Raw genomic sequence first — 57,671 nt, 5'->3', positions numbered from 1 at the left:
TACAATGATTATTTGCCACGGGGTTACAGAAAATAAAATTAACTCGGTCAAATATGCACGTCTTTTCGAACGACTTGGGTACAACTCCGTTATTTTTGACCATCGAAGACATGGGGAGTCAGGCGGCAAAACTACAAGCTATGGCTATTATGAAAAAAATGACTTAGATGCTGTTGTAAAAACCGTGAAAGCGATGATTGGTGAAGATACCATCCTTGGTATTCATGGTGAATCAATGGGTGCGGCAACAATGTTGTTGTATGCGGGATCGGTTGAAGATGGAGCTGATTTTTATATTGCAGATTGTGCCTTTTCAGATTTTTCAATGCTGCTTAAACAAATTGCGAAGACAGAATTTAAATATGGATCTATCATTCCGATTCGTTTCGCTGATTTCTTTATACGACTACGCGATGGTTATTCATTTAAAAGTGTAACGCCTTCTGAAGCTGTCACACACATCGAAAAGCCGGTTCTCTTTATCCATAGTATTCCGGATACATTTATTCCCGCTTCCATGTCACTCGATTTATATAATAAAAAGACTGGACCGAAAAAGTTAAAGCTTTTTGACAAAGGTGCGCACGCTCAGTCCTTTAATGAAAATATGGCTGAATATGAAGATCTGATACATGACTTTTTAGAAAGTTTTATTTATCAAAAAATAAATCACGATTCTTCCTCATCCAATGTTATTCCTTTTCATCGTTAAATGAAAAACCTTGCAAGCAAAATGTCCATCTGATTAAAGGACATTTTACAATTTGCAAGGTTTTTTATTATTCCGCAAAAACGATATGCCATTCATCACGTTTTGCTAAAAATTCTTTTGCAAGTGCCTGTGCACCTTCAAGACTATGACTTGCTGCCCAGCCACATTGCACTTCATTACACGCTGGTACTGCTGTTGCATTCGTGACATCTGTAAATGTTTTTTCTAAAATCGATAGCAATTCATCATAATTATTATGATTAATCAACGATACATAAAAGCCTGTTTGACAACCCATTGGACTGAAATCGACAATATGGTCAGAGTAATTGCGAATAATATCAGCCGATAAATGCTCTAAAGAATGGAGTGCTGGCATTTCCATATGCTCCTTATTAGGCTGTTTTAAGCGAATATCGTATTTATAGACTTCATCACCACTTTTTCCTACTTTTACACCCGCTAAACGGACATAAGGTGCTTTTACTTTCGTATGGTCTAAATCAAAACTTTCCACATTTGTTTTTTCACGTTCCATTGCTAACAACTCCTTTTCTTTCAATACTAACTATTATAACTGGTTTTCTATGAAATGTGTAAATTTTTAAAATAGAATGATAATTCAGATGCACCCTTACACAATTTTTCAAAATAATAACAGTCTAAACCATTCCTCTTTTGAAAAAATTTTTTCGCACTTTTTATTACCGTTATTCTGATAACCTAATTAATAAAGGTTTTATCAAGTAAAAAATTTTTTCTTCTCATTTGTCAAAAAAATTTTCTGTATTTACTAACTTTTCTTGAAATAGTAGTATCATAGCAGTTTCAACTTTCTAGATCGCTGAAACCAATGGATGCGGGGGAACCAAATTTTTTCGATGAACATTCAATCCAAGGGGTGAATCCTTGTTAAGGTAGGGCTACTCAAAGGCCCGAATCCGTCAGCTAACCTCGTAAGCGTTAAATGAGAAGGAAGATGGAGCTTGTACTATTTGAAAATGATGTATCTACAGGTCTTAGGGCTTTAAAAATACTTATGATCAATACAACCTCCAAAACTCCCCATCATTACTTTTTATTGAATTAGAAAGCGTGATGAAACGATCGTGGGTAACACTATTTATTATGTTAGAGATATTTGAAAACGGATTCAACACCACTTATCTACTAACATGATGCCATGATTACTAAGTAAAAACGGAGGAAACCAATATGACTACTCAGCAAAGAAAAAAAGGCATCTTTTATGGATGGTGGATTGTAGTGGCATGCGTCATAATTATGACGTTTTTGTATGCACCAATTATTAATTTAGTGTCACTTTATACTGTCCCTGTAACGGAAGATTTGGGAATTGGAAGAACTGAATTTATGACGTATTATACCGTTATGGCTTTAGTATCAATGATATTCTGTCCAATTGCAGGAAAAGTGATGAGGAAAATGGACATTCGTCTTTACTTGACGATATTTACAACGCTAGGCACCATTTCATATGTAGGGTTTTCATTTGCAACGACTGCGATGCACTTTTATTTATTCGCAGTGCTAATGGGGGCTTCATTAGCAGGAGCTGCTCTTATTCCTGCACCAGTATTAATTACAAATTGGTTTAACGAAAAGCGTGGATTATGTTTAGGTATTGCACTAGCAGGTAGTGGTCTTGGTGGTGTCATCCTTAGCCCTGTCCTAAACTGGCTTATTACAGACTATGGTTGGAGAAGTGCTTACCTCATTACGGGCATTGCAATGTTTGTGTTAATCGTACCTATGGCATTATTTGTTATTCGACTTAAACCTGCAGACAAAGGTCTTGTTCCGCTAGGTGAAATAAAAAATATAACGACTTCTTCACAAACAGTAGAAGGGCTTTCACAAAAGGATGCATTTAGATCTGTATCATTTTGGGCACTTTGTGCGGCAATTGTTGTCGGCGGTATTGTCGTGAATGGTATGATCATTAACCTCGCACCATATTTAAAGGATATCGGGGGCACACCTCAACACGCTGCAATATTACTTTCTTTAGGTTCAGCAATGGTCATCGTCGGAAAATTATTAGTCGGTCGCTTATACGATAAATTAGGTACCATCACAACATTACTAATTATTTGTGGTTCTGGTTTAGTAAGCTTTTTATTTTTGATGAGAGGCGACCTATTAATACCTGGTATCCTGTATACGATATTTACTGGATTTGGTGCGACGGCCGTTACAGTTACACCTGCTTACTTAACTTCATCACTATTTGGGGAAAAAGAATATAGCGCGAAATTCGGGATTGTCTCATTATTTTCATCACTAGGAGCTGCACTAACACCAATTGTTTCTGGAGCAATTTATAATATTAATCATTCCTATGGATTACTGTTAAATGTCTTAATTGTACTTTCAATCGTCTTATTTGGATTGTTTGTCATTGCCATTAAAACAAAACCTAAATTTAATACAACTTCAGATATGGAATATTCATTAGACTAGAGAGGTGTATTCATATGACTAAACATGAAACATTAATATTGGCGGAAAATTTTCAAGAAGAATTCATTCATCATCGCAGACATCTACACCAACATCCTGAGATTGGATTTGAACTACCGAATACAGTCGCATACGTTGAAAAAACATTACTTTCTTTGGGCTTAACACCTCAAAAAGTAGGACAAGCGGGGCTAGTTGTAACGATTGGAAATGGCAATGGGAAAACAATCTTACTAAGAGGCGATATGGACGCATTACCGATGGAAGAAAATACGGATTTACCGTTTAAATCAACAAATGGATTTGCACATACTTGCGGCCATGACATCCATACGACGTTCATGCTCGGCGCAGCAAAGCTTTTAAAAGAGAAAGAAAAAGAGATCAATGGTACTGTCAAAATTATGTTCCAGCCCGCCGAGGAAATTGGTCTTGGCGCAAAGGATATGATAGAAAATGGCTTACTCGAAAATCCAAAAGTTGATGCTGCCCTTGCCCTTCATGTCACGCCAGATTTAGAAGTAGGGAAATTTGGTTACAAACCGGGCATTGCCGCTTCATCATTAGATGGCTTCTCCCTAAAAGTGCAAGGTAAAGGCGGGCACAGTTCTGAGCCTCAAAATGCTATTGATCCTTTAATGATTGTCAATGCGATATACAATCAAATGAATACATTAGTCAGCAAAGAAATTGATCCTAAGGAAAGAGCCGTTCTCGTTATTGGTAAAATGGGTGGCGGCACAGTAGCAAATATAATTCCAGATACAGCACATTTAGAGGCTACACTACGCTCTTTCAAACCAGAAGTTAGGGATCATTTATTTAATAGAGTTCAAGAAATTATAGATGCGACAGTGAAAATGATGCGTGGAACATATGAATTAAAAACGATCTCTACCCCATCACTTTATAATAATGAAGCACTGTGCAAACAAGTCGTACCTTTTGTAAAAGAAATTTTAGGGGAAGACAATGTACAAATTGACGCTGAACCTTTAGCAGGCACGGAAGATTTCTCTTACATTAGCCAACAAGTTCCAACAATGTTTATGTGGGCTGGCTCTAACGGATTAGGTGACAACAACTACCCATTACACAACCCTAATATTATGTTAGACGAAGGTGTTATTCCATTAGGGGTAGCGGTCGTTGTGCATAGTGCTATTAGTTGGCTAAATCAAGCTTAGTCTTTCTAAAGTCCAGAAGGTAGAAGAACTTTTCTTCTACCTTCTTTTTTTTATCCTTATCTAAGCTTATATCATCTACTAATATTTAGCTTCTACAACAAATTTATCGGTATCAACATCCTCTTAAGTAAATGACATAGCAAAGCATGCTCTCTATTGTTTCATCTTTCATATAACGAACGCTACCTTTTCTTCAGTTCTATACAGGAATTTCCCAATCTCGGTTCACTGAAGTTCCTAAATATTCATCTGAGTAATTTGAAACTACTTCTTTTTGCGGGTATTTCTTCAAATACCACCGTTTCATTAGTACATAGTAAATGAAAACAGATAAAGGGAAACCAACGAAATACATGTAATCTATGAACACTATAGCGAGTACACTACTAATGAGCCATGCTAGCATACCTGCCAAGTTTACCCCACGATTGTATGTAAATTGCCCCTCCTGCGATGCCTTCTTAAAGTGGGCACGATATCCTTGGTAATTAATGTGTTGCGTTTCATAATTCTCCCCCCTGATTAAAACTTTATTCGCTTGGATGAAAAACAGCTTTATTTAAATCTCTTAAATAAGGTACTTCTCTTCGTTGTTGAATGACTCTTTGTAAATCGATTGTTGCTACAATGCATTCATCCTCCTGTACAGCTTCGGCTAGGACATTGCCTTGTGGATCAATAATTCTACTTTTCCCACCAAAATGTGTTGACTGTTTTTCACTTCCTGAACGATTGGCCGCAATAACAAAACAACCATTTTCGATAGCCCTCGCTCTACTCGCTATGTCCCACACGTAGTAACGCTTTTCGCCAAATGCTGAAGGATATACGAGAATATTAGCTCCTTGTAATGTTAAAATTCTTGCTCCCTCTGGAAATCCAATTTCATAGCAAATTTGTAAACCTATTTTCAAATCATCTTTATGGATAACTGACAGTGCATCTCCTCTAGTAAATCTAAGATTTTCTTGATCCCAAAGATGTGTTTTTCGATATTTGCCCAATATGCCATTTTTCGCTATGACAAAAGCGGTATCAAAAATTGTACCTTCGATTTCACCTCGTTCTAAAATACAGCCGATTATTGTAACATCGTGTTGAGTCGCAATACGCTGTAAATAGTCGGTCGTTTCCCCTGGTATCGTCTCAGCATATTGCCAATCTTGTTCTTCAACCCGATAACCCGTATTAAATAATTCAGGTAATACAATAAGTGTTGCCTGTTGTTCAAGCGCTTGTTCAATTAACATTTGCGCCCTTTGTAAATTGCCTGCTTTATTGCCTAGTTCACAATTCATTTGTATAGCTGCTACTACATGTTTCAAAGTCATCACTCCCCTTGCTTTAGTAAATTAATGACTGCCTATATCCACTACATACAATAGTCCTCCTTTCCTTTACAATTTTTCTTAGCAAAAATCGTGCCAACTTTTCAAGGTTTAAAATATTGTTAGAAACCCTCTTATACTGCCAATTTTTTAAAGGGAAAAATGAAAACTTTGTAGCGAAGTTATGCGTTTCGGCATAGTAGCAATGCAATTTAGTGTTTATACTAGTAGTATTTCTTGAATCGCCGGAAAAACTAATGTTATCGCCGATAAAATCATATAAATAGCTGGTAAAACCCGTGTTATCGCCGGTAGCATAACGTGTATCCTGCACTGTGCGGAAAGTGACTGACATAAGTAAAAGCATCAGGACAACAAAAAAAGTGTTAGATTGATTGCGGGGTCAGTCCCTGCAGTCAATCTAACACTTTTCCTCTAACTATAAAATTCATTCTATAAATTTCAAAAATCTGTTATTCCATATATTTTCATAAAAATCAATTGTCTCTTGCGCTGACATGAATGGGTTATGGATAGTAGAAGTAGCTTTACGTACCATAAAATTCTCGTACCCTAAGCCATGAGCAAATTTAATCGTAGCATCCATACAATATTCTGTTTGTGCACCACAAAATTCAATACGCTGTACAGCTATTTCATCTAAAATATTTTTTAAGTTCGTTTTGTAAAAGGAATTTGCATGTTCTTTTCTAACCAAGTAATCTTGCTTTTGCACATCTAGATTGACATGAATCGCCCAAAGTTCCTCTTCAGGTACTAGTTCTTCATCACAATGTTGAACAAAAATAATTGGTTTATGGTGTTCTCGATATAAAGCGATTCGATTATTTACTTTCGTGAGTAAATTTTGCAAATCAAATAAATGCTCATTACTGAAACACACGCCATTTTGTAAATCGATTACGATTAAAACATCTGCACTAGCCTTCATTATCTTTGCCTCCTCTATTATATAAAAATTTTATCATTTGAAGACGGTATAAAGATATAGCATGCCATTCAATTATTTATGTTACATTATAATATACATCAGTTAATTTTAATCAGAGGAGGAATTTACTTGAATTTCATTAAAATTAGCCTTACATGTCTTATCGTTTTCATATTTGTGTATAGCCTCATTAAAAATGATTTTTTATATAGTCCAATATCCTCGCTATTACTCGGCTGCTTATTAGCAAATGTAGGTTTAGAACAATTAAAAAAAAGAAGCAATTGGGGTTATTTATTTTCAGCAGTATCTTTGCTAGTAATCGTAGTAAGTATTTACTCATTTTAACCCCAACTACCAGTCATTTACTATTTCATAAAAAAAGAGAAAATACCTTGCTCTATGTAACGCTAGAGGTATTTTCTCTATATTTTTTACTCGAAGCTTTGTATCTGCAAATTAGGACAGCGTTTTCTTAATTCTGCAATGAACTCCGTTTTATTGTCTGGTGAAATCTTTATACTACTAAAGCTTATAGATTCCACACATAATTCAAGTCCTCGATCTGTTGGTGAAATTTTATAACCGGTGAATGCATCTGTTGTCGGAGAAACCTTTGTTATATTTAGATAAGGAATTCGACGTTTGAATGGTCCACCTTTAATACATAAATACTCTTTATAGAAAACATATTGTATCGAAGTGCCGTACCACCAAACAAAACCTCCAGCAACAAGAAAGAGAACAGCAATCAGCAGTAAAATTGCAAACGGTAATTGTTTATACAAAGGAAGCAATGGGATTGACCCCATAATGACAACGACTAAAAATATACCGATTAACAAAAACATGTTTACCTTTGTGCGAAAAACCATTCGTCCATCACCCTTTCTTACATACTTACATTATAAGCAACAATCCATAAAATTGTAATTATTTTCAAAGATGCACTTTGTAATCGAGTCTGAACTACGCTTTTTTATCGAATATTATATTTAGCAATTTTTCTACTAATAGTAGATTGATTCACTTCTAATAATCTTGCCATTTCCACAGTTGTTTTACATGTTTCAAATGCCATTTGCAATAATTCTTTTTCTGCAAATTCTACACACTCTTTTAAGGGCATAATTTCTTTTACGAGTACAGACTTGCTCTTCTTAGTTTCATTCAGCGCAATTGCGAGTGTTTCGCTTGTCAAATCATCTGAGTCGCTCATAACATAACATCGTTCAACTACATTTTGTAATTCTCTAATATTACCAGGCCACTCATACTCGGTTAACTTTTCGGTAAAGGTTGAATTGAATGCTTTGGATGTATGGTATTTGTTATTTAATGAAGTTAAAAAATGCGTCGCTAAAGAAAGTATATCTTCCTTGCGTTCACGTAACGGGGGTAAATGAATTGGAATGACATTTAAACGGTAATATAAATCTTGTCTAAACTTTCCTATATCAACTTCTTCAGCAAGATCTCGATGTGTTGCTGCTATAAACCGCACATTGATATGGATTGCTTTAGTACTACCAATACGTTGTAGCGTTCTTTCTTGTATTACTCTAAGTAATTTTATTTGAAGTGAAAGAGGCATATCCCCAATTTCATCTAATAACAAAGTGCCGTTATTAGCAAGCTCTAGTAACCCTATTTTCCCCTCTCTATTTGCTCCAGTAAATGCACCTTTTTCATAGCCAAACAACTCAGATTCTAATAAGTTTTCGGGTATAGCACTACAATTGATTTTAATAAAAGGCTTATTTTTCCGATAGCTCATTTCATGAATAAAATTGGCAAAAACCTCTTTACCAACACCGGTTTCTCCTAAAATTAAGACGGTCGAATCTACTGCTGCTACACGTTTTGCAAGCTTAACTGCTGCCTCTAATTTTTTACTTTTATAAACGAGCGAACTCGAAGGGGTCTTCCTATCGTTGTGTAATTTTGACAGTTCACGTTGATATTCATTTATTAAACATTTCAACTGTTGTATTTCTTGTTGTAGGTTACTAATATCTGTAATATCCCTCGAAGCATTTACAACCCTTATTATTTCCCCCTGCTTATTTTTTATAGGGGTCCCTACTACTAATAACCTTTTGTTATTTTTGGTTAATTGGACCGTTGATATTTTCTTTTTATTTTCTAAAACTAGTCTTGTTATTGAAGGTTGGTATACCCCTTCCCTTTCCAACTCTAAAACATTTTTCCCAATCAGCTGTTCCTCACTTACACCCCATATATGCTTGCATGCTGCACTAACTCTTAATGTATTTCCTTTGTGATCAGATACATAAAGAACGTCGTAAGAAGATTCAAATATCGCTTTTAAATCCTCACTTTCTTCCTTATACCGTTCATAATCTTGTTGCAATGGCCATGACGAATTAATGGAAACTAATATGTAGTTTTTGCCTTTCTCACTTATTCTAGAGAAGAAAAATTGATATGCTTTGTCACCGCAACGAATACTTTTCATTAATGGAATGTCAGTGGCAAAAGCTTTTTTCAATAGCGGTGCTAATTTCCGATGATTAATAATTTCACGGTTAAGTTGAATGGCTTTTTGTGCTTTGGTATTTAGCATTTTAATAGAAAAATTTTCATCGTAAATAATTGATGCTAATGGTAGCTTTTCGATTGTTTCAGAAGAAATTTTAATATTTCCAAGCATAGTACCTCTCCATTCTTTAATTTTTTCAGCATTATAACATAAGCTTTATGCAATTGTGCATATTTTCTAAATTATTTAAAAAATTTATTACAAGAATCGTTTTTTTCGCTAGACTAATGATAAAAAATCATTAAAGGGATGGATGATAGATGCAACGAGAGATTTTAGTAGCATATGGTATTGACGTTGATGCAGTAGCAGGTTGGCTGGGGTCTTACGGGGGCGAAGATTCACCTGATGATATTTCACGTGGTTTATTTGCAGGTGAAGTCGGAACTCCTAGACTTTTAGATTTATTCGACAAACATAATATTAAAACAACTTGGTTTATTCCTGGTCATTCGATTGAAACGTTCCCAACTGAAATGAAAGATGTTTTTGAACGAGGTCATGAAATTGGCGCACACGGATATTCTCATGAAAATCCTATTGCGATGACACCGAAACAAGAAGAACAGGTTTTGCTCAAATCGATTCAACTTATTGAAGATTTGACAGGCGAAAAACCGACTGGCTATGTTGCGCCTTGGTGGGAGTTTTCCAATGTAACGAATGAATTATTAATTAAACATGGCATTAAATACGATCACAGTTTAATGCATAATGATTTTACACCTTACTATGTACGTGTCGGGGATAAATGGACAAAAATTGATTATAGCAAGCAAGCTGAAGAATGGATGAAGCCTTTAGAAAGAGGCGAAGAAACCGATTTAATTGAAATTCCAGCAAACTGGTATTTAGATGATTTACCTCCAATGATGTTTATTAAAAAATCTCCAAACAGTCATGGTTTTGTTAATCCTCGCGATATCGAACAAATGTGGAAAGACCAATTCGATTGGGTTTACGAAAATATGGATTATGCTGTATTTACGATGACAATCCATCCAGATGTCAGTGGTCGTCCTCAAGTATTACAAATGCATCATCGCCTTATAAAGTATATTAACTCCCATGAACATATTCGTTGGGTAACATTTAATGAAATTGCCAACGATTTCGCAAAACGTTATCCACGCACATAAGGGGGCATTCTATGTGTATTTTTTGTGGTGATTTCATAGCGAACGTACATTGGACAGAGTTTAAAGAAGATGCTACATCAGAAATTATTGTTGGTGACTTACAACGTTCTAGACAGCAATCGAGAATTGAGCGCGTTCAATTCATCAATAAAATTTTAGTTTTATATCAATTAAAACTTACTGAATGGAATGGCAGTAAATTTATTCTTAGCGATTTAAAAGGGAATACATCAATCGTCCATGATTTAGGGACTTTATGGGCTGAAGTAGAAAAGCTTAACGGCTACGCTATTGATCCACTGAGCGCGGACGTAATGGAAAAAATAATGATAGCGAATTGAGTGAAAGTATATGCCATCTAGAAAAAAAGCGATTACGATTTTAACTGGTAGCTTAGGTAGCGGTAAAACAACACTGCTTCAAAGCTTATTAACGCATCATCTACTAACTGAAAACATTGCGGTTATTGTCAATGAGTTTGGCAAAATCGGCTTAGATCATTATTTGCTAAGACAAGCAGAAGAAAAAACGACCTTACTACAAGGCGGTTGTATTTGTTGTCATGCGCGTGAAGATTTAGAGGAAGAACTAAAAAACTTGTTATTTAGTTCTGAACAGGATGGAATTGATTTTGATCGTGTTATTATCGAAACAACTGGCTTAGCTGACCCCGCTCCGATTTTATTTACCATCATGACAAATCCTCTTTTACAACATCGTTTTGTTGTTGATGGGATAATAACAACCGTTGATGCAAAAAATGGCGCTATGCAAATAAAAAATCATGAAGAAACAGTCAAGCAAATCTCGGCAGCTGATATCGTTGCGCTAACGAAAGTAGATATAGTAACGACAAAAGAACTTGATTTGATTTGTGCAGAAATAATAAGAATTAACCCAACATGTAAAATTGTTCATGTTGAAAATGGCAATGTGGAGCCCTCTATTTTAAATGTTGAAAGGAAAATATATAACAATTGTCTACCTAGCAACTATCAGCTACCTCCTCACATCAATACATCGCATATTCATTCAATTTCTTTTGCATTTTTGCAACCGTTAAATTGGAATAGTTTCGGTGTATGGCTTAGCTTATTGCTATATGCAAAAGGAGAAAAAATACTGCGCGTCAAAGGAATGCTAGATGTTGGTGAAGCAGGGCCTATCATCTTAAATGGTGTACAGCATATTATTCACCCTCCTATCCATTTAAGTGAATGGCCTGAAAATACACAGGTTTCACATATTGTCTTTATTATGAAAGATATCCCGCCTACGTTATTACACCAATCATTATTCTCCTTTCAAACATTTCTCGGTACGGAAATCAATTTACTGCATGTTCATTGCATTTAGGAAACATTGTCGAAAGCTTAATACGAATACGTGCTTAGATGAATCCATTCTTTCCTTTCATCTAAGCACGTTTTTTTATGCATTGCTTTAAAAGACCTTCCCTCTATATTCAATTGTTTCATCCATAAACTATCATTTAACATCCATATTTGCCCTCTATTTCTTATCTCTAATCTCCTCTAAACTTTCGATTACTCGACTGTTTTGTTTTTCAATATTTTTTAATCTTTTTTCTATAACAATAGAGGAAAAAACCTAATATAATCATTAATTCAAAAATTATACAATCAAAAGATGATATAATCAAACTTTGGTATACCGCTTCTACATATGAATGCACATATGCAGAGTAAACAACAACGAAAAAAGCAACCGGTTTACAAAACCAGCTGCTCCTTAAAAATTCCAATTATTTCTGGAATTTATTCATTTGAGTCATCATTTGGCGTACTTGCTTTTCAGACGGCGTACGACCCATTTGTGCCATCATCATTCGAATCATTTGTTCGTTAATTGGTGGGTTTTCTTTTAAATATTTCATCATAGCTTGACGTGCAAAATAGAAACCAAGTGCTGCGCCAGCTGCTAATGCGATAATTACAATAATAATCCAGCCCCATGTAGGCATACAACCAACCTCCTCCACTACAATATACCGAGAAAAAAACTCTCCACGCTCCATTATACACCAAATACTAGCGTGTTACTATATATTATAGTGAAAATTCCTAGTGCATTGTATACTTCATCGGCTTTAACCAACCACACTCATTATCTTGTTTATTAAAGGCAATAAAACGCTCACTCATTTTTGCTAGCATTTGAAATAAATCCAAATCAAGCATTCGCGACCCTTCACAATAGACACAGATTTTACGATCTACTAAATAAATTGCCATCTTCCCTTTGATTGGATGTTCTAAAAATAAAGCATTCCGCGCTCTTTCTAAATGAGCATATTTGGAATCTAGCTGTGCTTCTAGCATTGCAGCAATTTCATCGAAGCGGACAGTTTCACATATATACGCGAGTTCTTTTAAGGATTTCTCATTGGCATCTTCACAGCCCTGCATCATTTCTAATAACTTACGCTCTCTACCGAAAATAAACGTTAAATGCTCTTCTTTTATTTTATATATGGAATAGGTTCTCACCAGAAATCCCCCTTCGCTCAGTTTCTTTAACGTAAGTATAGCGGATTGGAACATGTTAATTTGTCAAACGAAGGAGGTAACCATCTTCTATTTTTGTCGAAAAGCTTCTAGTTTCAGCTTATCAAATAATGCTCAGCCTCAAGACCTAGATGAAAATCCATTTCCAGTCCGTTTTAGATGATCTTTCAAACAGGTAACATAAAGGTACAAACGAAAGGAGCTAAAACATATGAAAAAATTTCTTTTATTAACTGGAGGTATTATTGCAGCATGTGTTGCACTTGCATTAATCGGTCCAATTACAGGCTTATTATTTTCAGGTGTACTCGTTGCACTAGGTATGCACTTCTACATTGGGAGTAAATCGACATTTGCAAAAATCATTTGGTTTACAGTTGGTCTAATTGGTGTGCTTTCAGCTGTTTCTAATATTCCAGCAATGATTGGTCTTGCGGCAATCGCCATTATTTATGTTATCTACAAAAAATGGAATGGCGAAGACGTTAAAATCCCAAAAGTGGAAGCGAAAGAAGAAGATCCATTTACAAACTTTGAAAAAGAATGGTCAAATTTAACAAAATAAAAGGAGCGAATTAAAAATGAACTTATTCCAACGTTTTAGATACACAATTGAGGCTGATTTACATCAAGTATTTGATAAAAAGGAACAAAAAAATCCTATCGCCATGTTAAATCAATATATTCGCGAAGCAGAAAAGCAAACTGAGCAAACAGGCAAATTATTAGAACGTCAAGGCAAGCTAAAAGAAAAAATGGAACTTGAGCTAAAACAAAATGCCGAGTTACTAGCTAAACGTGAAGCGCAACTTCAATTAGCATTAGGTAGTGGCGAACAAGACTTAATCGATTTCGCATCTGACGAAGTAGCTGCTTATACAACTCGTAATCATACGTTGCAGTCAAGCATCGAGGCGAGCACACATGAATACTTTGAGCTAGAGCGTAAATTTGAAACAATGAAGCACAAAATTAAAGATATGAAAGTTCGTCAATTACAGTTAATGGGGAAAGAAAATGTCACACGTGCACACCATCAAATGGACGGCATGCTTGCCAACAACAACAAGGCGAATTTCGAAGATTTAGAATCTTATATCGATAAGCTTGCTTACCGTATCGACAAAGATCATGAAGTAACAACTTTTGAGGCACGTCTTGCAGCGCTTGAAAAAAATACAGCCGAAGCTACTTCACCCCTACTCATTGAAAAGAAATAACATGTTATAATGGAAAGAAATAAGGGATGCCTCAATTATTGAAGCATCCCATTTCTTTGAGTATAGGGGGATAAAAAGAGATAAAGGATAATGATCAATGAAAAAGAATAAACAAAGGAAACGGTTTAATCTATTGATTACTATATGTATTTTTGCTTTTCTTATACTTATGTTTCTGACAATCCTATTATTTAGTTATCGTTTTATCGCACAACAGCACATTCAACAAAAAAGTAATGCCTTAATCGACAATGGCGGCATTAGTGAGCTTAAAGAATTAAATGTAAATGGAGACAAACAGTTTCTATTAATTGAAGGTAAAAATAAAAACAAACCATTTTGTTTATTTTTACATGGTGGGCCGGGCTCGCCGTTCCCATATGGCGTCAGCGCTCGAACATTGTATCCGGAAATAACCGATCATTGTGTTGCTGTGTATTATGATCAAAGAGGTTCAGGTAAAAGTTTTAATAAAGATTTATCTATTTCTACAATGAACCTTAGTCAATTCACAGATGATGCGAATGTTATCGTTGATTATATTAGAGAAACTTATCATCAAGAAAAAATATTTGTCATTGGTCAATCATTTGGTACAGTAATTGGAACTCAATTAGTAGCCAACTATCCAAAAAAAATTTACGCCTATATGGGCATAGCTCAATTAACAAATAGTAGTAAAGGGCAAGAACTTGGTTATAATTGGTTACAGGGTGAAGCCATTGCGAATGATGATAAAAAGACACTTCAAGTATTAGAGTCTTTAGGAAAAGGGCCGTATTTTGCAGACGAGGAAGATCAATTTAGCGATCTTATCAATCAATATAAAGGCATGAATTATTATGATGATACAATAAAAAAAGTGAATGTCATTGATTTAATAAAAGGGGCGTTTACCTCCCCTGATTACTCACTACAGGATTTATATAAAGCTTTTATATCAGGTCCACAATTTAGCCTTATAAAAAGCACCGAGCTAAAAAAAGAAATCATTGAAACGAATTTTTTTGAGTCTATAAAGCGTATTGATGTCCCTGTATATTTTATTCAAGGTAAATACGATAAACAGACTAATTATGAATTAGCACAACAATATTATGAATTAGTAGATGCACCAAACGGTAAACAATTTATTACATTAGAGCACTCTGCCCATTATCCAAATGCACTGGATGCTGCTATAATACCAAACGCCATTAAAACGATGGTAGAAGCTCATTACTAGGAAACTGAAATTCCACGGAAATAAATTTAGTAGAAAGAAGGGTGACCCTCTTGCAAAACTTTACAACAAATAAACTTACATTTTGGGTACTATGCTTCTTTTTACTCGTTTTTGTAGAGCTCACAATTTTTAATAATGGTGGCGCTTTTTGTTTAATAATTGGGGCTGTATTGCTCTATTTAAGCTTTTCGAAAAATATACGATTTTTAAAATGGACTGGAATTTTCTTTATCGCCATCTCCCTCTTTACGATGTGGAGTTTGCGCCTATTTATCGTTATCTTGCTCTTATACATGCTCTATCAATACTTACAACGAGAAAATGAACCGAAAATCGTTACATTAGAATTCGAAAAGCTTCCGGCAAATAAAAATGAACTATTTGGTACGATACCTGCACCTGTTGATGCCTATAAATGGCAAGATGTGCAAATCCAACGTCTTGCTGGTGACATTACGATTGATACAACCCAAACGATTTTACCTGCTGGCCCAAGTCTAGTTACAATCCGACAAGGAATTGGCAAAGTGCAAATTTATGTCCCTTATGAAATTCCATTTCGATTACATTACACGACGTTATTTGGAGAATTTACATGTTTGCAAGGTAGTACTCAACGACTGCTGAATGAAAGTATTGTGTTCTCAGATGGCAACCATGAAGATGCAAAGCGTACCCTCGTTATACACGTTGCTACATGGCTAGGAGATTTGGAGGTGCTACGTAAATGATTGCATTTCTTTCAAGAGTATTTACTTTATTTTTCATATTAATTGGTGCAGCATTCGGCCTTCTCTTTGCTGTCTGGGGCGAACCAAATGAAAAAGTTTGGCAACCTTTATGGCAACAAAATTATGATAATATGCCGCTAGGTGGCGTGATTTTAATAAGTCTGTTTGCTCTTAGTTTCATCATTTCATGCTGGATTAGTATGACAGCTCGAGCGCGAGAGGCACAAGCTACTCGCTTTGTGAAGGAATTAATCGAGCCAGATTTCGTCCTTCCTAAAAAACAGGCATTACCGAAACCATTGAAAAAAGCACTTGTTCAAACGAGCGAGCTAATCGATACACAACGGAAAAGTTTACAGCGACTTTCCAATGAACGTGCGGAAGCGAATGATAAAGTCATCCAAGAGCGCATTATTGCCGAACGTCAACGTCTTGCACGTGAACTGCATGACTCCGTTTCACAGCAACTATTTGCCGCTTCCATGTTACTTTCTGCGCTGACAGAAAGCCATGAAAATGCTAAAAGCTTAAAGCAAGTAGAAAAAATTGTACAGCAGGCACAGCTGGAAATGCGGGCATTATTATTACATTTACGTCCTGTTGCCCTGCACAATAAAACACTCGCCCAAGGCTTAGAGGAATTAATTATCGAGCTTCAACAAAAAGTATATTTTCATATTGAATATGAGCTAGAAGAAATGTCTTTATCGAAGGCAGAAGAAGATCATTTGTTCCGCATTGCGCAGGAAGCTTTATCAAATACATTGCGACATTCTAAAGCAACTGAGGTCGAACTATTGCTTGTTGCCCGAGATGGTTTAGCGATTTTACGTATTCAAGATAATGGCCTCGGCTTTGATGTGGAGGCTGATAAATCGACTTCCTATGGACTACAAAATATCGCCGAGCGAGCGGTGGAAATTGGCTGTACGTATAAAATTGTTTCTGTACCTGGAGAAGGTACGATTGTAGAGGTAAAAGTTCCCCTACAGAAGGAGGTTGTTGAAGTTGATCCAAGTATTAATAGTGGATGACCACGAGATGGTCCGAATTGGCGTATCTGCCTACTTGTCTGCACAGCCCGATATTACCGTTGTTGGTGAAGCGGAAAATGGTGCAGAGGCTGTAGAACGTGCCCTCGCCCTTCGCCCACATATTATTTTAATGGACAATGTCATGCCTGTCATGACAGGAGCGGAAGCGACTGCCAAAATATTAGAAGCCTGGCCAGAAGCGAAAATCATGATGGTCACAAGCTTTTTAGATGATGACAAAGTTTATCCGGCTTTAGAGGCTGGCGCGGTTAGCTATATTTTAAAAACATCCAACGCTAAGCAAATTGCTGACGCCATCCGCAAAACAATCGGTGGGGAAACCGTTTTGGAGCCAGAAGTCACATCTAAAATGATGCACCGTATGCGCTACGGTTCGAACACACCACTTTATGAACAATTAACTGACCGTGAAATGGAAGTTCTTTTATTAATGGCAAAAGGCAAAGCCAACCAAGAAATTGCTGATGACTTATACATCGCATTAAAAACCGTGAAAACCCATGTTAGCAATATTTTAGCCAAATTAGATGTCCAAGATCGTACACAAGCGGTGGTCTACGCCTTCCAAAATGGGTTGGCAAAGTAATATTTTATTAGAGTCACCCAGTTATTGGCGGTAGGTGCTGTTTTTGTGGCGATTTGAGTGCTTATAGTGGCGATTCGCCATGCTTTAGTGGCGATTGTTCTTGATTTAGTGGCGATTCATCAGCTTCTATCAGCAATCCAAGCACTTTAATCAGGAAGGGATAACTGAACATTTGATTCAGCTATCCTTTTTTCTACATATAATTTAGAACAATACATCCCGGACAACTTGTGCAATCAATAGAAGGAAGATTGCAGGCAATGTAATTTGAAGCCATTTCACCTTAATATATTGCACCATTTTCATTCCTAAGTGCGATCCCAAAATCGAACCAATAATTTTTGTTTGCCTTTTAAATCAGGAGGTACAGAAGAAACTCCAGCCCAAAGATTAGGTATATCAGACAAAGTATATGGTTGGAATGATTTAATTTACAAACGTTAGACTATACATTAAGCTGTTTCTCAATAAGGTTAGTCCTAGTTAGATTAAATACGGCTGTTTTCACATAAATTGTTGTTGTTAATACATAAAGACCAAGTTAAACCTACACTTTTTGTAGATTAACTTGGTCTTTAATTTGGCTCTTTTTGTATAGATAGTAGTACTTCAACTGAGCAGGTTAGTTGGAATTCATTAGTAGAATCTAAAAAAACAATTTCAAAATTTTTTTATTTGGAAAGTTGTTTTGTAGGAGTATCAATATAGCTTTTCAGTAAAATGGATATTAAACTTAATATTAAGAATAATAAACCACTTAATACGATATATTGAGTACCCATTCCTGATATAAATAATCCACTTACTGTTGTACCGATTGTTATCCCTAGATTACCACACGATAAAAATAATCCATTACCGAATTCAGGAGCTTTTGGAGTTGCAGAAGTTATCCAATATTGACTAATATTATTTCCTATAGCAAATAATATACCCCAGAACAATATCGTTATCATCATAGGTCCAGTGGACTTTCCTGTTAGGAACGATAACATATAAACTATGCCTAATACAATTGGATAAAATATTACAGTTTTAAATGCGTTTTTAGTAAGCAACTTTCCGCCTGCGAGATTTCCAATAAGACTTGCTAAGCCTAATAATAATAATGCCAAACTTAAAGTTTTTCCCGAGATATTTGTAATGGTTTGAAGGTATTCTGCAATAAAACTATTTACGCTCGAAGTTGCAGAACCTATAAATATGACAGTAGCAATCGCTAACCAAGTAATCGGTTTTTTTAATACGCTTATTTGAGCTCCATAAGAAAGCCTTTCCTTAACAGGCATAGATGGTATAAATAACATTGTAGCTAAGAATGCCATAATGTTAACAATCGTAAAGAGTAAAAACGCCATTTCTATGGTTGTATTACTAGCAATATAGTTGGTGATTGGCACACCTAGTACCATACCTCCTGTCACTCCCATCATTACTTTAGAAACAGCCTTTCGAGATTCTTCCTGGCTAACCGAGGTAGCAGCTATAGTCAAAGCTAATGAACAATAAATCGGATGAAAAAACGCTGGAATCGTACGAGCAATTAATAAGATGGTAAAGTCTGATGTTAACATTGAGATTATGTTCCCCAGAACAAAAATTCCAAGTACAAGTAACATTACCTTCTTACGATTTATACCTGAAAACAATAACGGTAAAATAGGACCTGATATTGCAACAGCAAGTGCAAAGAGACTCACTAGTAGCCCTGCTTTGGATACACTGATCTGAAAGTGTTCCGCAATTAAAGGTAATATCCCAATTACCCCCATTTCGGTAGTTAAAATACCGAAAACTCCGACAGTCAATATAAAGATAAGCAAATTATTATTTTTATCCATAGAGTTTTATCTCCAATCTACATTACAATAAATTTATGCACATTGATGTATTATGTGACACACGTGTATTATTATATATATACAGGTTGTTTACAATTATCAAATGAATAGGAATTGTATATTAGTGCACACATCGTTAAAAATTGTGAATTATTTTATAGGAAGTTTGGTGATCTTCATAATGTCAAAAGTGGATAGAAGAATACTTAAATCTCAAGAAGCTATAAAAAAAGCTGTTATTGAATTGATGTCTGAAAAAAAATTTGATGACATTACGATACAAGATATTTCTAATAGGGCAAACGTTAGTAGAAGAACCATCTATCTTCATTACACGGATAAGTATGATTTATTAGATAAGCTCATTGAGGAACATATTAATTCTCTACGGGAAATCTGCGAACAGGAAGATGAAACGGATTCTAAAAACGGAAGTAAAACTTGGTTTGATTATTTTGAAAGTAATTATTTGTTTTTTTCCTCTATGTTAGCCAGTAAAGGGGCCCATTTCTTTCGAAATCGGTTCTTCGAGTTTGTCATCGAAGATATTAAGAATGAAAGGAATGAATGGAATATAACGGAGGGTAAAAATAGAAGTTTAAATGAAGATATTATTCTTCAGTTTATGGGAGCAGCTTATGTAGGGACAGTGGAATGGTGGTTTATGAATGAAATGCCCTACCCTCCCAAAGTGATGGAGGAACAAATAGGGATATTATTTGAGAGAAATTTATAGGTACCTGCATTTTTGTAGATCAACTCTCTCCTTAATTTCACCAGTGGCTATTTTCCAAGTGATATCAATAAAAAATAGAGTCTGAATTAGCTTTCTAATTCAGACTCTAAATATGTGTTTATTTTAAGTTTCACCCCAAAAGTACACCACTATATACGTGATGTACTTTTTCGTCCTTAAGAGATACTAGTTGATTGAAGCGGAGGACGGCAACTCCTGCGGGAACGCACAAAACGTAAGACGCAACAGACCGCGCGTTAGCGAGGGTTGCGGCTTACGATGTGCCCGCGGAAAGTGCCCGCCCGTAGCGGAAATCAACGGCAAACAAAAAGTACACCACTATTTACGCGGTGTACTTTTCGTTTACTTAAAGAGTAACGTTACTTTATCTTGTAATAATTTTATAGCGCTTTAACTTTCGCTACAACATTTTCTACTGTGAAACCGTATTTTTCCATAACTAGTTCACCTGGTGCAGAAGCGCCGAACTTGTCGATAGCAAGAACGTCTCCTTCAAAGCCAGTGTATTTATGCCAACCGAATGATGCACCCATTTCGATTGCAAGACGTTTTGTCACAGCTTTCGGAAGAACTGATTCTTTATATGCTGCATCTTGTTTTTCGAAGCGATCCATTGATGGCATTGACACGACTGCTACATCCATACCTTCAGCTTTTAACGCTTTTTGTGCTTCCACTGCAAGTGAAACTTCTGAACCTGTTGCAATTAAAATGGCATCTGCCACTTCTTTAGAAGCAGGTGATACAGTGTAAGCTCCTTTTGTAACACCTTCGCGAACTGTTTCAATTGATGCGTCAAGCACTGGTAAGTTTTGACGAGATAATACTAAAACAGTTGGTGTTTTTTCAGAAGATACAGCAAGCTCCCATGCAACTGCAGATTCATTCGCATCTGCTGGACGAACAACAGAAAGATTTGGCATTGCACGTAATGAAGCTAAATGTTCGATTGGTTCATGTGTTGGACCATCTTCCCCTACAGCAATTGAGTCATGTGTGAATACATATGTCACAGGAAGACCCATTAATGCAGAAAGACGTACAGCAGGACGAACGTAATCTGAGAATACGAAGAATGTACCACCAAAGACGTTTAGACCACCGTGAAGAGCCATACCGTTCATTGCTGCGCCCATTGCAAATTCACGCACACCGAACCAAATATTGCGGCCAGCATAATCGTCTGCTGAGAAGTCGCCTGCGCCCTTCATTGACGTTTTGTTTGAGCCTGCAAGGTCAGCTGAACCACCGAAGAATGATGGAGTTTTCTTTGCAATTGCATTAATAGCGTCACCTGAAGAAGAACGTGTTGCTACAGATTTACCTGCTTCATATACTGGTAATTCTGCTGCAAAATCTTCTGGTAGCTTACCATTCATAGCATTTTCGAATTGAGCTGCTAATTCTGGGAACTCAGCTTTGTATGCTTCAAATTTCGTATTCCAAGCTGCTTCTGATTGTGCACCTTGCACTTCAGCAGCTGCATTGAACGTATCATATACTTCAGCAGGAATTTGGAATGGTTCATGTGCCCATTCATACGCTGCTTTTGTTAATACAACTTCATCAGTACCTAGTGGAGCACCGTGAGAATCAGATTTACCTGACTTATTTGGAGAACCGAAACCAATTACTGTTTTCACTTCAACAAGTGTTGGCTTGCCAGTAGATTTTTTCGCTTCCTCGATTGCTTTGTTAACAGCGTCTATATCTGTGCCGTCAGCAACTTTTAAATAGTTCCAGCCATATGAATCAAAGCGTTTTTGAACGTTTTCAGAGAATGATTTTTCCAAATCACCATCTAATGAAATATCATTTGAATCGTATAATACGATTAATTTTTCAAGTTTTAAGTGACCAGCTAATGAAATCGCTTCAGCTGCAACACCTTCCATTAAGTCGCCATCGCCGCAAAGCGCAAATGTATAGTGATCGACAATATCATGTCCTGGTTTATTATAAGTAGCAGCTAAATGACGCTCTGCCATTGCCATACCAACTGACATAGCAATACCTTGTCCAAGAGGACCTGTAGTTGCCTCTACCCCAACAGTATGACCGTATTCTGGATGTCCTGGTGTTAATGAATCCCATTGACGGAAGTTTTGAATTTCTTCCATTGGAAGGCCGTAACCTCCAAGGTGAAGTAGGCTATATAAAAGCATAGAGCCGTGACCTGCTGAAAGTACGAAACGATCGCGGTTATACCACTTTGGATTAGCCGGATTGTGGCGAAGTTGTTTTGTCCAAAGCGTATAAGCCATTGGCGCTGCCCCCATCGGTAAGCCTGGGTGACCTGAATTTGCTTTTTCAATTGCATCAATTGACAATGTTCGGATAGCATTAATCGCTAGTTGATCCGCATGTTGAGTCATTATGTTGTGACATCCTTTCTCGTCCTATATATTGTTCTACTACAGTTTAGTCAACATTGTCCTAGAAAACAATGCTTTTGTTATACTATTTGAGATTTATGTCATACTTTATCATCATTTTGTAACTTGCCATTTAAAATGTAAGAACTGAAAGATGAATATTATCCAGCTATAACAATAGAAAATTCAAACGTTCTAGTACTGGATTAATTGTGACATATTAATTTAAAAATTTATTTTTTTTCGCTTGTTTTACCTTCTCAGGTGTAACGTCATTACCTTCTTCATCGACAACTTTAACATTTTCAATCGTATCGCGCATTGACGCTCTAAATGTATCTAAATATTCTTTGCGAAGAGAAGTACGTTCTTTCGCTTCTTCCTCTGTTAAATTGCCCGCTTTCGCTTTTGCAGCTAATTCGTTAATTCGATTAATTTTTTCTTTTGATAACATTGTTACACACCTTTCAATACCTTTATCACTTCAGTATGCAAAGTATAGCATGGTTTCCCTTAAAATGCAGTTATACCAACCCTTAAAAACACTTCTTAGCCATAATTTACATGACTTCCAGATGTTAGTCGTGTATAACTAATTATACAAGGAAAAAATTTATACTTTATTGGAGGAAATAAGGTGAATATCACAACACAACGATTACATATCCGAAAATTTGAAGCACAAGATTTGCAAGCTGTTTATAGTTATATGTCCGATAAATCGGTGATGCACTATATGCCAGAAGGTGTTTTAACTGTAGAACAGGTACAAAAATTTATAACAGATAATAGCGGTGAGCAAGCACAACATTTTGCTATTGTTTTACAAGATCAGCAACAAGTCATTGGTCATCTAGTTTTCCATCCCTACTTTGGCGAACATACATATGAAATTGGATGGGTGTTGAACCCAGCATATTATCGTCAAGGCTATGCTTCAGAAGCAGCGCACGCCCTATTAGATTATGGGTTTACCAAAATGAAGCTTCATAGAATTATCGCTACATGCCAGCCTGAAAATATTGCCTCCTACCGAGTGATGGAAAAAATCGGTATGCAACGTGAAGGATTTTTTAAAAAATGTATACCATATGGTAACGATTGGTGGGATGAATACTATTACGCTATTTTGCAAGAAGAATGGGTAGCTTTAACATGAAATTAATCTTGCCCTTCTACCTACTTGGACAGTTTATTTTCCAATCAGGAGCGTTTTTAAGCATGAAAAAAGATTAGCAGGGCAAATTACTTGCCCGCTAACCTTTCTTGATGTTCTTGATAACGCCTATGTACGGTTGCCTTACTTACATCGAAGCCAAGACCTCTTAGTGTCGCAGCAATTTCCTCATAGGTAAAGCCACGATTGCGTAGCTTCACTATTTCTTCTATAGGCACTTCCTTACGCTCCTGACCATTTGGATTACCACGCTTGGAAAGATTATGTTCGGGACGATAGCCATTTTCTACTGCACGACGCATGCCACGACGAATTTTCGCATTATGGATTTTACGTTGATATTCCTCAACAATAGCTAAAATTTCGAGCAACATCGTATCCATCTCATTCAATTGTACAGGCCCTGCATCACGCATGGAAAAAACATCTGTTTCCGTTTTTTGCAATAAATGAAGTACAGCCATTCGTGCATTACCACGCCCTAAACGTGTTTCATCTTGCACAAATAATGCGTGTATCTCTTTTTCTTTAATATAATCGAGCATTTCAAGTAATCCTTCGCGCTCAACATCATACCCACTATGCTTATCCAGAAAAACATTTTTCACATCGTAGTTTTGTTCCTTAGCATAACGAAGTAATTCTTCTTGTTGACGCTCCAATGAAGAACTTTGTGTCTCTTTTTCGGTGCTCACACGGCAGTAAATTACAGCCGTTCGTTGTTTATTCATCATCTTTCACTTCTCGCAATTTCAATTGAATTGGTGGGTATCTTATTGTCCCCCACTACTGGTATAACAAGTGATTTTCCAGCAACTATTTTTACGCTATGTAATTCGTTCTCGGCTTTCACAAGTTTTATCCAGTCGTCCATACCCATTTTACCACGGTATTGCTCAGCTAACGACCATAAGCTATCGCCATGTTCGATATAGATTTCAGTGTAAGTAATGTCTCCAGGATCAGTTATAACAAGATAACCTGCAAATAGTAAAAATGCGCCTAATAAAATTGAAATATGTGTATTTTTTTTAAACCAATTCATTCATCATATCCCCTTTTCAGAATGTTTGTTCGGAATGTATGTTCTTATGATAAAGCGAACAGACGTTTTTGTCAAACACTTTTCGAACCTATGTTTGCATAAGTGTTCGCATTCTGCTATACTATCTAGTAAGAAGATAGTAAGAAGAATGATATAAAAAAAGAGGTGAGCAATCATGAAAAAAGTTTCGAAAAGACAAGAGGATATACTAGCGTTTATCAAAGAAGAAGTACGTGCAAAAGGGTATCCGCCATCTGTACGTGAGATTGGGGAAGCAGTTGGACTTGCATCAAGCTCAACGGTTCATGGACATTTAGCTCGATTAGAGCAAAAGGGCTTTATTCGACGAGATCCTACTAAGCCACGTGCGATTGAAATTTTAGAGCCAGAAGATTCAATTCAAAAGCAAAGCGTCATCCATGTACCGCTTGTTGGTAAGGTAACAGCTGGATCACCTATAACAGCCATTGAAAATATCGACGAATATTTCCCATTACCTGATATTTACGGTACAAGTGAAGATCAGCTATTTATGTTAGAAATTATGGGTGAATCGATGATCGAGGCGGGCATTTTTGATGGAGATTTAGTCATCGTCAAGCAAAGAGCAACAGCTGATAACGGTGATATTGTTGTTGCAATGACAGAAGAAGATGAAGCAACAGTTAAACGCTTCTTCAAGGAAAAAAATCATTTTCGCTTACAGCCAGAAAACGCTACAATGGAACCGATTATTGTAGACCAAGTTTCGATTTTAGGACAAGTAGTCGGCTTATATCGCCGTGTACATTAATGCATTCTCATACTTAGCAAACAAAAAAGAGAAGCACTCATGCTTCTCTTTTATATTTTAAGCTCTCCTGAGTGAAGGCTGCAAAGAGTTTCTGTGCAGCTAAATCTCCTACTACTGCTTGTTCTTCTGGGTGCCACTGCACTGCTAAACAAAACGGATAGTCTTCGTGTACGAACGCTTCAACTAGGCCATCACTCGATTTCGCTGCAACGATTAGCTTCTCTGCTAATACATTTACAGCTTGATGGTGAAATGAATTCACAGCAATTTTTTCTTCCTCGATAATTGATTTTAACAACGTATCTGGCGTAATTTGCACATAATGTGTAGCAACACCACGAGCCGCTTGTTGCGTATGCTTTAACAGCTTACTACTATGATATTCGCTATCAATATCTTGGTATAAAGTTCCACCTAATGCAACATTAAGTATTTGCATGCCACGGCAAATCCCCAAAATTGGCATTTTCCTTGTAAAAGCCGCATGAATTAAGGCAAGCTCCACCCTATCTCGTTCTGGATGTATTTGTCCTAGCTTCGGTAGAGGCTCCGCTCCAAATTCAAATGGATGAACATCATGACCACCAGATAATAATAAGCCGTCCGTCAACGATAAAATTTGTGCTACATCTTCCTCTACCCCTAGTGGAATAATAAATGGAATGCCACCAGCCTCAATGACACTTTTGCTATAGGCTACATTCAATTTTGACGATAAATCGTCCTCCGCAAATGCTGTAATACCAATAATTGGTTTCATCCATATACCCCCTTACCATAATCCTACATACCAATCGATGATGACTTCACCATAGAAATACACGATAATTGCAGCTAAAGCAATGGATGGTCCAAAAGGAATCGGCGTTTTTCGACCTTGTTGCCGTACTTTGAGCACGATTATCCCGACAATCATACCAATTACCGCCGCTACAAATAATGTCAATAATGTATTTATTGTACCAAGTACAAGTCCAAGTAAAAAGAATAATTTTATATCGCCACCGCCCATACCACCACGTGATACAACAGCAATACAATATAATATGCCAAAGCCGACGACGGCACCTACGATACTATCCCACCACGGCGTTAAAAGCGATAGCACACGTCCAATAGCTAATAATGGCAAAAAAAACAAAAGCACTTTATCAGGAATAAGCATATATGCAAAGTCCGATACGACAAGGATTACTAATAATGAAATTAATAGTATCGCTACGATAAACTCTTCACTAAAGCCCAATTGCCAATACGAAAAGGCGAATAATACGCCTGTTAGCAACTCCATTAGCGGATAAATCCACGAAATTTTTTGCCCACAGCTACGACATTTACCTGCTAAAAAAACATAGGACAAAACTGGCACTAAATCAATTGCCGTTAATTGTCTTTGACAGCTCGTACAATGAGAGGGCGGCTTAACAATTGACTCCTTTATCGGCACACGTAAGCCTACAACATTAAAAAACGATCCAAAAACTAGCCCAAATACAAATACTAGTATTGTATAAGCCATTTCCATTTTTATTGCCTCCTAAACTAACATAGCGCCCATACTTTGGAGTATGCGCGCCTTTACATCATTGTTCTCCCTCATAATAGAAGGTTGTTACCTGAATGGTAGCTATAATGGATGAATCTGCATCCTCCTCGAATAAAACCTCTTCCCCAGTTAATGTAATATCTAATGTGTCGATTTTCATCACACGTTCAATTTTTTCAATTTCCTTTAAAAATTCAAGCATTGCCTTCGTATCTATAGCAACAACATCAATACTAAACGTCACTAATTTCAACTCTGCTGGTAATGATTCTTTAGCAATAGTAGACGTTGGTAATGCTTTATCCCCTTCTTCACCATCTGCTTGCTCGCTATTTTCAGTAAGTTGTTGTGCTATGTCACTGACCGCTTGCTCCTCAATTGCTGGCGTGTTTGGGTCAATAATCGCAGAGTCCATCACGAGTGAATCATAATTATTAAATTCTACAGCTTCAACCCGTGTTCCTGTTACTGCTTCGATTTCTTCGATATTTCGAATAACGCCTTCAATAGCACGTGTTTGAGGCACTTTTTTTCGCAAAGAAAGCACACTTACACCATGTGATTGCTGTACCGTATCTAATGCAACAATTTGCTCCTGTATTGTTGCAATTTCTTGTTGAAGTGCACTAACGTCTCGTTCCTTCGCCTCTACCTCTTCCAATTTAGGGGTTAATAAATAGTAATAGAGTGCAAATAACAGGGCTGCGATTAATGCGGTTAGCAGAAGAATCGCTGAGTTTTTGCTGCTTGTCATGATTCTCTACCTCCAGCCAAATAAATAAAATCAATTGCCAATGTAATGGTTACCGAATAACGCGGTAATTCCTGATATTTATCTTTCAAATTTACTTCGCTTTGCTCCCCAATCGATAACTCAAAATTTTCAATTGTCCCAACTTGAATATCCGTAAAATAAGGGCTTACGTTTAATTTATCAAGATAGTTTGAAATAGCTGACATCGTTTCAAAATCAGCGGTAATTTCTATATTTGTTTCACCAAATTTATAATTCCGTAAATACGTCTGCTCTGGCAATAATGCTTGTGTCTCATCTATTAATGGTGTCACAGGGTATGCTACATGATTGACAAATTGAACCGATTGCTCTAGCGAACCTGCATTCATATTTCGTATACCAGCCAATTCTATTTGTAGCTGCTCTTGCTGTGACGTCAGCTCTATTTCCTGTGCATTTAATTTCGTAATCTCGCCTCTCGCCTGGAAATATTGGATTATTATGAATGCTAAAACGATACCAACTAGTACAATAATTAATATATATAAGAGTATTGGTGCTGATTTCTGTTTTTCTAAATTCGGTAAGAGGTTAATTTCAGGTACCATCAGTGTACCTCCTTCAAAGCCAGCCCAATTAGACTCGCAAACTTCTCAGAAAATTGAGGGAATGATTTTTGTACCATAGCATCATTTAACACTGTAATGGGCGTTGTGAAATTATTACTTAGAAACTCAGTAATCGTAGGCAATAAAGGATTATCACCTAAAAGGAAAATATCATCTACACTTTTCTCACCTTTATGTAACGAGAATTTAAAAAAGTTCATAATACGATCAATTTCAAGAATTTGATCCGTTAGTGTCAATTGATAATTATCTTGATCATCTATTAAATGGAATGAGTAATTAAACTCCTCCTGCTCTTTTGGTTGCCATTTTGCTAAGTTTGTTTCAAACGATTGATAACGTAAAAACTCTAGTTGACCGTAAGAATAAATGCTAATCGACAATTCGTTTATCGACCAATCTGCTATTAAATATGTTCTGTCTATTTCTAGTAATTGCATATGCTCTAATAGACGAATATTACATAAAGCTCGAATATCGGCAGCTTGCGGTTCTAGCGAAGCATCGAGCAACAGCCCGATCGTTTTATTCACTTCATCTGATGGAGCCGCAAATAACATCGCTTGTCCATCATTAGGTGTTGGATCATAAACATCTATAAGTGGCTCGTGAAATGGTAAATGAATCGTTTGCCCAAGCTCCATTTCAGCGTAGCTTTTTAACTCTTTTGATTCAACATCATGCGGATGCTCAAAGCTCTTTAGCAACACCGAAGTATCTGGTACAAAAATACGTGCATTTTGCTTCTTGCCTGCCCATTTGGCAACATGATTTTTCATCATATTAAACAATACGATTTCATCATTGATTATTGAACCTTCGACTATTCCTTGCGCCAATGGCAACTCATAGCCCTTCCACTGCGATGGATCAGCACCTTTTGCCACAAGCGCACGCAAAACATAATCCTTTATTTCAATCGACACATGCGAATTCTTTTTCTTTTTAAACATGTGAAAAGATGCCTCCTTTGACTGAATGAAGTGTCTAAACATTAACCATCCATTTCCCAACCAGAAGCGCAGTATTGGCTACGCTTCTGAGTGAGTTGGGAGGGTTACTAATCAACTTTTGGGTTTTATCGTTTTTGTTGTTGATAATTTAGATCCCTTATCTTTATCTTCATTAATATCATTAATTGTTGCTTTCTCAAATTTCACTTCTTGTCCATTCACCTTTTGCTCAGAGTCTCCATCAAGTTCATGTGGTTTTCCTGATGTAACAGAAGCAGTTTCTGAAATTTTACCTCGTGATTCTAAATATTTTGCATGTTGCAACTGAGCAACAGTTATAGAAATAGTAGTAACAGCTCCTGCATCTCCTTTGTCATCGGATTCACCACCTGGATTATCCGTATAATATAATTGTGCAGCATTTAATACATTAATTGCATCAGCTTTTACTGCATTATAACGAGAGTTATCAATAATATTCCCAATCGCAGGAATCGCAATGGCTGCAACAATCGCTAAAATCACGATAACAGCTAGTAACTCGATAAGTGTTAAACCTTTTTGGTTTTTTAATAGTTTTTTGTTCAGTAATTTTTTGAACATAGTGTGTTCCTCCTTTAATAATGTTTTATAATTAGTGCGAAAACACGTACACCCGTAACGACGTCAGTTATTTTCTACACCACCTCCTTTAAGTTTTCGCATGTTTACATACTTTCATAGAGTGCGAACATCGGTAGGAAAATCGCTGCTACAATCACACCAACAACTCCTGCTAAAACGAGTATCATTAATGGTTCGATTAGCGATTTTAATGTATCGACTGAGCGATCGACTTCGTCCTCATAGAAATCTGCTATTTTTTCTAACATATAATCGAGCGAACCTGTTGTTTCACCTATTGATGTCATTTGCGTTACTAAAGGTGGAAATAACCAGCTTTTTTCTAATGGCTCCGATAATGTACCACCCTTTTCAAGATTTTCGCGTGCCTCTATAACGACCTTTCCTACAACTGGATTGCCTACAACTTTTTCAACAATCGTTAGCGCATGTAAAATCGGAACGGCACTACTAAACAAAGAAGATAATGTTCTTGTCATACGAGCAATGACATTTTTTTGCATTAAAACACCAAATACAGGTATTCGTAGTGCCGCATAATTCACATTGTAATGAAAGAGCTTATTATGGTTATAAAAATATCTAAACAGGATGACTGCTAACAAGAACATGCCAATCACTATATACCAAAATTCAACTAACCAATCTGACACGCTGACAACAATAACTGTTAATAGCGGCATTTCTAAATCCATGTCTTCAAAAGTTGCCATAAATGTTGGGACGATAAAAATCATTAAAAACATCCCTACCGCGATTGTCAGCACCGACAAAATAGCTGGATAAGTTAATGCCGATTGCACTTTTTTCTTAATTTTAAATTGCTTTTCTAACGTACCTGCTAGTCGCTCTAAAGTGTCATCAACATTTCCTGTCGCCTCTCCAGAACGCATCATATTGACGAACATCACTGGAAAAACTTTTGGATGCTTTGCCGCTGCATCTGAAAATGAAGTACCACTACGGATGTCCTCTTCAACTTGCTCCAAAGCCTTTTTTAGCGGCTTACTTTTCGTTTGCACACCTAAAATATGTGTAGCTTCAACGATCGACACCCCCGCGCGAATGAGCGTTGCATATTGACGACAGTAAATAACGAAATCTTGATGCTTCACTTTACCGCCGAGATTTAATTCTTTATGCAAAAGGCTTTTCGACTCTTCTAGCTCTCGCGCATTAATGCCTTGCGTGCGTAATTTTTCGAGTGCTGCCTTTTTATTGACTGCATCAATAATTCCTTTTTTGTGTGTACCAGTTTTAGTACGTCCGCTGTAGCGAAAAACGGTCACTGATACTCACCCGCATTCATAAATGGTCTTGCATCCTCCAACGAAATTTTCCCCATTGCAATCAACTGCTGCATGGATGACTCCAATGTGTGCATACCGAGCGCACGGCTTGTCTGCATTACACTTGGAATTTGGTGTACCTTTTCATTGCGGATTAAGTTAGCAATGGACGGTGCCTGGACTAATATTTCCGTTGCTGCAATACGCCCCTTTGCATCTTTTCGAATAAATAAACGCTGTGAAATAATCCCTACTAATACATTCGCTAACTGCACACGAATTTGTCCTTGCTGATGTGGTGGAAAGACATCAATAATACGATCAATCGTAGTTGGTGCACTACTTGTATGCAATGTCGCCATAACTAAGTGACCTGTTTCAGCGGCTGTAATAGCTGTTGAAATCGTTTCATAGTCACGCATCTCACCGACTAATATCATGTCAGGGTCCTGACGTAGTGCAGCACGTAAACCATTGGCAAAGCTTTGTGTATCCACACCTACTTCTCGTTGATTGATGACCGACTTTTTATGTGTATGTAAATACTCAATGGGGTCTTCAAGTGTAATAATATGCTTTGCTTTCGTTTCATTAATATAGTCAATCATCGCAGCTAGTGTCGTCGATTTCCCAGAACCTGTTGGACCTGTTACTAAAATAAGTCCTTGTGGTTTTTCAGCTAGCTGATACAATACCTGAGGCATATTTAACGATTCAATGGACGGAATTTTTGCTTCAATTAAACGTGCCGCGACTGTCATTTCATTTCGCTGATGATAGGCGTTTACACGAAAGCGACATTTCCCGGGCAATGAATAGTTAAAATCCGTTTCACCTTTATCATGAAATTCTTGGCGTTTATGGTCAGGTAAAATAGCTTCCACCATCGTTTGCAATTCCTCTGAAGTAAGTGGTTCAGTCCCGTAATGCTCCAACTGACCATGGATGCGATAGACAGGAGGAATCCCCTTTGTTAAATGTAAGTCTGACGCCTTTTCCTCAAATGAACGTGTTAAAAGCTCTTCTATATTTCTCGATGTTGTCATCATACGGTTCACATCCTAGTCTACATTTGCTACACGTAATACTTCTGAAGTAGTCGTTTGTCCTTCAACAACTTTTAACAATCCATCTACTAGTAACGTGTAATAGCCTTCTTGTTTCATATAGTCGCGAATAGCACTATCTCCACTACGATTTAAAATCATATCTTTAATCGATCGATCGATTGGTAAAATTTCATGGATGGCCATACGCCCTCGATACCCCGTTTGATTGCATGAAGGACAGCCCCTTCCACGTCTACCATGTGTTACCCCTTCAATACCGTTTTTCTGCATGATTTCGAGTTCATGATTCGTGAAAGCATAGGTTTCTCCGCAATCTCGACATACTTTACGCACTAAGCGTTGTGCCATAATCCCTACTAATGAAGAAGATAGTAAAAATGGCTCTACCCCCATGTCCTGCAAACGAGAAATAGATTCCACCGCACTATTTGTATGCAATGTACTTAACACTAAATGCCCTGTTAAGGAGGCACGCACAGCAATTTGTGCAGTTTCTAAATCTCTTATTTCACCAATCATTACTATATCTGGGTCTTGTCGCAAAATAGAACGTAATCCATTTGCAAATGTTAACCCAACTTCTTCTTTCACTTGAATTTGGTTAATGCCATCGAGCTGATATTCCACAGGATCTTCTACTGTAATAATATTGACGCCTTCTTCGTTCAAGTTACTTAAAGCAGCATACAATGTAGAGGACTTACCTGAACCAGTCGGACCAGTAATGAGCATAATGCCATTGGGATGCGCAATCATTTTACGGAAAAATGCTTCATTGCGCTCTGTAAAGCCAAGCTGATCTATCGCATTCGCCACATTGCTTAAATCCAAAATACGCATTACAACTTTTTCTCCATAAACAGTCGGCAACGTAGAAAGTCGAATATCCACTGGTTTGAAATTGACATTTGTTTTAATACGTCCATCTTGTGGAATACGATTTTCTGTAATATTTAAGTTGCCCATAATTTTAATACGAGCGAGTACTATACTTTGCATGTGCTTAGGCAAAGACCGTTCAGTTTTCAGCACACCGTCTACACGATATCGAACCCGTAAATCCGTTTCTTGTGGGTCAAAGTGAATATCACTCGCACGTTGCGCAACACCGTTCGCAATAATTTGATTGACGAGTCGCACTATCGGTGAATCTTCACGTTCGATTTCTACTTGTGTTTCTCCAGCAGTTGCCCCAATATCTTGCAATGCCGCTTCCATTGATTCCTGTAAATCATAATATTTCGTAAGTGTTCGATATAAATCATCTTTTGCGGCTATACTTGTTTCGATTTGACAGCCTGTCGCCATGCGGACCTCTTCGATCGCGAAATAGTCCATCGGGTCCGCCATCGCGATAAATAGCTTGTTTTTTTCACGTCGAATCGGAATAATATTTGCACGTTTTGCTAGCTCCGCAGGAACGAGCTGAAGTAAATCCGGGCTTATTGAGTATTGATTTAAATGAATATGTGGGATGCCTAATTGAAACTCCAGCACCTCAATTAATTGTTGCTCTGTTAAGATATTTTCTTTAATTAGAAAATCGCCTAACTTTTCTTCCTTTGTTTTCGTCGTAAGAGCATACTCTAGCTGCTCATTTGTAATAACGCCCGATTCAACAAGTAAATCCCCTAAACGCTTCCGCCCAGTTCTTACAGCCATTTGCATATGCTCCTCTCATTACGGACTTGTTTGTACAAAATTACCGCCTTTATCGTAGTAACCATAAACAATTTCCGGATCATTCGACGATGTCGTATTTGAAGATCCACTTGTATTCGAAGTGTTACTATTGGTAGATGGATTTTTAGAAGGTTGTTCTGGTAAATCCGCTAATCCGTCCCCATCTAAATCAACCTGTAAATCCGCATCATTTGAAGTATTTCCTGTTCCATCACTAACTGCAGGCTGTCTTGAAGATTGCACAACAATTCGATTGATTGGTGCGTAGTAATCACGGCTTACCAATTCTTCCCGAGAACTGCCGTTTTCCACTATCGATCGGTACACTTCTACGCGCACACCTTCTTGTCCATTTTGGATAATCTCTTCTTGTCCAATGGCTAAATCTTTTGAATAGCGAGTAATGATTCGCGGCTGGACGATTTTATCTTTACTTACACGAACGGTAATCTCTTTTTCTTTGTTTTGAGCTAATAATTCTACTTTTAATGAGTCGTTTTCAATCATTAGTTTTAACTTACTTGGTTGATTGGCATAATTGATAAATTGCAAATCTTTATTTAATGCACGATTGACTGCTGCATCCAAACCTTGTTGTAAATACTCCATCTTTTTGTCTTGTGCATGGCGCTCTAAAATCTCAAATTCTGTTTGCAATGCCGTATGATAAATTAAAGAAGCTACAAAATTTAACCCTTCACTATTAGCTTCCTCTGCCTTTTCTCCTATAACGCTTAACAATGAGAACGGCTCATTCGGGGGGATAATAAAGTCATTTAACGTATTTACTAGTGCTAAAACCCCTACTGCATTTTCCGGGATATGCTCGATTGATAATGCTAATCGCTCTTCTTCCATAGAAGTCGTATCTGCAACGGTTGCTTCAATGCTATGTTTATTTAGATTAGATGCTTGCGCTATTACTTCATTTAAAGTAGTTTCTGCCTCCCATACCCCCATAGATTCAAGCTGCTTTGTCAGCTGCTCGTTCCCTATGACTTGTAAAGGAATATGAACTGTCCGTTTTCCCTCCCAGAAGGCAAACCATGACTTATCCGTTAAATTACGATATTCAGCCACCGAACTTGCGACGTCAAATACTAACAATTTTGGATCGAGTGATGTTGTTACACCTGCACCTTCAACAGTAATCGGCGTTTCCTGCCAAACACGAATAGCTTCTTGCAAAGCTACCTCTATTGCATCCTCTTCTAAATTTTTTACTAAAACGCCCCCAATTGTGGAGCCATCCCCTTTAGCTAGCGCACGATCTATAATTAGATTCGGAAGCCATAAAGCTAACAGCACAACTAAACCTACTATAATCGCACCCAACTTCAAATATAATTTCATAGCCTCACAACCTTTACTAATTTATTGAAAAAATGAATGTCTATTATATTATTTAAAATCATTACTATATATCTATGTTTTTATAATACTACAAAGGTATCTCGTTTGAATATACCTTTTTACCCAAACTTTGGCATGTTTCAGAATTTCGACATCATTTTTTGTGCTATATTATTCAATTAATTAATAATTAATAGGAGAATAATAGGTTAAACAAAACGAAAAAAAGGCCAAAACCCGTATAATCTCGAGTTCAGACCTTAGTTGCTTGATGAAATTAATAACAGAGCACCTCGCTTTTAGCGATTATTTTTTACCTATCACTCTACTTCAAGCATACTATTAGAAATGGTTAAATTATTATTTTCTTCATACTTTATCTCTTCTCCAGAAGTGATTTCAGAACTTGAATTCTTTTGATAAGTAACAGTAGGACTACCACTACTTTTCAAATTATAGGCCATTATCCCCCCAATCACTGTACCTGACCCGCTTAATTGCACTTCAGCATTTGGTGCATATATATACGTATTATGATTAAAGGATCCCCCACCTATTGAAATACTTGGCCCTCCTGAATAAATACGTCCTTGGATGCTACCTGAACCATCAATCTTAATTGATGCAGTTTTAACGAAAATAGACGCCTTCGTTCTAGAATCACCAGCAAACTCCATATTGGATGACCCGTTATAATATAAATTTAAGTTTTCAAAACTCCCACTGTTATTCATAGTTGAACTTCCCATAAATTTAAAGCTATCTTTTATATAAATGTTCAGTTTGCCTGAACCTATTATGTTAAAATTTCCTTGTTCATTAAATGCAAAGTTATCGATGTATAAATTCTTATCTGAATCACCTACATCTATGGTCAATACTCTATTAGATGCAACTGTGAAATTTTTTAAATACATATCTTGAGTAAGAGGAAGAACTCCACTGAATTTTGCAACACCGTTTATATTTCCATTCCCACCACCATCAATTTTAATTGAATTATTATCTAAATTTAATTGCGTCTTTTGGCCATCAATCGTTACTTGTATGGCCTTAGTATGCGGTTTTGAACTTAAATTAGAAAACAGACTTTCAGGAAAAGACGGTAATATGTTTTCAGGAAATGCTACATATCCAATAAACTCATTCGAAATATTCATCCAAGTTGGCTTTGAAAAGTTTTCTGCTGTCGTTCCAATTTTACCATTGATAGTAGTTCCCCAATCAATACTAATTTTTCCGCTATCTGAGACAACATCACCATTAAATGTACCCCCGCCAATGTCGATATTTTTTATAGCATGAATTGCAGACGTATTGGTAAAAGTCGATCCAGTCGAAGTTCCATTGCCTAAATTAATTGTTATCGTTTGTGCAACAATTCTATTTTTGTTTCCTAATGTCCCTTCGGAATTTATCTTATATTGCAATGGCTCTAAATTCACTTGGTTGACTGTAATCTCTGCTATAGGATTTTGTTTAAATTGTTCCTCATAAGTTAATGAACTAGGAAGGGTGTTTAAACTACTTTCAAATGCATTAACAAAATGCGCTTTGAATTTTTCCGGTGTTTTCTCTTTAGCTGGTAATTTGTTGAATATCAATCGAGTTTCATCATATGTAGTTAATACGAGTTGCTCGAAATTCTTTTTTGTTTTGTTTAAGCCTCCCTCTGCAATATAATACACCGATTGATCGTCGCGTTCACTGGTAGAAATTTTTAACGAATTTGATGTTAATGTCAAAAGGGAGATTCCAAGAATGGATATTAAGGCAACTAATAAAACAACTAAAATTAGAGAATAGCCCTTTTCTTGTCTAATATATTTAAGCATTAAATCCCTCCTCTAAAATAGATAGTTGATAAAAAGGGTTTATTACCTGGTTGCGTAATTTCAATCGTAATATAGTTCCCCATGTTATCAATCTTAAAATTTGAAACATTCGAAGCTATTACTTCCTTATTTCTTGTTAGTATTTGATCCTCACGATTAAATTTATAAATATATTCTTCCGAGTTTTGATCGTTTTTTAATGTATATTCATCCCCACTAGATTTTAATTGTGTTGATTTACGTGCATCTTTAGTAATGACTTTTAAAGCATAGCTTGCATCAGTTAATTGCATGCTCGATTTCATTTGTTTATTACTAGTATTATTACTATTTATTAAAATGCTTAGTAAAAATACCGAAATGATAGTTACTATTATGGTCGCAGCTAGCACTTCTAGTAGGGTCATACCTTTTTCATTTTGAAGTTTCGACATAAGAATCTACCTCTTTTCCACAAAACTAAAAATGTTCTCTACTTTAGCCTTTAAGACCTTACCACTAGAATCATAAACCTCTATGATAATTCTAACTGTATTATCTGGTGATAAGTCTTTTGCTTTCACTATTATTTGTTCTTTGTTTTTAGTATACGAAGGTATCGTTGGATTGTATAAAGTAAGATTACTTGTTGAATTCGCTTCATCCTTTGTGTAAGGAAATGCCGATTCCCATGTATCTTTAGTAGCATATTTGAAATAGCTATACATTTTCTCCATTTCTTGCTGCGCTAAATAAGTTGCGTCTATAATTTGTTCAGAGCTTTTTCCCGTTTTATTTGATTGAATAAGCAGACCGAAAAATGATAATAAAATTAAAGTTATGATGACGATGGAAGCAACGACTTCGACTAATGAAAAACCCAGGTTATTATTGTATAATCCCCTTTTTTTAAGCTGCATTTTCCTCTCTCCCTATTTTTCAAATTAATTATGTAAACCACAAAAACTACTGGCATTTATTAGTATGAAACATCCTGATAGCATTCAATAAATTTCCTTTACAGTATGCTATTTATACTATTTCATATATACTCAACAATTACAATACTCCTTATCAATATGATATTTTATTTATTTAATATATTCTTCAATTATAAAATGAATATAAAGAACCAAATCCAGATTTTTTCCTATAACATAAAAGACCATTTACTAGTAATAACTAGTAAACGGTCTTTATATGAAAAATATAGATTTTCACCTAGCATTATTATTTCCTCAACAACCGCCCCGACAGCAGCATACCAATTCCACCAATTGCAATGAAAAGTACTGCTCTTATTAATAAATCGAGTGCCGATAAATCGAAGAATATAAGCTTTACAAATGCGATGGCTAGAATGGCAAAGCCAGAAAGCCGAAGTATTCGTAAGTGTCGTACTGAGCCGAGCCATAGTGACAAACTTGCCGACAAGAATAGTGTTATTGTTGTTAAAGCAATACTTAGTTTCCAATCCAGTAGATTATTGTAGGCTAGCTGTGACACTAGACCGCATAGTGCAATCATCGTGAATACCACGCTTGTGCTAACAATTGAATCTAAAAATTTCGTCATATGTTGTTGATAAATTTGATAAATGCGCCCCTTCATCAGTAAATCGAGGATGATAGCTACAAATACTGCAATATAGACTAATCTAGTACCAATATTTAACCATACAATTCCTTGTACATTATAGGGAATCACACTGAGCATGAGCGTAACGAGAAGGAAAAACAGACCGACAACTGGCGTTAATGCACGGCCTTTATATTTTTCAGGTAGCAACAGCGAGCCCACAAACAGTATCACTATGCCAATACTCATCAAATGCGGGAAATTGCTAGCACTTGTAACATAAACACTATCTAGCTTAGCAATATAAGCAAGGAAGTATCCAGCTGTAATAATAGCTAAAATATCTGTCACATATAAATTCTTCATTATCTTCTCAAAAGCATTCAATGTTTCCTTCTGACGTATTGTATACATATAAATAATTAACAAGTATACGCCAGGCAGTATTAAGCTAATATGTCCTATACTAAAAAATGGGGTCGGCTCATGTACGATATAGCTTAAAATAAGTGCAATTGAAAACCCTAATGAACTGACGACCTTCATTAAACTTGCTCGTAATCGTAAGCTCATCATAACACCTGCAAATGTCATGAATGGTAAAAGTAAATCATCAACCTTTTCTGGTATATTCATAATTAATAGTGTATTACAAAGTGTAATAAATGCGAGTGTTACAGCACTATCAAATGCCTCCTGCCATTTTTGCTTATAGCTATAACCCGCTACAGTTACAAACAAAATACATAGTCCAAGCAATAGTACCTCATTATATTCAAGCCGACTACTTACTAGGTTCATAAGGAGTAAACTAAAGATCCCTAAACTAAATTGTAGTCCAGCATGAATATGCTTCCATTTAGATTCAGCATTATATAAGCGACACCAACTCGTATAAAAGATTGCAAGTGTAATAAGCAGTCCTATTGCAAAAATAACCCGATTGTCACTATTCATAAACGCTACAATACTTACTGCCATAATAGAGAAAAAGGTTGTGACATAGAGCGCAATTTTTTGCTTATGTTGAAGAATAACAAATTGCAACATCGTAAACAGGACGACAACAAAAATTAAAATAATGAACGCGCTAAAATTCATGTACTCTAGTAAATAAGGTAGTAACAACGAAGTAAAAGCAACAAATAAAGTAAGCACCTCATTTTTCTTTAAATAGCTAATGGCTATACCATAGACAATAAACCCAAAGGCAATGAACAATGCTAAAGTTAAGCCTAATACCTCGTATAAAATAGCACCAGCCGCAGTTGTTAAAATTCCTACGATAAATGCCCCACCGTATAAGGAAATGGTTACAGCTGGTGATGCTAGCTTTTTATGCTCTAATACATAAGCTATAGCCCCTAATGCAATTGATAATAAATAAGCGAGGATGATTTTCACCTCGTTCGATAAGTAGCCATAATCACTAACTAGCTTTAGCCCCCATAACACGCCCAGCACTAAAATAACCATAAATACTTTCGGGAGCGCCCACATAATTTGCTCCTCAAATGAACGCTGTGGCTGAACATTTGTTTTCGGTGTTGGTGTTGGTGTTGGTGTTGGTTTTTGTGTTGGTTTTGGTAATGCAGGTTGTACAGTGATGGATTGGTTAACATTTTTTACAGTTGTCTTTTGTTGTGACTGTTGTTGCTTTAACACATCCATCTCCTGCCGTAACTCTTCCATCTCCTTCTCAAGCTTAGCGATTCGCTGCTCCATTTCAAGCGACAATCAATCATCCCCCTAGCTATTAGAATTTTCTTACATTATATCATATTCATTCTATTGTAAAATTACACTTTTTTAAAATGTAATTAAATGTTTATCTTGGTCTGCGATACATTAAAGCACGTTCACTATCACTGGTGCCACTTGTAGTCGGATCAACAACAACCCCCATTAAAACAAGAATCGATAACACTGTATTTAAAATGGACGTTAGTTGCTCGCTCATTCCGCTTGTTAAATCAAAGCCGAACATAGCTCCCACTTGCTGAGCGAGTAGTAGTAGCATGGAAAACAACGCTAATACAAACGGCTTATGCATGAATCGAACCTTCCAATTAATTCTCATATTTGCTCACCTCCCCCCTTCCTCACTACAGTATATGCACCTTACGACTTGGCACATATGCAAAAATATAGCTTTACAAAGAGGAATTTATGATTTCTTCCCAATAACATTGTCGTTTCAATTTCTATTAATGATAGTTACAGTTTTATCGGCGATTTGCCCTAGCTTGTCGGCGATTTACATTGTTTTATCGGCGATTGGAACTAGTTAATCGGCGATTCACACCGACTTACCGGCGATTACAACCTTTTCTAAGAACTAAAATTTACAACATTACATAATATAGAAATGAATTAATGAATAAAGGGTGATGTAGAAAATGTCTTACAGAGAAAGACCCGATGTGTGGGACGAAGATGGAAGGGATATTGATCGTTGGGAAAATGACGGTGGTAGAAGTCATTTAATAAGATAGGGAATTTACGCTTGACCACTTGTCTGCTTTACAGAAGTACTGTCAATACAAATGGGCTGTCTATTTCTTAAGATAGCCTATTTGTATTTGTCTCGAATACGTGTGTTATGTAATAAAAAAAGGAGATGAACTATTGATACATAGCTACATCCCCTCTAATTCTAAGCTTATCATTTACGTCACTGATTTGTAAAATCCTCCCTATTTGTGTTTAAACAAGTACTCCTAATGACAGGACTATTAACCACAATGGAAAGTCTACAAATGACCTTAGTGGTAATAATTACGCGCGCCAGTAAGCAGAAAGATTATTTTTTAATACTTTCTTTTCACCTTGTTCAAAAGACTCTAAAATTAAATTTTTTTCAAATTCATTGATATTTAAAAGCGATACTTTATTTTCTTTTAAAAGGTCTAAAATGTTTTTATTTTTTTGAAGATATTGAGTAATTTCTAACATGTCCTTCACCTCATCTAAATATATTGTTTGAATATTTCAACATTTTTTGTTGGATATACTTCTTTTAATAAGTCTAGTGCAAGATTAAGATATTTAGATTGCATTAGATGCACGAAAACGTGTAATCCAGAATCTACAATCTGTTGTTTAGTAATACAAATCTTCGTAGTTGCATTCCCCTGCTGTCTATAATACAATCGCAATTCGTCAAATGCCGAATCCTCGAATTGTAATAGATATAGTAAAGGCAAGGTTCTTTTTTTAACTTGTAAGTCTCTTTGTAAATTTAATAAGTCGTTATAATCATTTTTAAGTTGAGCGACAATTGCAATATAGTGCGCACTCATTTCAAGCTTTGTTGTATACTTTCCAGTCGCTAATACTGCTCCAAGCGTTGATGAAAGTGCTATTAATGAACCTGATTTCTTTTTAACAACATCTATATACATTTCTTCAGATGTTATCTTGTTCATTAAGTCATGATGCTGTCCGTCAACCGCTTGTAGTAAGTAATGGCAAAATAAACGGGTAACCTCATTTTTATAAGGTATCTCTAGCTTTTCTAGCTCCAACAATACGATACTAACTAAAGCTGTAGAAGCATTCAGCAATATGTTCCCATCTATTCCCCACTTTGATTCATCACCGTCTTCAATATCATCAACGATATCCGTAAAAAGAATCCATAATTCTAGAAGATTAAAAACTTCTTCTATAGATTTCGTTAATGTTCCACCATTCATTTGAAAATGCAATTTACTTAAACCACTAAAATCACCACCTTCATGTTGATCTAATAAGTCGTTTAAACAGCGATTAAACTCATCTGATAGTTGATAATTACCTGCAATTATCTTTAATGATTGCTTAATTCCCTCCATCATTCACCCTACCGATTATTATTTTATTGAGATTTCACCTTACAGCTTTCTAACGATTAAAATGGACTGTTAACAATGCGCAATATTTTGGATGTTCTACTCTGGTTATGTCAAATACAAATTAACCCCATATCTATGAAAGCGCTTACCTAAATAACTTGAAAAGTTATAACCATTCATTACATTGGACTTACATATGTATCATACTCTCTAAACAAACTAGAGGTATAAAATGAAGTGTCTGCAATATCCATCCTTTTTTAATGTTCTGCTAAATGCTAACTATTAATTTGGTCATCTATGACTTATGATGGTTCTACTCTTCTTATTACTTACTAGTATATCATCTATCCTTAAAATGTAAATATATACATATTTTTTAACTATTAACACTTTTAAACCAATTCATAATAAAAATTATGTATTATTATTACAATTATCTTCCTAAAATCTATATTAATGATATTAAAATTTTAAGAGCCGTAAAATATGAGTATAAAGTCATTAATAAAGCGTTTCAACAAAATTGTTGAAACGCTTTATATTTATATTTAGTCGTAAATTAGTAAGCTCGTGCAAACCAAACTGTATGTTTTGCTTCTTGCCCACAATGAATGCAAGTATCCTTTGTTACTGGTGGGTTAAATGGAATATTACGTGTTGTGAATTTGGTCTCTTCTTTTACCTTTTCTTCACATACATCGTCTCCACACCAACCTGCTAAAATCCAACCTGGTATTGTTTCATTCTGTTCAGCTTGAGTTAAATGTTGTTGTAACTGCTCCATTGAATCAATATGTGTATGCGAGTTATTCGCACGGAAAGCTTTAGCTTTTTCGAAAAGACGCGTTTGCATCGTTTCAAGTTCTGTTTCAATACTTTCAACAATTGTTTCTAAAGATACAGAAACTTTTTCTTCTTCATCGCGGGCTTTCATTAAACCTTGTTGATTCTCTAAATCACGTGGTCCCAACTCAATACGTACCGGTACACCTTTTAACTCCCACTCATTAAATTTATAGCCTGGTGATTGATCCGAGTCATCAAGGCGAACACGAATTCCTTTTGCTTTTAACGCTGCAAAGATTTCATCTAATTTCTCGATAATAGCAGGGTTCTTTTTCCATGGTCCAACTGGGATTAACACAACTTGAGTTGGAGCAATTCTTGGTGGTAAAACGAGACCTTGTTCATCACCATGCACCATGATGACAGAACCGATTAATCGTGTCGATGTACCCCAAGAAGTTGTATGCACATAAACATGTTTATTTTCTTTATTTAAATATTTTATATCAAATGCTTCAGCAAATTTTGTACCTAAGTAATGGGATGTACCTGCTTGTACAGCTTTTCCATCCTTCATCATCGCTTCAATAGAGAAAGTATCAACCGCTCCAGCAAAACGTTCAGATGGTGTCTTTTGTCCATCATATACTGGAATCGCTAGCAAACCTTCTACCACTTCTTTGTAAATTGCTAACATTTGCATTGTTTCTTTACGTGCATCCTCTTCATCGACATGGGCAGTATGACCTTCTTGCCATAAAAATTCAGAAGTACGGATAAACGGTAGCGTTTTTTTCTCCCAACGGAATACATTTGCCCATTGATTAATTAAAACAGGAAGATCACGATAACTTTTAATCCAACTTGAATACAAATGCCCAATCATTGTTTCAGAAGTTGGACGCAATGCTAAGCGTTCCTCTAACTTTTCACCCGCCGCTTCTGTGACCCATGGAAGCTCTGGTGAAAATCCTTCAATATGATCTTTTTCCTTTTGAAAAAATGATTCTGGTATTAACATCGGGAAGTAAGCATTGCGGTGACCTGTTTCCTTAAACCGCTTATCCATCTCCGCTTGAATGTGCTCCCATAATTCATAGCCGTCTGGCTTAAAAGCAATACAGCCACGAACTGGTGTGTAATCCATTAAATCCGCTTTTTGAATCGTATCCACATACCATTTTGAAAAATCGTTTATTTTTTGAGCCATCTTCTTTTCCTCCTATGTTTTAAATTAAAAAAAGCATAAAGCATCCTAATAAAGGACGTCTTTACGCTAATTGACGTGGTACCACCTTAGTTCGACTTAATAAATATCTTAAGTCCTCTAAACGTTTGTAACGAAACGACTCGGTTAGTTGTTAACTGACATCTCCGTGGTAGGGTTCAATAAGAAGAGGTGATATAGCTTTCAGCCTAGGCTATATTTTCTGTTACACAATACTTATTTACTTGATCACATCATCGATTTATTATTTATACATTAATATACCAATTTGCTAAATGTTAATCAATCATTACTGTCATACATCCCCACTTATTACTCTAACAATGCAGGAAATCCAGCTCGCGTTTTAAAAATAGGTCAACTCATCTCTCCCAACTTACAGTGTTTTGTTTGTTTAGCTAAAATATCATAGAAATGTCGTTAATCAACATGTATGATGTTTATACTGTAATAAATTTAAACAATTGTTATGGGAAGGTGATTGTCTGAAACGTCAACGAACTGAAAAATTATGGCGAGAAGAAAAATATCGTGTCATGTTTCATAGCCAAAAGCATTACAATCAGCTTCGGCAGGCAATGCGCGATTTACTGCCCCATGAACAAATTAAACAATTGATCGAAGATGCATTACAACAATCACCTACTGACGGCAGCATGCGCAATGCGTGCCAGCATATGTGGGGGTATTTCCGTAAAGTTGCTACGTTCGAAGAAAAGCAAAAATATGAGAAATTGCTCATCACTGGCCAAATACCGGCGCTTCTTTGCTTTTTACAGCAATTATCCATACAATATAACATTACATATTTACGACAAAGTACTATTTTAAAAATACAGGAAGAGTAAGTCTAATTTTAAAGCAAGATAATTACACTCCTCTAAAATCAACCCCTTAGGAGACCAACATGAACAAAAATCAGGACAATACAGAAGTTATCTACCTATCCAACCCATCCGAACGTTTAATGCATCCATTTTATAATAAACAAGTCGTCTTTACAGGAGCCCTCTCCACAATGACACGCTCTGAAGCTGCAAAAAAGGCTCGAGCTTGTGGCGCAATAATGCAAGGAGCCGTGACAAAAGAGACAGATTTCCTTATTCTTGGCAAGAACCGACGAGAAAAAAGCACAAAACATTTAAAGGCGGAGCAGTTAAGTCAACTTGGTCACGACATACAAATTATTGCTGAAGATGATTTTATTTGGCTTATTTCGATGCAACAAGAATATGTACCGTCTTCTTTGTAATAACGATTCCTCCAAAACACAATTTTTTGATACATCCCTTTTAATGAAGGTGTTTTAGCATTACTGAAATAAAAAAATGAGGAGCAAAATTATCTTTGTTCCTCCAAAGAAAAGCACGTTGACCAGCCGCAACACTGCGGTCAATCAACGTGCTTTTAAATTTTAGTAGTATGACTAATACTATTTTTGTACTACTGGTGCAGGGTAGTCAAAGCCCTTCGTGTCCACTTCGACTTTTTTCATGATTTGATCTTCTAACGGCTTATCTGTAGCATCTCGATCAACTGCAACAATCTCATCTACCGTATCCATACCCTCGATGACTTTTCCAAAAGCAGCATAATCTCCATCAAGATGGGACGCTTCTTCAGTCATAATAAAAAATTGTGAACCCGCTGAATTCGGATTGCCATTCGTCCGTGCCATTGATATAACACCACGTTCATGTTTTAAATTATTTTCAAAGCCATTATTAGTAAACTCACCGTTAATCGAATACTCTGGCCCACCAGATCCATTTCCAGCAGGATCTCCACCTTGAACCATAAATCCAGGAATTACACGATGAAAAATAAGCCCATCATAAAAACCATCTTTCACTAAGGAAACAAAATTAGCAACTGTATTCGGCGCTACTTTAGGCTCTAGTTCAATAACAATTTTTTTATCGTCATTCATCGTAATTGTCACAATTGGATTTTCTTTCACAGCAGATGCATAATCTACTTTTTCTTCCGCTGTCTTATCCTCTTTTGATGTTCCACAACCCGTCAAAACAAAAGTTACAGCCATCAGGCTAAAGACAAAATACAACACTTTAGATCGTGCCAACATTCTTTCAACTCCCTATATAATCAGTTTATTTAAGTATATAACTATAAGATTATTCACGACAACTTATATATAATCTTACAAATGAATATTAAAAACGGAGATTTCAGGCGGAACCATAAAACGAGCAGGAATTCTAGATGTTCCTATTCCGGTATTTACATAAAGCTGCATCCCATTGCTTTTATTAATAGTATAAAATCCATCACTATATTTTTCAGCCAAGGAGGTAGTCATTGTTTTCATAAATGGAATTTTTATTTGTCCTCCATGACTATGCCCAGCTAACAGCAAATTAATAGAAGTATCTTTTAATAAGTCTGCCATATCTGGTTCATGCATTAGTACAATTTTATAATCAAAACTATCATCCATTTGCGATAACAATTGGTCTACATCTGGATATCCAAGTAAACCATCATCTAATCCTCCGATAAATAGCTTCTTATCATTTAATACAGTGACATTTACTCCGCTATTTTTTAATAAATTAAAACCTGAATTCGTCAATAAATCTTCATATATTTTAAAAGCACCACCACCGTAATCACGGTTTCCCCATACTGCATATTTTCCGACCGTGGCTTTAAGATTCGATAAGCTTTCAGTGACTTGTTGTTTCTGTTGAAACGTAGAAAAATTTTCGAATAAATCCCCTGTAAAAACAATAATATCCGGTGATAATTGATTTATCTTTTCTACTAAACGATTTAATTGTTTTATTGTATAAGTTTCACTAACTTGAATATCCGATATTTGAACTACTTTGACTGATTGACCTTTGTCTTCATTTAAATCATACGCATGAATGACAAGCCTCGTTGGTTCAACTTTAAAAGCGTACCCTATAAATAAACCTATTAATACCATCAGTAATAAAACTATTTTTGCAATCCTTTTAAAACTCTTCATTCCAATATAAATGCCCCTTTCAAATCTATAACCATTATTATAAAGGTGCTATGTTACAGTAATGTGTACTTTTATAATCGTTAGAAAAAGGCACTCAATAAATGAAAAAAACGTGCACCAAATAGATGCCCGTTCTTTGTTTTATTTTGATTCAACTAAATCAAACCATATCGTAAAACGAATATACGAGTCTACTAACACCACTTCATACTGTAAATCATTTTTAGCTAAGATGCTAGCAACAATCGACAATCCTAAGCCTGTCCCGCTAATTTCTTTGTTTCTCGATTCTTCTGCTACATAAAATGCATCCCAAATAAAAGGAAGATGCTCTTGTTGCAAACTTGTCGTTTTATTTCGTATTGAAAACTTTATTTTGTTTTTATCTTCATTTGTTAAGTTGATTTCAAAATACTGCTCTTCGCCATATTTAATGGCGTTGCTTATTAAATTATTCATTACAATCTCTATTTGATTACTATCTTCATAAATAAACGAATGTTGTATTGAATCTAAATTTTGCACTACATGCACATTGTTATTTCTTAATGAAATATTATATTGTTTAATAATTTTTTGAATAAGATTCTTTAATTCAAATGGCTCTTTTTTCACTTCTAACTCGTGGATTTTAGATAGTTTGATTAAATAATCGACCATTTCTGAAGTGTAATTTACTTGTTCTAAAATAATATCCGTATAGGAGCCATCATCAAAACCATCTTTAATACCAATTGTATATGCTTGTATTAATGACAATGGTGTTTTTACTTCATGAGAGATACTTGAAATTAACGTATTTAAACTTTGATTTTTCTTTTCTAATTGTGAATGAACATTTTTTAAAGAATTGCTCATTTCATTTATACTGTGTGACAACTCTTCAATTTCATCGCCTGAGGTTATCTCCACTTGTTTAAAGTTTAAATTTGTAATATCTTTTGCTACATTTTTTAATTTCTCTAAAGGAGTAATAATTTTCTTAGAGAAAAGTGCTACCAATAATATACTAATTATAATTCCTAGAAATAAGGAATATAAATATAATTGGTTTACTATTTTTAAAGCATCTGTATTATGAGCAACTACTGTTCCTACTAACACTAAATGTTGCTCTTTCTCATACAACACAGTTAGAAGGCTCGACTTTAGTTTTCCTTGATTAAATAATAGCCTTACTGTCTTTCCGTCCTTTATTTTTTCTAGAGAATTCTCTGTAATCCAAAATTTATTTAAAACAATTTTATCTTTAAACAAAGCAAATTCGATATTTTCATTAATTTCATCGGTACTACCACTATTTTGAATAATAACAATTGTAACGTTATTATCATTTTCAATTTTTTCTTGTGTTTCTATTATTTGGTGAATTGTTAAATCCTTTAGCTCTTCATAAACGGCGTTAACATTATTTTTCATTTTAAATAAATAATAATCTGCGGAAAAGTAATTGTTTAACAAAAAGGAAACACCGAAAACGATGAGCATAATTACACTCACCATTAGTAATAATTTCTTTCCAATTTTATTCAACTTTATCATTAAAGCTATACCCCATTCCTCTATGGGTTATTATATGGTCATCTCCAATCTTGTCACGCAGCCTATTAATGTGCGTATCGACTGTTCGTTCCTCACCAAGATAGTCCAAGCCCCAAACCATCGATAACAAAGAATTTCTAGATAATACTTGCCCTTTATTTTCATATAAAATCTTCAATAAGTCATATTCTTTTTTAGAGAGTACTATGTCTTCTTCGTCTTTAAAAACTTTCTTACTTTGTAAATTGATTTTCAAATTTCTTATTTCAGCCAACTTTTCTGTTCCGAGCATTTTTTTCACTCTTAAAATTAATATTCGCGGATCAAATGGCTTACGAATATATTCATCTGCCCCAATATCTAATGCCATAAATTCATCATCATTGGACGACTTTGCTGTTAACATGACCACTTTCGTTAAGCTTACTTTCTTTATTTCTCTGCATACTTCAATGCCACTTAACTTAGGCATCATCCAATCCAAAACTGCAAGGTCGATTTTTTTTGAATAAAAAATTTCAAGTGCTTCTTCTCCTTCAAAAGCAATACTGACATTAAAACCTTCCTTTTCAAAATAGGTTTTCAAGATAGCAGTCATGTGTTTCTCATCATCAGCTATTAGTATATTCACTTTATATAAACTCCTTATCTGTCTTACCAGTAACTCTTCTAATAATAAAGGGCAAAAGGTGAAAACCTTAAAAGAAGACTTCACCTTTTTTCTAACATTTATACGATAGCGCAACATACGTATTTTTACTTTTCTAATCCATTTTTCAGGGCATCCCATAATGAATTACTTACTTCTACTTGTTCTCGATTTGGTAGCTCTCCTTTTTCAAGTGCCTCCCAATATTTCCACTTTGGCGGTTGCTCTCCTAATTGATAATCCATGCCTTCCCATGTGTCTTCACGGAATGCATAGAACGCCCAATGCCAGCCATATTCATCAAAAATTGAAATAAGATCTGATAAATATTGATCAGCTCCTTTGACCATTCGGTTAATGCCGAATTCTTCCGCAATGATTCGATTAGCAGGAATATTATTTTCTTTTGCCCACTTATCTACAGGTTGTAAAAAGTCTTTTAAAGTATTTTTATTAAATATTTTTTCCGTTTTCTGCTCTCCTACTTTCACCTTGCCAGGATAAGCATACTCGAATCCTCGTTTACGATTTTGACTTGTCATTTCATATGGCTCATACATATGAAATGCATACAGAACATTATCATCCTGGATTGGTTTCAGATACTCAAATGCCCAAGGAGTTGCATATAATCCAGAATTAAGAATAATCGGTGTATCTTTATCCACCAAGCGAATCGCTTCTACAATCGTTTCATACAATTTATTTAAATCGGCAGCTGTATTTTCCACTTGACTATACCAGTCGCTATAATCCTGCGTCCAAAAATCATTAAATCCTGTAGCTGTTTCAGGATGTGGCTCATTCACTAAATTATATCCAACAACAGCGGGATGATCCTAAAATTAACGAAAGAATATTCCTTTTCAAACTTTGATTCACTCTCATTTCCTCACCTCACACGCATTGTGAAATACTAATGTCACAAGCATGTCACATAAAAAAATGTCACTCAATGGTTATAAAGTTAAGGGAAATTATTCAGTTAGAGCAAAAAAAGTTTGATGATGATATTTGTTGTGATTTTTCGATTTCGAGTGGAGAATTGGAACGTACCATTTTATGGACAACGTACGGCATGAATCAAATTGGTGGCTCTATTTGCATTAATTTTAAAAGTGGTCATGGTAATATTTTTTCTGTCTTTGGATTTGCATTCAGAAGTTCAGGAAAATGTTCCACTACAATCTTTAATTCCCCCCAATTATATAGTTAAAAGTTCTACCAAAGGATTTCGAAGATATTTTCCGAAACCCTTTGGTTATTTGATGCTATTCACATGTTTTCAAAATATACGTCTTTCTAAAAGCTATTAGCTCATTTCTTCCTCATTAACATTTTATCGTTCATTAAAAATTAATGGACTATTCATCTAAATAACGTAATTATCTCTCACCTCCTCCCTCCAAATATTTTTAGTGAAAATTTTTAAGTTTAAAATGAGAAATTACTGGCTTCCTTTCGTTATAGTAGATGTAAAGGCCTTTACAAAAATTTGAAGGAGCCATTTTAGATGAAATCTAATGAAACAAATTTTATCCAGCGTCTGCAATTTGGAAAAGAAGACGCACTCGAATATATTGTGGACAACTATTTATCCCTAATAAAGGGCATTACCTATAAAGTGCTATCTCCATTTAATAACCAAGGCATGATAGATGAATGCGTGAATGATATTTTTTTATCTGTGTGGCATCATGCCAAAGATTTCGATGGTGATTCTGCGAAATTCAAAAGTTGGATTTGTTCGATAGCGAAGTTTAAAGCCATTGATTATTACCGAAAAGCTGCCAAAAATATGGAGGTTTCCAGTGATTACTTAGAGCCTTCTACCGCTAACTCTGTAGAAAAGGATTTGTTGCGCAATGAAAATAGAGCGGAACTCATGCAATTGATTAACCGACTTGATCCGCTTGATCAACAAATCTTTATTCGAAAATTTTTCCTTGGTGAACATTCAGAAGACATCGCTCGCAGATTTGGAAAAACGAAAGCTTCTATCGACAATCGCATTTATCGCTGTAAAAAGAAACTAAAAGTACATGCATCTGATTTTTTTACGGGAGGTAGTATGGTATGAAAAATATTTATAAGCACTTAAATGATTTGGACATTGACATAGAAGAGTTTGAAGAAATGGAAGTCAGTGCGTTTGAAAAGGCTAGAGTAAAAAAAGAACTGTTGAAAAATATTCACGCTAGCAAACAAAAGAAATGGAAAAAGTCCGTAACTGCTGCTTCTCTTGCATTAGGTTTAATTGCCTCCACCCTCTTTGGTTTATCGTTTACTGCTAACGCAGAAGAGATTCCGATTCTAGGTAATATCTTTAAATTTTTTAACAACGATGGCTTATCTGTAGACTATAAAGAAAATGCCAATCTAATAAATGGAGTTGCCAATAGCAATGGTATCAAGGTAACAGTGAATGATGCCTTATATGATGGAGAAAAGCTCATTGTCACATATACAATTGAAACCAATAAATATATGGGAGAAACACTCCATATTAAGGGAATCCCGCTGATAGAAAATAAAGGAAATGGAACGCACGAGATTTCGCGATTAGATGAAAATAAATATGTTGGGAAAGCCACAACTTTTACTGAGGAGAAGTATAGTTCCATCAATGTAGATTGGAAGCTTGATTATATCCTTTCTGATCTGACAACTGATAAAGAGCGCATTACTGGTGACTGGCAATTCAGTTTTCATTTAGACAGAGCTAATATTACAGTGCAAAACATTCAACAGCACAGTGAAACGGAAGGCATTTCAGTAAATATTGAAAATATCACGCTTACACCAACATCATTTCAAATCAATTACGAACAAGCTGTTTTGAAGAAAATATTAAATGAATGGGATATTGCAGATGTAGATATTGAAGTAAAAGATAATTTAGGACATCAATATGTTAGCAACTATCATGGCGGGGCCGGCACAAATGATGTCAAAATGACTTGGAATAAAACCTTCCAGGCGCTAAATCCTGAGGCATCCAAACTCATCATCACACCAAAAGTAACACTCTCGGATTATGACGGAGTCGATTACAATACGGATGGCTCCATTAAAGGGAAATATAGATTGATCAATAGTAAAGCAAGCTTAAAAGAATTTGATATGGACGAGATTATCGTTGAAATCGAAAAATAATATATTAAATCCCTCTTGTTCAAATAGGGAAACTATTTGAGCAGAGGGATAATTATTAATTAGCGAATATTACGTTTTAACAGTACTAATCCAATAGCTATAAGAGCCACAATGGAGCATACAATAAACATCATGGCATACGATGAATACTGTACGACAATCCCCATTGCCAAGCTCCCGAATGAAAATCCTAAATCATAGGTTGCAAGAAAGACCCCTAGTAATATAGGTTTTTTATCTTCTGGGATGGCAAACGATATGTAGGTCACAATGGTTGGATATAACATGGCAAATGCTAAACCATTAAAAATAGCAGAAAGATAAATAAAATAGCCAAGCTCCTCCCCAAAGGCTAGCATCGTTGTTCCAATGGTTGATGACAACAGCACAAGTACAATGAAATTGGGATGCCAATGTCCATCAGAAGGGATTCGTTTTCGCAACATAAAACGACTTCCTACCACAACAAGTGCTTGGATAAATAAATATACTGCTATATTCCCAAGATTGAACTTCAACATATAAAGAGGTAAAAACGTTGATATAGCTCCAATTATTGTAGCACCCAATATCATTGTAAAAGATGCAATAAGAAGACCTTTATTACTTCTCGTTTCTTTTACTGTACCTAGCAATTTTCGAATTGAAAAAGCAACAAATGTCTTTTGATGTTGTGGTAAAGGTGCACCAATAAGTAAAAGTAGTGGAAAAATAGCTAATACAACGATACAACCGATCAAGTATCTTGCATCTAATTGTTGCCAAAGAAGCATCGCCAATATTGGACCATAGAGAGAAGGCATAACTGTCGAAAGAGTATACATTGACATGCCTTGTCCACGATCTTTATTTCTTAACAAATCGCTTATGCCTAGTTGCATCGCCATTGAAAAAAAGGCGAGTACGATTCCCTGTAACACACGCACAACGTAAAGGCTATGAATCCCAAATAATATATAAAGCGTAAGTGTGACAGCATGCCCTACTAGAAGCCATTTCATCATTTTTTTTACACTATACTTTGCAATCATCTGGCCTGCCCACGGTCTTAAAATCATACATACAAACATGGTGATGCCCATTATAAAGCCAATCTCACCTTCAGAAATACCACTTTTTTCAGCTTGAAGTGGGAAAATAATCGTTAAAATTGAAGACGCTGTGAAAAATAACATAGATAATAAATAGAGTTGAAGCATTGCAAAAGAAAGTGGTGTAAAAGTACGATCCATTAAACTACTATTTTTACCTGTCATAATGTTACGCCTACCTTTTACTTTATAACCTCACATTCTCAATTATTAGAATGAGAATCATTTTCATTTAACGATATAGTAGTCTATTCTTTTTTTTTCGTCAATATTATTTTTTAAAAGTTTTAGGAGTAGAAAAAGCACCTAATATAAGGCGCTATCAAGGCAAATATTTACGTTTCATTTTCTCTTCTTATTTACTATTTCCCAAGAAAAATAAAACAGATTTGCCTTGCTTCTTTTCAATTTACAAACAAAGATCTATGTATTTAAAATAGATAAAAAAGTAGTTATGGGGTGACGTAATGCATAAAAGCAATAGTTCATTCATTGTAGCGTCAACGAATATTATCATTATATCTTTAGCCCAAATTCTTTATTGGACCCTTCTCGAAGACTCAATAAATATGATGATTTATCAATTTTTCCTTTTCCCGTTTACCTTAGTGCTGATTAATATAATTTTTTGGTTTAGCAAATTTAAACTACAGTTTTATCAACACGTCCTTTTTGCTTACGCTGCGTTCTTTAGTTCGATTATTATTACGTTTATTGCCGTTCTATCAACTCCTGCTCAAGAATTGCCACCTGGCGAAATTGTATTATTTGCAGATGTGTTATTTGTTGTTATTACAATAACAATACAGATGATTATCTTGTTGTTATTAAACTCCATAGTTTATGTGGCTTATAGAATCTATCATTCTAGAAATAAATTTAATATTTAATGTTGATTATTTGTCAAAAATGACTTTTAGTATTGTAAGCGTTAATCCATAAAAAAAGCACCAAATGAAGCATGATATGCTCCCAGGTGTAGGCGTTTAAAACAAATAAAATTTTGAGAGCATATCAATTGTGATAGTGAGGTGCCTTCAAATTAGCCTCTCTTTACTTCCAAAAGGTTATTTACTTTGTATTACATAGCAGTTGTATTTTTAATGGAGGACATCAGTATTATTATTAGTAATTACAATGTTTTCTTTACTAATATTTGCTCCCTCCGAATCTTGTTTAAAAACATTGATGATTCCATTTACTACGTTATGAATAATTTGGTCATCAATTGTTGACTCCGTGCGTAGCACAACTGAACATGTTATTTCTTGGTTCTTTGAATCGCCTATATTTGATTCAGAGGTTGCCGAAACTAGAACATCTTCAACTTTTAAACCTGTTTGTTCTGCTATGAGTGATTGTATATTTGCTTTTTTTTCGTCAAGCCACTTCATTGTTTCTTCATCGACTTTTTTCATAATTGATACCTTCATTTCACCATTTGGCAATATCTCAGTCAATTCACTTGTAACCTCGGGTTTTGGTTTTGGTTGTCCAATAAGATAGTACGATACAGCAAAAGTCACAGGAAGCATCGAAAATAGTATTGTTTTTTTAGATTTGCTATTCATCGATATCACACCTTCTTAAAACTTATTAATTTACTCGATATGAATATCTAACTAATAATTTCCCACCAGAAGAGCTTCCTAATGAAACATCATTGAAATTTATAGTTTTATCAGCTAGAAGAACACGTTTATATGTGATGTATCCCCCCGTACTTACAATAATATTATTGTTATCTTTTATGTAGGTGTTTGTATGCCCTACGCTAAAGCCCGAAGGAGGTGTACCAGTTATAGAAATATTATTTACCCTTATACTATATACATCTTTTCCAGGAGCTATTGGGCTACCGGTAGTATAATTCACAGTATATATAGTCACATCTCCAGAGCCTACTAGATTCGTAAGCTGTAATCTATAATTATAAGTATTATTTGCTTCAATATAATCCTCATACTCACCAAACGCTCTAGTTCTTAATACCTTCTGATTAGAAACTTCTGCATTAACAGTAACCCCTTCTCCTACTGGAATATTAAAAACTAACGAAGGTTGATTAGTGAAATCATCATTTGCATTTTCATTTAAATAGTCAAAAACAATACCTAATCTTCTATCAATTTCTTCTTGATCAATATCATTTTCAATCCCATAATTAACTTCTGTGGTAATTGATTCTGCTAATGCTTTATTTTCTCCTATACCTATTGAAACTAATAATAAAAGGAATACAAACATGAATTTTTTCATAAATTATTCACTCCTATATTTTTACTTTAAGGATGTTTACGTTATTTCTTTACTTTTTATAGATTCAAGTAGAGAAATAGTATCACTAGGCAAATTTGTATTTTTCTAATGAACTCCGCTACACATCATTTGTGTAAAAGCGATAGAAGTCAAACAACATCAAAAAATACATTTATAAGTTTAACTACTATTAAATTTTGAATAAATCATCATAACTTCAATCTCCTTTTACTTATTTTTTAAAAAATTTATCAGAATTTTTTCGTTTTTTCAACAAAAAAGAAGGGAAATTAGTAAAAAATTATTTTATTTTGTTAAACTTAAGGTATAAAACAATATACTAAGGAGGATTAAAATGACAAAAAAGCAATTAAGTTTATTCGTTTTATTTATTGTTTGCATTGTTTTTTTATCTTTTCACATGAATTCATTTAAAAAAATATCATTAGCCAATGACATGTTGAACGATATTAACTTCGATAAAGTTAATTCAGGTTTTGTTGTTGATTCCGCTAGTGGGACAATAAGAGATTTAGACGAGGAAAAGTTAACTACTCTTTTATCCACTTTAAAAACAATTGATTTAAAGCCTGTTCAAAAACGTTCCGAATCAGTAGCCATGGATTATATAGTATCGCTTAGTGGGAGTGGCGGAGCATTTAAATTATATATTTCAACTGACGGCTCGATATCCCTTGAAAATAAGCTCGAAGAAACATATCAAGTTGTTGATAACAAAATGTTTGACACATTATTACACATGATAACTTAAAAGCACATATGACTAGCACCTCCGATTGAACAATCGGAGGTGCTTTTTTTGGATGACCAACTTTTTTTACAAACCTCTATAAATATATCTACCTAATATAAATCACATGGATACTTTTATTGAACAATTTATTTATTTTATATTTTCTTAACCGGGAATACCTCCGCCAATTGTATTCCATTTTACAACTAAACCTTTACCAGATATAAGGGATGATACTTCACCTGTCGCTGTTGTTTGGAATTCTAAATAAGGTAATTGAACTTCAACTGATGTGTAGTCTGGGTGAATCGGCTACACTAAGTTGGACATAAAAAATAAGGGCTAGTACACTTAGACTACCAACTTAAAGGAGCGTGCTACTATGTCACGTCAACGTCG

The 57,671-nt window shown here is 35.5% G+C and carries 59 protein-coding genes, 1 pseudogene, 1 riboswitch and 1 other annotated feature (1 of these 62 running past the window's edge); of the genes and pseudogenes, 22 read left to right on the top strand and 38 right to left on the bottom strand.

All coding sequences use genetic code 11. From position 1 onward, the window contains the following. Positions 1–712 carry the 3' portion of an alpha/beta hydrolase gene (locus tag ACQKNX_RS00300; protein ID WP_427427048.1) on the top strand. It extends 260 nt beyond the left edge of the window, so the window shows 712 of its 972 coding nt (coding positions 261–972); its start codon lies beyond the left edge, outside the window; it ends in the stop codon at positions 710–712. 67 nt (positions 713–779) lie between these two features. Here the strand turns inward: ACQKNX_RS00300 and ACQKNX_RS00295 are convergent, their stop codons facing one another. Then, positions 780–1,250, bottom strand: a complete 471-nt coding sequence (locus ACQKNX_RS00295) for an S-ribosylhomocysteine lyase (RefSeq protein ID WP_427427047.1) — start codon at positions 1,248–1,250, stop codon at positions 780–782. A 294-nt stretch (positions 1,251–1,544) separates the two neighbouring features. Next, positions 1,545–1,691, top strand: a riboswitch (cyclic di-AMP (ydaO/yuaA leader). A 236-nt stretch (positions 1,692–1,927) separates the two neighbouring features. Between ACQKNX_RS00295 and ACQKNX_RS00290 the strand changes: the two genes are divergently transcribed. After that, positions 1,928–3,196, top strand: coding sequence for an MFS transporter (locus ACQKNX_RS00290; protein WP_427427046.1), 1,269 nt, complete (start codon positions 1,928–1,930; stop codon positions 3,194–3,196). 14 nt (positions 3,197–3,210) lie between these two features. After that, on the top strand, positions 3,211–4,383 hold the full coding sequence (locus tag ACQKNX_RS00285; protein WP_427427045.1) for a M20 metallopeptidase family protein: 1,173 nt from the start codon (positions 3,211–3,213) through the stop codon (positions 4,381–4,383). A gap of 530 nt (positions 4,384–4,913) precedes the next feature. Here ACQKNX_RS00285 and ACQKNX_RS00280 read toward each other — a convergent pair. Together ACQKNX_RS00280 and ACQKNX_RS00275 are read right to left on the bottom strand one after the other, a co-directional pair. Then, positions 4,914–5,714 (bottom strand): carbon-nitrogen hydrolase family protein, encoded by an 801-nt coding sequence (locus ACQKNX_RS00280; RefSeq protein ID WP_427427044.1) that lies wholly within the window; start codon positions 5,712–5,714, stop codon positions 4,914–4,916. Between the two features lie 445 nt (positions 5,715–6,159). Next, on the bottom strand, positions 6,160–6,663 hold the full coding sequence (locus ACQKNX_RS00275; protein ID WP_427427043.1) for a cysteine hydrolase family protein: 504 nt from the start codon (positions 6,661–6,663) through the stop codon (positions 6,160–6,162). A gap of 129 nt (positions 6,664–6,792) precedes the next feature. On the opposite strand from ACQKNX_RS00275, the gene ACQKNX_RS00270 reads away from it, so the two are divergent. After that, positions 6,793–7,011, top strand: coding sequence for a hypothetical protein (locus tag ACQKNX_RS00270; protein ID WP_427427042.1), 219 nt, complete (start codon positions 6,793–6,795; stop codon positions 7,009–7,011). Between the two features lie 86 nt (positions 7,012–7,097). Here the strand turns inward: ACQKNX_RS00270 and ACQKNX_RS00265 are convergent, their stop codons facing one another. Together ACQKNX_RS00265 and ACQKNX_RS00260 are read right to left on the bottom strand one after the other, a co-directional pair. After that, positions 7,098–7,538 carry a PH domain-containing protein gene (locus tag ACQKNX_RS00265; protein ID WP_427427041.1) on the bottom strand — a complete coding sequence of 147 codons (441 nt, stop codon included), beginning with the start codon at positions 7,536–7,538 and terminating at the stop codon, positions 7,098–7,100. A gap of 104 nt (positions 7,539–7,642) precedes the next feature. Beyond that, positions 7,643–9,337 carry a sigma-54 interaction domain-containing protein gene (locus tag ACQKNX_RS00260; protein WP_427427040.1) on the bottom strand — a complete coding sequence of 565 codons (1,695 nt, stop codon included), beginning with the start codon at positions 9,335–9,337 and terminating at the stop codon, positions 7,643–7,645. 149 nt (positions 9,338–9,486) lie between these two features. On the opposite strand from ACQKNX_RS00260, the gene ACQKNX_RS00255 reads away from it, so the two are divergent. From ACQKNX_RS00255 to ACQKNX_RS00245, 3 genes are read left to right on the top strand one after another with little or no spacing between them, the layout of a single operon-like run. Beyond that, the gene (locus ACQKNX_RS00255) at positions 9,487–10,365 is read left to right on the top strand and encodes a polysaccharide deacetylase family protein (RefSeq protein WP_427427039.1); all 879 of its coding nucleotides are present in this window, start codon (positions 9,487–9,489) and stop codon (positions 10,363–10,365) included. A gap of 11 nt (positions 10,366–10,376) precedes the next feature. Then, positions 10,377–10,706 (top strand): hypothetical protein, encoded by a 330-nt coding sequence (locus ACQKNX_RS00250; protein ID WP_427427038.1) that lies wholly within the window; start codon positions 10,377–10,379, stop codon positions 10,704–10,706. 10 nt (positions 10,707–10,716) lie between these two features. Then, positions 10,717–11,721, top strand: coding sequence for a CobW family GTP-binding protein (locus ACQKNX_RS00245; protein WP_427427037.1), 1,005 nt, complete (start codon positions 10,717–10,719; stop codon positions 11,719–11,721). Positions 11,722–12,130: 409 nt separating this feature from the next. Here the strand turns inward: ACQKNX_RS00245 and ACQKNX_RS00240 are convergent, their stop codons facing one another. Together ACQKNX_RS00240 and sirA are read right to left on the bottom strand one after the other, a co-directional pair. Continuing rightward, entirely contained in the window at positions 12,131–12,349 is a 219-nt protein-coding gene (locus ACQKNX_RS00240) for a YneF family protein (RefSeq protein WP_024361518.1), read from the bottom strand. Between the two features lie 100 nt (positions 12,350–12,449). Further along, positions 12,450–12,875, bottom strand: coding sequence for a sporulation inhibitor of replication protein SirA (gene sirA / locus ACQKNX_RS00235; protein WP_173478238.1), 426 nt, complete (start codon positions 12,873–12,875; stop codon positions 12,450–12,452). Between the two features lie 229 nt (positions 12,876–13,104). Here sirA and ACQKNX_RS00230 point away from each other — a divergent pair, with 229 nt between their 5' ends. From ACQKNX_RS00230 to ACQKNX_RS00205, 6 genes are all read left to right on the top strand, one after another. Beyond that, a complete protein-coding gene (locus ACQKNX_RS00230; protein ID WP_427427036.1) occupies positions 13,105–13,458 on the top strand; it encodes an ABC transporter permease in 354 nt (117 codons plus the stop codon). A gap of 16 nt (positions 13,459–13,474) precedes the next feature. After that, positions 13,475–14,113: a PspA/IM30 family protein gene (locus ACQKNX_RS00225; RefSeq protein ID WP_427427035.1), complete on the top strand. Its 639-nt coding sequence runs from the start codon at positions 13,475–13,477 to the stop codon at positions 14,111–14,113. 97 nt (positions 14,114–14,210) lie between these two features. Beyond that, positions 14,211–15,338: an alpha/beta fold hydrolase gene (locus ACQKNX_RS00220; RefSeq protein ID WP_427427034.1), complete on the top strand. Its 1,128-nt coding sequence runs from the start codon at positions 14,211–14,213 to the stop codon at positions 15,336–15,338. Positions 15,339–15,388: 50 nt separating this feature from the next. After that, positions 15,389–16,069, top strand: coding sequence for a cell wall-active antibiotics response protein LiaF (gene liaF, locus ACQKNX_RS00215; RefSeq protein ID WP_427427033.1), 681 nt, complete (start codon positions 15,389–15,391; stop codon positions 16,067–16,069). Continuing rightward, positions 16,066–17,103, top strand: a complete 1,038-nt coding sequence (locus ACQKNX_RS00210; RefSeq protein ID WP_427427032.1) for a sensor histidine kinase — start codon at positions 16,066–16,068, stop codon at positions 17,101–17,103. Before liaF ends, ACQKNX_RS00210 begins: the two co-directional genes overlap by 4 nt. Further along, positions 17,078–17,710, top strand: coding sequence for a response regulator (locus ACQKNX_RS00205; protein WP_427427031.1), 633 nt, complete (start codon positions 17,078–17,080; stop codon positions 17,708–17,710). Before ACQKNX_RS00210 ends, ACQKNX_RS00205 begins: the two co-directional genes overlap by 26 nt. A gap of 671 nt (positions 17,711–18,381) precedes the next feature. On the opposite strand, the gene ACQKNX_RS00200 is transcribed toward ACQKNX_RS00205, so the two are convergent. Further along, entirely contained in the window at positions 18,382–19,551 is a 1,170-nt protein-coding gene (locus tag ACQKNX_RS00200) for an MFS transporter (protein WP_427427030.1), read from the bottom strand. A 181-nt stretch (positions 19,552–19,732) separates the two neighbouring features. On the opposite strand from ACQKNX_RS00200, the gene ACQKNX_RS00195 reads away from it, so the two are divergent. Next, positions 19,733–20,287 (top strand): TetR/AcrR family transcriptional regulator, encoded by a 555-nt coding sequence (locus tag ACQKNX_RS00195; protein ID WP_427427029.1) that lies wholly within the window; start codon positions 19,733–19,735, stop codon positions 20,285–20,287. A 401-nt stretch (positions 20,288–20,688) separates the two neighbouring features. Here the strand turns inward: ACQKNX_RS00195 and tkt are convergent, their stop codons facing one another. Together tkt and ACQKNX_RS00185 are read right to left on the bottom strand one after the other, a co-directional pair. Continuing rightward, positions 20,689–22,683, bottom strand: a complete 1,995-nt coding sequence (tkt, locus tag ACQKNX_RS00190; RefSeq protein WP_427427028.1) for a transketolase — start codon at positions 22,681–22,683, stop codon at positions 20,689–20,691. A gap of 220 nt (positions 22,684–22,903) precedes the next feature. After that, a complete protein-coding gene (locus tag ACQKNX_RS00185; RefSeq protein ID WP_340825578.1) occupies positions 22,904–23,137 on the bottom strand; it encodes a DUF896 domain-containing protein in 234 nt (77 codons plus the stop codon). A gap of 183 nt (positions 23,138–23,320) precedes the next feature. Here ACQKNX_RS00185 and ACQKNX_RS00180 point away from each other — a divergent pair, with 183 nt between their 5' ends. Beyond that, positions 23,321–23,842, top strand: a complete 522-nt coding sequence (locus ACQKNX_RS00180; RefSeq protein ID WP_427427027.1) for a GNAT family N-acetyltransferase — start codon at positions 23,321–23,323, stop codon at positions 23,840–23,842. Positions 23,843–23,928: 86 nt separating this feature from the next. On the opposite strand, the gene ACQKNX_RS00175 is transcribed toward ACQKNX_RS00180, so the two are convergent. Continuing rightward, on the bottom strand, positions 23,929–24,594 hold the full coding sequence (locus ACQKNX_RS00175; protein WP_427427026.1) for a YneB family resolvase-like protein: 666 nt from the start codon (positions 24,592–24,594) through the stop codon (positions 23,929–23,931). Continuing rightward, positions 24,591–24,905 (bottom strand): cell division suppressor protein YneA, encoded by a 315-nt coding sequence (yneA, locus tag ACQKNX_RS00170; protein ID WP_427427025.1) that lies wholly within the window; start codon positions 24,903–24,905, stop codon positions 24,591–24,593. Before yneA ends, ACQKNX_RS00175 begins: the two co-directional genes overlap by 4 nt. 175 nt (positions 24,906–25,080) lie before the next feature. Here yneA and lexA point away from each other — a divergent pair, with 175 nt between their 5' ends. Then, positions 25,081–25,698 carry a transcriptional repressor LexA gene (lexA, locus tag ACQKNX_RS00165; RefSeq protein ID WP_401008790.1) on the top strand — a complete coding sequence of 206 codons (618 nt, stop codon included), beginning with the start codon at positions 25,081–25,083 and terminating at the stop codon, positions 25,696–25,698. A gap of 37 nt (positions 25,699–25,735) precedes the next feature. Here the strand turns inward: lexA and ACQKNX_RS00160 are convergent, their stop codons facing one another. From ACQKNX_RS00160 to proS, 18 genes are all read right to left on the bottom strand, one after another. Continuing rightward, complete coding sequence (locus ACQKNX_RS00160; RefSeq protein ID WP_427427024.1) at positions 25,736–26,458, bottom strand: gamma-glutamyl-gamma-aminobutyrate hydrolase family protein; 723 nt, start codon at positions 26,456–26,458, stop codon at positions 25,736–25,738. 12 nt (positions 26,459–26,470) lie between these two features. After that, positions 26,471–27,223, bottom strand: a complete 753-nt coding sequence (locus tag ACQKNX_RS00155) for a prepilin peptidase (RefSeq protein ID WP_427427023.1) — start codon at positions 27,221–27,223, stop codon at positions 26,471–26,473. Positions 27,224–27,281: 58 nt separating this feature from the next. Then, positions 27,282–27,998, bottom strand: a complete 717-nt coding sequence (locus ACQKNX_RS00150; protein WP_427427022.1) for a potassium transporter — start codon at positions 27,996–27,998, stop codon at positions 27,282–27,284. Further along, on the bottom strand, positions 27,995–28,588 hold the full coding sequence (locus ACQKNX_RS00145; RefSeq protein ID WP_427427021.1) for a PilN domain-containing protein: 594 nt from the start codon (positions 28,586–28,588) through the stop codon (positions 27,995–27,997). The genes ACQKNX_RS00150 and ACQKNX_RS00145 overlap by 4 nt, the downstream gene beginning before the upstream one ends. After that, positions 28,588–29,562 carry a type IV pilus biogenesis protein PilM gene (gene pilM, locus ACQKNX_RS00140; protein ID WP_427427020.1) on the bottom strand — a complete coding sequence of 325 codons (975 nt, stop codon included), beginning with the start codon at positions 29,560–29,562 and terminating at the stop codon, positions 28,588–28,590. The genes ACQKNX_RS00145 and pilM overlap by 1 nt, the downstream gene beginning before the upstream one ends. A gap of 111 nt (positions 29,563–29,673) precedes the next feature. Beyond that, positions 29,674–30,165, bottom strand: coding sequence for a prepilin-type N-terminal cleavage/methylation domain-containing protein (locus ACQKNX_RS00135; RefSeq protein WP_427427019.1), 492 nt, complete (start codon positions 30,163–30,165; stop codon positions 29,674–29,676). A gap of 104 nt (positions 30,166–30,269) precedes the next feature. Next, complete coding sequence (locus ACQKNX_RS00130; protein WP_427427018.1) at positions 30,270–31,475, bottom strand: type II secretion system F family protein; 1,206 nt, start codon at positions 31,473–31,475, stop codon at positions 30,270–30,272. Then, positions 31,472–32,524, bottom strand: coding sequence for a type IV pilus twitching motility protein PilT (locus ACQKNX_RS00125; protein ID WP_427427017.1), 1,053 nt, complete (start codon positions 32,522–32,524; stop codon positions 31,472–31,474). The genes ACQKNX_RS00130 and ACQKNX_RS00125 overlap by 4 nt, the downstream gene beginning before the upstream one ends. Before the next feature lie 12 nt (positions 32,525–32,536). After that, a complete protein-coding gene (locus tag ACQKNX_RS00120) occupies positions 32,537–34,207 on the bottom strand; it encodes a GspE/PulE family protein (protein WP_427427016.1) in 1,671 nt (556 codons plus the stop codon). 18 nt (positions 34,208–34,225) lie between these two features. Further along, complete coding sequence (locus ACQKNX_RS00115) at positions 34,226–35,581, bottom strand: VanW family protein (RefSeq protein WP_427427015.1); 1,356 nt, start codon at positions 35,579–35,581, stop codon at positions 34,226–34,228. A gap of 320 nt (positions 35,582–35,901) precedes the next feature. Beyond that, a complete protein-coding gene (locus tag ACQKNX_RS00110; RefSeq protein ID WP_427427014.1) occupies positions 35,902–37,416 on the bottom strand; it encodes a DUF7305 domain-containing protein in 1,515 nt (504 codons plus the stop codon). Further along, positions 37,416–37,850, bottom strand: coding sequence for a PulJ/GspJ family protein (locus tag ACQKNX_RS00105; RefSeq protein WP_427427013.1), 435 nt, complete (start codon positions 37,848–37,850; stop codon positions 37,416–37,418). Before ACQKNX_RS00105 ends, ACQKNX_RS00110 begins: the two co-directional genes overlap by 1 nt. Before the next feature lie 6 nt (positions 37,851–37,856). Next, positions 37,857–38,315 carry a type IV pilus modification PilV family protein gene (locus tag ACQKNX_RS00100; protein WP_427427012.1) on the bottom strand — a complete coding sequence of 153 codons (459 nt, stop codon included), beginning with the start codon at positions 38,313–38,315 and terminating at the stop codon, positions 37,857–37,859. A 310-nt stretch (positions 38,316–38,625) separates the two neighbouring features. Continuing rightward, positions 38,626–40,710: a DUF2339 domain-containing protein gene (locus tag ACQKNX_RS00095; protein WP_427427011.1), complete on the bottom strand. Its 2,085-nt coding sequence runs from the start codon at positions 40,708–40,710 to the stop codon at positions 38,626–38,628. A 91-nt stretch (positions 40,711–40,801) separates the two neighbouring features. Next, positions 40,802–41,053, bottom strand: a complete 252-nt coding sequence (locus tag ACQKNX_RS00090) for a phage holin (protein WP_401019012.1) — start codon at positions 41,051–41,053, stop codon at positions 40,802–40,804. Between the two features lie 698 nt (positions 41,054–41,751). After that, on the bottom strand, positions 41,752–41,928 hold the full coding sequence (locus ACQKNX_RS00085) for a competence pheromone ComX (protein ID WP_340825597.1): 177 nt from the start codon (positions 41,926–41,928) through the stop codon (positions 41,752–41,754). A gap of 14 nt (positions 41,929–41,942) precedes the next feature. Further along, positions 41,943–42,812, bottom strand: coding sequence for a polyprenyl synthetase family protein (locus ACQKNX_RS00080; protein WP_427427010.1), 870 nt, complete (start codon positions 42,810–42,812; stop codon positions 41,943–41,945). Positions 42,813–43,371: 559 nt separating this feature from the next. Next, entirely contained in the window at positions 43,372–44,808 is a 1,437-nt protein-coding gene (gene proS / locus ACQKNX_RS00075; protein ID WP_427427009.1) for a proline--tRNA ligase, read from the bottom strand. 48 nt (positions 44,809–44,856) lie between these two features. Continuing rightward, positions 44,857–45,072, bottom strand: a binding site (T-box leader). 218 nt (positions 45,073–45,290) lie between these two features. Here proS and ACQKNX_RS00070 point away from each other — a divergent pair. Then, positions 45,291–45,674, top strand: coding sequence for a YbgA family protein (locus ACQKNX_RS00070; RefSeq protein WP_427427008.1), 384 nt, complete (start codon positions 45,291–45,293; stop codon positions 45,672–45,674). A 59-nt stretch (positions 45,675–45,733) separates the two neighbouring features. Continuing rightward, on the top strand, positions 45,734–46,078 hold the full coding sequence (locus ACQKNX_RS00065) for a BRCT domain-containing protein (RefSeq protein WP_427427007.1): 345 nt from the start codon (positions 45,734–45,736) through the stop codon (positions 46,076–46,078). A 180-nt stretch (positions 46,079–46,258) separates the two neighbouring features. Here ACQKNX_RS00065 and ACQKNX_RS00060 read toward each other — a convergent pair whose 3' ends face one another. The 5 genes and pseudogenes from ACQKNX_RS00060 to ACQKNX_RS00040 all read right to left on the bottom strand — a co-directional run. After that, the gene (locus tag ACQKNX_RS00060; RefSeq protein WP_427427006.1) at positions 46,259–46,912 is read right to left on the bottom strand and encodes a peptidylprolyl isomerase; all 654 of its coding nucleotides are present in this window, start codon (positions 46,910–46,912) and stop codon (positions 46,259–46,261) included. A gap of 75 nt (positions 46,913–46,987) precedes the next feature. After that, positions 46,988–47,821, bottom strand: a complete 834-nt coding sequence (locus ACQKNX_RS00055; RefSeq protein ID WP_427427005.1) for a metallophosphoesterase — start codon at positions 47,819–47,821, stop codon at positions 46,988–46,990. 141 nt (positions 47,822–47,962) lie between these two features. Beyond that, positions 47,963–49,363, bottom strand: a complete 1,401-nt coding sequence (locus ACQKNX_RS00050) for an ATP-binding protein (RefSeq protein ID WP_427427004.1) — start codon at positions 49,361–49,363, stop codon at positions 47,963–47,965. Continuing rightward, positions 49,347–49,994: a response regulator transcription factor gene (locus tag ACQKNX_RS00045; protein ID WP_340825613.1), complete on the bottom strand. Its 648-nt coding sequence runs from the start codon at positions 49,992–49,994 to the stop codon at positions 49,347–49,349. The genes ACQKNX_RS00050 and ACQKNX_RS00045 overlap by 17 nt, the downstream gene beginning before the upstream one ends. A 125-nt stretch (positions 49,995–50,119) precedes the next feature. Further along, positions 50,120–50,851, bottom strand: a pseudogene (locus ACQKNX_RS00040) (glycoside hydrolase family 5 protein); the annotation flags it as partial. A gap of 116 nt (positions 50,852–50,967) precedes the next feature. On the opposite strand from ACQKNX_RS00040, the gene ACQKNX_RS00035 reads away from it, so the two are divergent. The 3 genes from ACQKNX_RS00035 (at position 50,968) to ACQKNX_RS00025 (ending at position 53,168) form a co-directional block, all read left to right on the top strand. Then, positions 50,968–51,228 (top strand): S-Ena type endospore appendage, encoded by a 261-nt coding sequence (locus ACQKNX_RS00035; protein WP_427427003.1) that lies wholly within the window; start codon positions 50,968–50,970, stop codon positions 51,226–51,228. A gap of 297 nt (positions 51,229–51,525) precedes the next feature. Next, the gene (locus ACQKNX_RS00030; protein WP_427427002.1) at positions 51,526–52,092 is read left to right on the top strand and encodes a sigma-70 family RNA polymerase sigma factor; all 567 of its coding nucleotides are present in this window, start codon (positions 51,526–51,528) and stop codon (positions 52,090–52,092) included. Then, positions 52,089–53,168 carry a DUF4179 domain-containing protein gene (locus tag ACQKNX_RS00025; protein ID WP_427427001.1) on the top strand — a complete coding sequence of 360 codons (1,080 nt, stop codon included), beginning with the start codon at positions 52,089–52,091 and terminating at the stop codon, positions 53,166–53,168. Before ACQKNX_RS00030 ends, ACQKNX_RS00025 begins: the two co-directional genes overlap by 4 nt. A 59-nt stretch (positions 53,169–53,227) precedes the next feature. Here ACQKNX_RS00025 and cntE read toward each other — a convergent pair whose 3' ends face one another. From cntE to ACQKNX_RS00010, 3 genes are all read right to left on the bottom strand, one after another. After that, the gene (gene cntE / locus ACQKNX_RS00020; RefSeq protein ID WP_427427000.1) at positions 53,228–54,424 is read right to left on the bottom strand and encodes a staphylopine family metallophore export MFS transporter CntE; all 1,197 of its coding nucleotides are present in this window, start codon (positions 54,422–54,424) and stop codon (positions 53,228–53,230) included. 935 nt (positions 54,425–55,359) lie between these two features. Next, entirely contained in the window at positions 55,360–55,830 is a 471-nt protein-coding gene (locus ACQKNX_RS00015; RefSeq protein WP_427426999.1) for a hypothetical protein, read from the bottom strand. Between the two features lie 25 nt (positions 55,831–55,855). Then, positions 55,856–56,518 carry a hypothetical protein gene (locus tag ACQKNX_RS00010; RefSeq protein ID WP_427426998.1) on the bottom strand — a complete coding sequence of 221 codons (663 nt, stop codon included), beginning with the start codon at positions 56,516–56,518 and terminating at the stop codon, positions 55,856–55,858. A 355-nt stretch (positions 56,519–56,873) separates the two neighbouring features. Between ACQKNX_RS00010 and ACQKNX_RS00005 the strand changes: the two genes are divergently transcribed. After that, the gene (locus ACQKNX_RS00005) at positions 56,874–57,290 is read left to right on the top strand and encodes a hypothetical protein (RefSeq protein WP_427426997.1); all 417 of its coding nucleotides are present in this window, start codon (positions 56,874–56,876) and stop codon (positions 57,288–57,290) included. Positions 57,291–57,671: the final 381 nt, after the last annotated feature.

The sequence above is a fragment of the Lysinibacillus sp. NPDC093712 genome, from assembly GCF_050280025.1.
In the GTDB taxonomy this organism is placed as follows: domain Bacteria; phylum Bacillota; class Bacilli; order Bacillales_A; family Planococcaceae; genus Lysinibacillus.
The sequence above is the reverse complement of the archived record's forward strand: the minus strand, read 5'-3'. Positions and strand labels throughout refer to the sequence as shown.

Bases quoted from the DNA above. Each gene is read 5' to 3' on its own strand.
- ACQKNX_RS00115 (WP_427427015.1), bottom strand. From the start codon at position 35,581: ATGAAATTATATTTGAAGTTGGGTGCGATTATAGTAGGTTTAGTTGTG.
- ACQKNX_RS00280 (WP_427427044.1), bottom strand. From the start codon at position 5,714: ATGACTTTGAAACATGTAGTAGCAGCTATACAAATGAATTGTGAACTA.
- ACQKNX_RS00295 (WP_427427047.1), bottom strand. From the start codon at position 1,250: ATGGAACGTGAAAAAACAAATGTGGAAAGTTTTGATTTAGACCATACG.
- ACQKNX_RS00240 (WP_024361518.1), bottom strand. From the start codon at position 12,349: ATGCCTACATGGGGCTGGATTATTATTGTAATTATCGCATTAGCAGCT.
- ACQKNX_RS00125 (WP_427427017.1), bottom strand. From the start codon at position 32,524: ATGATGACAACATCGAGAAATATAGAAGAGCTTTTAACACGTTCATTT.
- ACQKNX_RS00195 (WP_427427029.1), top strand. From the start codon at position 19,733: ATGTCAAAAGTGGATAGAAGAATACTTAAATCTCAAGAAGCTATAAAA.
- ACQKNX_RS00030 (WP_427427002.1), top strand. From the start codon at position 51,526: ATGAAATCTAATGAAACAAATTTTATCCAGCGTCTGCAATTTGGAAAA.
- ACQKNX_RS00025 (WP_427427001.1), top strand. From the start codon at position 52,089: ATGAAAAATATTTATAAGCACTTAAATGATTTGGACATTGACATAGAA.
- ACQKNX_RS00260 (WP_427427040.1), bottom strand. From the start codon at position 9,337: ATGCTTGGAAATATTAAAATTTCTTCTGAAACAATCGAAAAGCTACCA.
- ACQKNX_RS00200 (WP_427427030.1), bottom strand. From the start codon at position 19,551: ATGGATAAAAATAATAATTTGCTTATCTTTATATTGACTGTCGGAGTT.
- ACQKNX_RS00120 (WP_427427016.1), bottom strand. From the start codon at position 34,207: ATGGCTGTAAGAACTGGGCGGAAGCGTTTAGGGGATTTACTTGTTGAA.
- ACQKNX_RS00275 (WP_427427043.1), bottom strand. From the start codon at position 6,663: ATGAAGGCTAGTGCAGATGTTTTAATCGTAATCGATTTACAAAATGGC.
- ACQKNX_RS00150 (WP_427427022.1), bottom strand. From the start codon at position 27,998: ATGACAAGCAGCAAAAACTCAGCGATTCTTCTGCTAACCGCATTAATC.
- cntE (WP_427427000.1), bottom strand. From the start codon at position 54,424: ATGACAGGTAAAAATAGTAGTTTAATGGATCGTACTTTTACACCACTT.
- pilM (WP_427427020.1), bottom strand. From the start codon at position 29,562: ATGTTTAAAAAGAAAAAGAATTCGCATGTGTCGATTGAAATAAAGGAT.
- ACQKNX_RS00100 (WP_427427012.1), bottom strand. From the start codon at position 38,315: ATGCAGCTTAAAAAAAGGGGATTATACAATAATAACCTGGGTTTTTCA.
- ACQKNX_RS00185 (WP_340825578.1), bottom strand. From the start codon at position 23,137: ATGTTATCAAAAGAAAAAATTAATCGAATTAACGAATTAGCTGCAAAA.
- ACQKNX_RS00225 (WP_427427035.1), top strand. From the start codon at position 13,475: ATGAACTTATTCCAACGTTTTAGATACACAATTGAGGCTGATTTACAT.
- ACQKNX_RS00050 (WP_427427004.1), bottom strand. From the start codon at position 49,363: ATGATAAAGTTGAATAAAATTGGAAAGAAATTATTACTAATGGTGAGT.
- lexA (WP_401008790.1), top strand. From the start codon at position 25,081: ATGAAAAAAGTTTCGAAAAGACAAGAGGATATACTAGCGTTTATCAAA.
- ACQKNX_RS00065 (WP_427427007.1), top strand. From the start codon at position 45,734: ATGAACAAAAATCAGGACAATACAGAAGTTATCTACCTATCCAACCCA.
- proS (WP_427427009.1), bottom strand. From the start codon at position 44,808: ATGGCTCAAAAAATAAACGATTTTTCAAAATGGTATGTGGATACGATT.
- ACQKNX_RS00210 (WP_427427032.1), top strand. From the start codon at position 16,066: ATGATTGCATTTCTTTCAAGAGTATTTACTTTATTTTTCATATTAATT.
- ACQKNX_RS00080 (WP_427427010.1), bottom strand. From the start codon at position 42,812: ATGATGGAGGGAATTAAGCAATCATTAAAGATAATTGCAGGTAATTAT.
- ACQKNX_RS00010 (WP_427426998.1), bottom strand. From the start codon at position 56,518: ATGAAAAAATTCATGTTTGTATTCCTTTTATTATTAGTTTCAATAGGT.
- ACQKNX_RS00035 (WP_427427003.1), top strand. From the start codon at position 50,968: ATGGTTATAAAGTTAAGGGAAATTATTCAGTTAGAGCAAAAAAAGTTT.
- ACQKNX_RS00155 (WP_427427023.1), bottom strand. From the start codon at position 27,223: ATGGAAATGGCTTATACAATACTAGTATTTGTATTTGGGCTAGTTTTT.
- ACQKNX_RS00250 (WP_427427038.1), top strand. From the start codon at position 10,377: ATGTGTATTTTTTGTGGTGATTTCATAGCGAACGTACATTGGACAGAG.
- yneA (WP_427427025.1), bottom strand. From the start codon at position 24,905: ATGAATTGGTTTAAAAAAAATACACATATTTCAATTTTATTAGGCGCA.
- ACQKNX_RS00145 (WP_427427021.1), bottom strand. From the start codon at position 28,588: ATGGTACCTGAAATTAACCTCTTACCGAATTTAGAAAAACAGAAATCA.
- ACQKNX_RS00085 (WP_340825597.1), bottom strand. From the start codon at position 41,928: ATGTTAGAAATTACTCAATATCTTCAAAAAAATAAAAACATTTTAGAC.
- ACQKNX_RS00265 (WP_427427041.1), bottom strand. From the start codon at position 7,538: ATGGTTTTTCGCACAAAGGTAAACATGTTTTTGTTAATCGGTATATTT.
- ACQKNX_RS00290 (WP_427427046.1), top strand. From the start codon at position 1,928: ATGACTACTCAGCAAAGAAAAAAAGGCATCTTTTATGGATGGTGGATT.
- ACQKNX_RS00060 (WP_427427006.1), bottom strand. From the start codon at position 46,912: ATGTTGGCACGATCTAAAGTGTTGTATTTTGTCTTTAGCCTGATGGCT.
- ACQKNX_RS00090 (WP_401019012.1), bottom strand. From the start codon at position 41,053: ATGAGAATTAATTGGAAGGTTCGATTCATGCATAAGCCGTTTGTATTA.
- ACQKNX_RS00055 (WP_427427005.1), bottom strand. From the start codon at position 47,821: ATGAAGAGTTTTAAAAGGATTGCAAAAATAGTTTTATTACTGATGGTA.
- ACQKNX_RS00230 (WP_427427036.1), top strand. From the start codon at position 13,105: ATGAAAAAATTTCTTTTATTAACTGGAGGTATTATTGCAGCATGTGTT.
- tkt (WP_427427028.1), bottom strand. From the start codon at position 22,683: ATGACTCAACATGCGGATCAACTAGCGATTAATGCTATCCGAACATTG.
- ACQKNX_RS00015 (WP_427426999.1), bottom strand. From the start codon at position 55,830: ATGAATAGCAAATCTAAAAAAACAATACTATTTTCGATGCTTCCTGTG.
- ACQKNX_RS00160 (WP_427427024.1), bottom strand. From the start codon at position 26,458: ATGAAACCAATTATTGGTATTACAGCATTTGCGGAGGACGATTTATCG.
- ACQKNX_RS00135 (WP_427427019.1), bottom strand. From the start codon at position 30,165: ATGTTCAAAAAATTACTGAACAAAAAACTATTAAAAAACCAAAAAGGT.
- ACQKNX_RS00255 (WP_427427039.1), top strand. From the start codon at position 9,487: ATGCAACGAGAGATTTTAGTAGCATATGGTATTGACGTTGATGCAGTA.
- ACQKNX_RS00285 (WP_427427045.1), top strand. From the start codon at position 3,211: ATGACTAAACATGAAACATTAATATTGGCGGAAAATTTTCAAGAAGAA.
- ACQKNX_RS00105 (WP_427427013.1), bottom strand. From the start codon at position 37,850: ATGTCGAAACTTCAAAATGAAAAAGGTATGACCCTACTAGAAGTGCTA.
- ACQKNX_RS00245 (WP_427427037.1), top strand. From the start codon at position 10,717: ATGCCATCTAGAAAAAAAGCGATTACGATTTTAACTGGTAGCTTAGGT.
- ACQKNX_RS00005 (WP_427426997.1), top strand. From the start codon at position 56,874: ATGACAAAAAAGCAATTAAGTTTATTCGTTTTATTTATTGTTTGCATT.
- ACQKNX_RS00110 (WP_427427014.1), bottom strand. From the start codon at position 37,416: ATGCTTAAATATATTAGACAAGAAAAGGGCTATTCTCTAATTTTAGTT.
- ACQKNX_RS00175 (WP_427427026.1), bottom strand. From the start codon at position 24,594: ATGATGAATAAACAACGAACGGCTGTAATTTACTGCCGTGTGAGCACC.
- ACQKNX_RS00220 (WP_427427034.1), top strand. From the start codon at position 14,211: ATGAAAAAGAATAAACAAAGGAAACGGTTTAATCTATTGATTACTATA.